Origin of the sequence: Kribbella sp. NBC_00359 (genome assembly GCF_036097425.1) — a bacterium.
Lineage (GTDB): Bacteria > Actinomycetota > Actinomycetes > Propionibacteriales > Kribbellaceae > Kribbella.
On the sequence record NZ_CP107975.1, the window covers coordinates 7,667,905 to 7,725,050 of the forward strand.

The following is a 57,146-nucleotide window of genomic DNA, read 5'->3' on the forward strand; positions in this document are numbered from 1 at the left end:
GCGGCGGGGGGTGTGGGGTGGTCTGTCGGGTGGAGGTTGTCGTGGTGGGTGGGTGCGGAGGGTGGAGTGGTCGTGGGCTCCGGGTGTGGGACCGGGGCGAAGGGGGATGGGCCGGTGAAGGAGGAGGGTTCTTCTTCGGCTGGGTCTGTGTCCAGGACAGCGGCGATCTCGGCGGTGGGGGCGTCGTCGTCTTCGAGATCGGCGGCAGTCGGTGTAGGAGCGAACGGGAAGTCGGCCGGCGCTGAGTCAGCTGATCCGCTGGGGGCGGACGGCGAGGCGGTCGACGGCGAATCCGCTGGCGAGAGGAGCGCGGTATCGGCCGTGGGGGCGTCGGCTGGATGGGTCGGCGAGAACGGGGATCCGGTAGGCGCCGTACTGGCCGGGGCGAACGGAGACTCCGCGGATGGGCGCTCGGCCGATTGGAGGAAGGGGGTGTCGGCCGTGGGGGCGTCGGCTGGGTGGGTCGGGGCGAAGGCGGATCCGGCCGGCGCGGGATTGGCGGGGGCGAACGGGGACTCCGCGGATGGGGGCTCGGGCGACTGGAGGGAGGGGGTGTCGGCCGTGGGGGCGTCGGCTGGGTGGGGCGGGGTGAACGGGGACCCGGCCGGCGCGGGGCTGCCGGGGGCGAAGGGGGATCCGGGCGGTGCGGGATCGGCGGGGGTGAATGGGGAGTCCGCGGGTGGGGGCTCGGGCGGTTGGAGGTAGGGGGTGTCGGCTGTGGGGGCGTCGAAGGGTGAGGGGGGTGGGGTGTTGGGGCGATGGGTGGTGGGGTCTTCTATCCATTCGCCGTTGATCCAGGCGCCGCCTACCCATTCTCGGTGGGGAGCGGTGGGGGGCTTGTCGGCGAAGGGGGTGTATTCGCTGGTGGCTTCTTGGTCGGACCAGGCCGGTTGTTCGGCGGTTTCCCAGTCTTGTTCGTCGGGGGCGGGGGTGTCTTGGTAGCCGGCCGCGGCGGGGGCGTCGGCGAAGAGGCTGGCGTAGAAGTCGTCGCCCTCGTGGACGCCGCCGCCGACGCGGGGCGGCTCGGAGGATGGGAGCTGTGAGTCGTACGCCGAACGCATGGGGAGGCCGGTGCCTGCCATGCCGTCAGGCAGGTAGGTGCCGGGCGCGGGTCCACCCTGGGGATAGCTGTCCCGCGCGGGCCCGTCCTGGGGATAGGCGTCCCCGACGGGTCCGCCCTGGGGATAGGTGTCCCGCGCTGGCCCGTCGGGCGGGTAAGCGCCCGCCTCGCTCGGGAAGTCCGCGTCGGGCTCGGTGGGGTCGTCGTGTTTGCGGCGGCGGAGCCAGCCTTGTTTCTTGGCCGTGACGCCGTACTCCTCGTGACGGGCGGGCGCCTCGTCACGGGCAGGAGCCTCGTCACGGGCGGGAGCCTCGTCGTGGGAAGCCGGCGTCATCCGGGGCGGCGGGTCGTCGATCGGCTGGCCGGTGAACGGGCTGATACCGGGTGGGACGACGAACGACTCTTCCTCGTCGTCGACCGGCCTGGCGTCGGGTGCTCCGATCACGACATCCTCAACGACCGAGACCTCGGCTGTGTCAGGTTCGTCGGCGAAACTTTCCGGTACCGCAAAGTTCCGGGTGAAGTCCTCCCCCGCGACCACCCCGGCCGGCAGGTCGGGCTGCACCGGCGAGCGCGGGTCGATCTCGAAGCGATCGAAGAAGGCCTGCAAGGCGCCGGCAGTGACACCCGAAGCACCCACGCTCCGGATCAGTTGCACCCCGAAAGGCCGCAGTTCGTCGAGCCCGCCGAGGTAGTCGGCCCACCCGGCGATCCACTCGATCATCTCGTCGGCGGCCGCCTCGTCCGAGGTGACCCACTGGCCGATCGGCGCGAACCCGTCCTCCACCGGCTGCCACGGATCCCCTGGGTACGACGCCCGCGCCCACGTCCCGTTGAACGCGCCGTACACGAAACCCAGCTCGCCCGCAGCCATCCGCTGCCGCACCTCGGGCTGCCCGATCCAATCCGGCGACCCGGCCAGCAGATCGGCGCCCGCAGTCTGGCTGTGCTGCGTGTGGAACCCGAACAGCACCGCCCGCCCGTCGACAAGCCGCAGCATCCGCAGCACCGACGCGGTCTCGTCCTGATGGTGGTACCCGTCGGCGTCGGCGTACCACCGCCGGTCGAAGCCCGTGGCATGGGCGACCGCGGCGAGTGCGGTCCAGCGGGCGCGCAGCTCCTCCGGGTCGTCCAGGTCAACGAGCGGCATCAGGTCTCCAGCGCATGGGAATCCAGGGCCAGAACGCTACCCGAGCCCTCCACCGGCCGCGACTTCCCGGTCATGGGCCCTCCCGGCCTGGACTGAGGAGCGGAGGGAGCCCGGTCATGGGGCCCCGGTCTGGACTGAGGAACGCAGGGAGCGAAGCGACCGGAGAGACGAGGGAAGACCGGGAGCCAAGCCCCATGACCTGCCGCGCCGGAGGCGTGGCATCCGACACAGCGACTGGAGCGACGAGGGAAGGGCGGGAGTCACAGCCCCATGATCCGCCGCGCCGGAGGCGTGGCATCAGTACTGTCCACAGGCTCGAGTATGGCGACGCACTCGATGTGATGCGTCATCCCGAACAGGTCGAACGCCCGCAGCGACGCGATCCCGTACCCGAGCCGCCCGAACGTCTTCAGATCCCGCGCCAGCGCCGCCGGATCACACGCCACATACGCCACGCGTCGCGGGCCCAGCGCCGCGATCCGCCGTACGACGTCCTTCCCGGCGCCCGTCCGCGGCGGGTCCAGCACAACCAGATCGACATGCTCCAACCCCTTGCTGGCGGCCGCATTGAGCACCCGATCCACGTCGCCGGTCTCCAGCGTCACCCCCGGCAGGTCATGCAGATTCCGCCGCGCGTTCCGTACGGCGTCCTTGTCCCCTTCGATCGCCAGCACCGGACACCCGGCCTCGGCCAGAAATGCCGCAAACAGCCCAACGCCGGAGTAGAGGTCCAGTGCCGTCTCCCCCGCCATCGGCTCGAGCCCGCTCATGACGGCGTCCACCAGCGTCGACGGAGCGGCCGGGTGCACCTGCCAGAACCCACCGGCCTCCACCCGGAACCGCCGGTCGCGCACGACCTCGACAACCCGCCCACCGGGCACCTCGTCCGTCTGAACAGCGGTCTTGCCCTCGGACGACACCACAGCCTGCACGGACGACGCACCGGGCCACCGATCACTCAGTACGTCAGGAGTCCCCGGGTGAGCGATCAGACACCGGTCGATCGGGATCAGGTCGTGCGAGCGGTGCGCGTACATCCCCGGTCGCCCGTCGACCACGGCGTACCGCATCCGGGTCCGCCAGCCGAGGCCGTCGTCGCCCGGGGACTCCATCACGATCGTGCGCTCGATGCCGCCGATGCGCCGGAGCGTGTCCGACACCACGGTCGCCTTCAGCCGTCGCTGCTCCACGATGTTGGCGTGCTGGAAGTCACAGCCGCCACACAGTCCGGGCCCGGCGTACGGGCAGGGCGGTTCGATCCGTTGCGGTGACGGCGTCAGCACCTGGACGGCGTCCGCCCGCAGATACTTCGCGTTCTGCTCGGTGATGCGAGCGTGGACCAACTCACCCGGCAACGCGTGCCGGACGAACACCACCTGTCCCTCGTGCCGGGCCACACAGTGTCCCCCGTGCGCGACTGGGCCTACTTCCAGCTCGACTACCGTCCCGACGATGTCCTCGTCTGTCACCGATCTCCTGACGCCTTGCGGGCCCCACGCCGTACCTGGCCGGCCACCCGTTCCACCCGGTCCTGCCGCTCCTCCGCGTCACTCGCCGAGATCAGCTGGTAAGGAACCGACGTAACCATGACACCAGGTGTGAACAAGAGGCGCCCCTTGAGCCGCAGGGCGCTCTGGTTGTGCAGGATGTGCTCCCACCAGTGGCCGACGACGTACTCCGGGATGTAGACCATCACCACGTCCCGCGGCGACTGCCGCCGGATGTCGCGGACGTACTGCAGGATCGGCCGGGTGATCTCCCGGTACGGCGAGGCCAGCCGCTTCAGCGGGATCGGGATGCCCCGGGCGTCCCACTCGGCCTGGAGCGCGTCCGACTCGTCCCGGTCGACGTCGACCGTGACCGCCTCGAGCATGTACGGCCGGGCCGTCTTCGCGAACGCCAGCGCCCGCAGGGTCGGCTTGTGCAGCTTGGACACCAGCACGATCGCGTGCACCCGGGACGGCAGCATCAGCGGCTCGTCCCCCTCGGCCGCCGTCTGCCGGCGCACCGTGTCGTAATGGCGGTGGATCCCCTTCATCAGCACGTACAACCCGGCCATCGCGAGGATCGCGATGTACGCGCCGTGGACGAACTTGGTGAGCAGCACGATCACCAGCACGATCCCGGTCATGGTCAGGCCGATCGCGTTGATCACCCGGGAGCGGATCATCTGCCGCCGCTTGGCGGCGTCGGTCTCGGTCTTCAGATGCCGGGTCCAGTGCCGGATCATGCCGAACTGGCTGAGCGTGAAGCTGACGAACACGCCGACGATGTAGAGCTGGATCAGCTTGGTGACCTGGGCGTCGAAGGCGATGATCAGGCCGATCGCGCACAGCGCCAGCAGGATGATGCCGTTGCTGTAGGCGAGCCGGTCGCCGCGGGTGTGCAACTGCCGGGGCAGGTACCCGTCCCGGGCGAGGATCGAGCCGAGCACCGGGAAGCCGTTGAACGCCGTGTTCGCGGCCAGCACCAGGATCAGCATGGTCGCGCCGATCACCAGGTAGAAGCCGGGCGTGAAGTTCGAGAACACCGAGTCGCCGATCTGGCCGATCACGGTCTTCTGGGTGTAGGACTCGCCGACCGGCTGGCCGTTCTCGTACAGCTGGGTGGCGGGATCCTCGGCGTACCGGAGCTGGATCTTGGAGGCGAGGAACAGGATGCTCATCAGCATCGTGACCGCGATCGTGCCGAGCAGCAGCAGCGTCGTCGCGGCGTTCTTGCTCTTCGGCTTGCGGAACGCCGGTACGCCGTTGCTGATCGCCTCGACACCGGTCAGCGCCGCACACCCGGACGAGAACGCCCGGGCCAGCAGGAAGACCGCGGCCAAGCCGGTGAAGACCTCGTGCCCCGGTTCGGGCCGGACCTCGAAGCCGGCGCTCTCGGCCAACGGCAGGTTCCCGGCGGTCAGCCGGATCAGGCCCCAGATCGCCATCCCGATGATCGACAGCATGAAGATGTACGTCGGGATCGCGAAGATCGCCCCCGACTCGCGGACCCCGCGCAGGTTCATCGCGGTCAGCAGCAACACCAGCCCGACCGCCAACGGCACCTCGTGACCGGCCAGGAACGGCAACGCGGACTTGGCGTTCTGCACCCCCGACGAGATCGACACCGCCACCGTCAGCACGTAGTCGACCATCAGGGCGCTGGCCACGGTCAGGCCGGCCGACGGCCCGATGTTCACCGTGGCGACCTCGTAGTCACCGCCGCCGGACGGGTAGGCGTGCACGTTCTGCCGGTACGACGCGACCACGACCAGCATCACGAACGCGACCAGCAGGCCGATCTTCCACGAGTAGCTGTACGCCGCCAGGCCGGCGATCGACAGCGTCAGGAAGATCTCGTCAGGGGCGTAGGCCACCGACGACAGGGCGTCGCTGGCGAACACCGGGAGAGCGATGCGCTTCGGCAGCAGCGTCTCGCCCAGCTGGGTGCTGCGCAGTTTGCGACCGAGCAGCAGCCGTTTGCCGATATCGCCTAGAGCGGGAGTCACACCGGTGATGTTAGAGGGCTGCGAGCGCGTGTCAGACACGACCTCAGTTCCGGTGTAGCGTCTATCCCTGCCGAACCGACCCAGCGGCCCCGTGCGGGGCAGGGAGTGATCAGCGAGTGCACGTCGTCATCATGGGCTGCGGCCGCGTCGGGTCGACGCTGGCGCGGGGCCTGGAGAAGCGGGGCCATACGGTCGCGATCATCGACCAGTCGGCCGACGCCTTCCGTCGGCTGAGCCCGAACTTCACCGGCCGCACCATCGTCGGGATGGGCTTCGACCGCGAGGTGCTGATCGAGGCCGGGATCGAGGAGGCGGAGGCGTTCGCCGCCGTCTCGAACGGCGACAACTCCAACATCCTGGCCGCCCGGGTGGCCCGGGAGAACTTCGGGATCAGCAACGTGGTGGCCCGGATCTACGACCCCGGCCGCGCCGAGGTGTACCAGCGGCTCGGCATCCCGACCGTCGGCACCGTGCGGTGGACCGTCGACCAGATGATGCGCCGGCTGCTGCCGGAGGGCTCCGAGCCGGAGTGGCGTGACCCGTCCGGGACGGTCCGGCTGGCCGAGGTGCACGTGCACACCGACTGGGTCGGCCGGCTCGCGCTCGACATCGAGAAGGCCACCGGTGCCCGGGTCGCGTTCCTGACCCGGCTCGGCGAGGGCCTGCTGCCGCGGGCCGACACGGTCATCCAGGAAGGCGACCTGGTCCACGTCGTGATGCTGGAGCGGGATGTCGCGGCGATCGAGTCCCAACTCGGCACCAAGCCTGAGGAGCTGTGATGCGGGTAGCCATCGCCGGAGCCGGGAACGTCGGTCGGTCGATCGCCGCCGAGTTGCTGGAGAACGGCCACGAGGTCCTGCTGATCGACAAGGACCCGCGGGCGATCAAGGCCGAGTCGGTGCCGCGGGCCGAGTGGCTGCTGGCCGACGCGTGCGAGCTGTCCTCCCTGGAGGAGGCCGCCCTGCAGCGTTGCCAGGTGGCGATCGCCAGCACCGGTGATGACAAGGTGAACCTGGTCGTCTCGCTGCTCGCCAAGACCGAGTTCGGCGTTCCCCGGACCGTTGCCCGGGTCAACCATCCGCGGAACGAGTGGATGTTCAACGAGGCCTGGGGTGTCGACGTGTCGGTCTCCACCCCGCGGATCATGTCCGCGCTGGTGGAGGAGGCGGTCTCGGTCGGCGACCTGGTCCGGCTGTTCACCTTCCGCCAGGGCGACGCGAACCTGGTCGAGCTGACCCTGCCCGAGGACTCCCCGATGATCGGTCAGCGGGTCGGCGACATCGACTGGCCGCTGGACACCGCGCTGGTGGTCATCCTGCGCGAGGGCCGCGTCCTGCGGCCGGACCCGGAAGGCACGCTCGAGCTCAACGACGAACTGCTGTTCGTCGCCGCGGACGAGACGGAGGAGCAGCTCGAGGACATGCTCTCCCCGCATCACCGCAAGGCCGAGTAGGACCTCTTACTTCTTGTTGCCCCGGAGCAGGTGGGTCACGTGGTCACGCGTTTCGTCCCACTTCTCCGGCGGCAGTGAGCCGCGCAGTACGGCGTACGCGAGCCAGAGCGCGAGCGCGTAGAACGGGAGCCCGAGGCCGATCTTCGCGATGCCGAGCGCGTTCAGGCTGCCGGTGAAGTACAGCGGCACCTGGACGATCAGCCGGACCGCGAAGAGGCCGACAAACACCAGAGTGGCCCGGGAGAAGCCCCTCAACATCGCGGGGTCCTTGCGCCAGGCCGTACCGGTTTGGGTGATCACGCCGTACAGCACGCCGAACAGCGGCCAGCGGACGAGCACGGTGATCAGGTACAGAGCGCCGTACCCCAGGTTGGTCAGCAGGCCGGGGACGTAGACGTCCTTGGCGTTACCAGTGCGGTTCGCGACCCAGGCGGAGATCAGGACGCCGACGAAACCGCCGAAGACGTTGCGGAGCGGCTGCCGGCGGATGAGGCGAAGTAGGGCGACCGCGGCACCGCACGCGACCGCGACGATCAGCGCGACCTGCAGGTTGTGGTCGGTGGCCGCGTAGACGATCAGGAACGCGATCCACGGCAAGCCGATGTCGAGCAGCGCACCCCAGCCGCCGAGGGCCTGGAAGAAGTCCTTGTCGGTGCTCGGCGCGGGCTTGTCGCTCGCTTCGGCCGGCGGTGTGGTCGCGGCAGCTTCCACTTCCGGCTTCAGGATGTCGACCAGTTTCTCTTCCAGGTTCTCTTCGACCTGGTCGCGGCGCGGCGTCGGCTCAGCCATGGGCGGCCGTCGGGCGGAGTTCGTAGCGCGGGTTGAACATCACCCGGTCGCCGTCGACGACACCGATCCGCCCGGAGGCGATCAGTTCCGAGCCGGGGTGGATCCCGGCGATCTTGCGCCGGCCGAGCCAGATCAGCTTGACCGTGCCGGTGCCGTCGTACAACTCGCCCTCCAAGGCCGGTACGCCGCCGCGTGGGCTGAACGTGATCGTGCGCAGCGTGCCGTACAGCGTGACCATTTCGCGGTCGTGGCAGCCGGTGATCGACCGCGCACCACAGTCCTGCGCGAAGTCCTGGAGGACCTCGGCGTCCTGCTGGTCGCGGTCTCCGGCCAGCCCGCGGAAGGCACGCCGCCAGAGCCCCGCGGGTTTCTCACTACCCATGCGATCGAGTGTAGTCCGTCAGGCCTCTTCGTCAGGAGCCGGCTGAGCGCCCGGCGGCAGCTGCAACGGCAGCGACTCGCGGACGGCCATCGGCTCCGCGCCGCGGACGACGATGACGTTGCGCAGCGTCTCCTCCATCGGTGCCGCGGCATCCGGCTCGACAGCGGCCCGGCCGAGCACCGTTGCCCGGAGCAGCCAGCGCGGACCGTCCACGCCGACGACCCGCGAGGTCTGGCTGAAGATCTGTCCGTCCGGGTCCTCGACCGGCACGACGAGCACGAGCTCGGTGCCGAACGTGCCCTCGGTCTCGGTCGCCGTACCGCCCATCCGGCTGGCCTCGGCGGCGATCTCGCGCCGGACCTCACTCCAGATGCCGGTCTTCTTCGGTGCCGCGAACGCCCGCAGCTCGAGTGCGGAGTCCTCGAGCACCAGCAGGATCGCCTGCACCTGGCCGGTCTGCTCGTCGACCTGTAGCCGCAGCTCCATCCCGGGCATGCCGGTGATCACCAGTGCGCCCAGGTCGATCCGGTCCTCCGCCTCAAGGACCGACGGGTCGACCTCGCTGGAGTCGAACGGACCCTCGGCGCGGGGTTCCGCCGTCTCCTCGACGACTGCATCCGTCTCGGTCGTCTCGGGGTCTTCGTTCTTGGCCTTGCGGCGGAAGATCATTCTGTTTCCTTATTGTGTCGGTACAAGCCCGCCGTAGTTTCGCGCATCCGTCAGGTCAACGGGTGCACCCTGTTCACATTTGGACCGCTCATCGCGTCAGGGCTCAGCGTGTCACATCGCCGAAACCGCCGGTCGAGCCGTGTCCGCCTTCGCCGCGGGCCGAACCGGGTAGCGACGTCACCTCGACGAACCGCGCCTTCTCCACCTGCTGGATGATCAGTTGTGCGATCCGGTCGCCGCGCCGCAGCGTCACCTCGGCGCGCGGGTCGAGGTTGATCAGACACACCTTGATCTCGCCACGGTAGCCCGCGTCCACAGTGCCGGGTGCGTTCACGAGCGTCACCCCGTGCTTCGCGGCCAGCCCGGAGCGCGGGTGCACGAAGGCGGCGTACCCGTCCTGCAGGGCGATGGCGATCCCGGTGCCGACCAGGCCACGCTCGCCGGGCTTGAGAGTGATGTCGCTCGTCGCCACCAGGTCCGCGCCGGCATCGCCGGGATGCGCGTACGACGGGAGCGGGAGGTCGGGGTCGAGTCGCTGGATGAGAACCTCGGTCACGAGAGGCGACCTTACCGACGAGCCTGCACCGCCCTCGTGCCAGGCTGGTCCTTGTGGGTACCTATCGCGAGAAGCTGAGCGTGCCGGTGTCGTGGTGGATCATCGCCGTCATCGCGACTGTCACGCTCTTCGTCATCACCTATGTACCGGTCGGGTCGTTCGGCGGCGTCTTCGTCGGCGGCACCGCCGCGGTCCTGCTGGTGCTCTTCTTCCTCCAGTACGGCGCCGCGCGGGTCGATGTGGACGGCGAGCGGTTCCGGGCCGGCCGGGCCGTGATCGAACGGGCGCACCTCGGCACGGTCGAGGCACTGACCGGCGACGACGCGCGGCGCGCGTTCGGGCGGGACTGCGACCCGAAGGCGTACCTCCTCCTGCGCCCGTATGTGCGGAGCGCGGTCCGGGTCCAAATCACCGATCCGCGCGACCCGGCGCCGTACTGGGTGATCGCCACGCGGCACCCGGATCGGCTGGCGGCAGCCCTGAGAGGCAACCGCGTGGCAAGATCCTGACTGTCGGGGACTTGCGTTAGGAGGCTGCTGTGGTCGGAGCGAAGATCGGCTGGAAGCTGGTGCTGGCGGCGTTCACGCTGGTGGTGGGACTGGTCGCGAACAAGGCCGTCCGCACGGCCTGGAAGCTCGGCTCGGGCGGGAAGCCGCCGAAGGCCGGCGAGGGCGGGTACGCCGAGGTGGTCAGCTGGGCGGTGGCGAGTGGTGCCGCCGCGGCGGCGGCCAAGCTGTTCGCGGAGCGGCGGGCGGCGGAGTACTGGCTGAAGTCGACCGGCTACGCGCCGCCGGGGTACGAGCAGGACGCGACCAAGGGCCTGGTCAAGGACACGGACACCGGTCTGGTGAAGAAGCAGGACTGACTCGAGACAGCGCGGGACCGTCCCCGAGGATCTGGGGACGGTCCCGTGCCGGTCAAGCCGAAGAAGGGCGCTGGTGTCAGGCCGCGCAGTCGCGGCAGATCAACTGCCCGTTCTTCGTTTCCGCGAGCTGACTGCGGTGGTGAACCAGGAAGCAGCTCGAACAGGTGAACTCGTCGGCCTGGCGCGGGAGGACCCGCACCGCCAGCTCTTCGTGGCTCAGGTCGGCGCCGGGCAGCTCGAAGCTCTCCGCGGCCTCGGCCTCGTCCTCGTCGACCTTGCCGGAGTTCTTGTCGTGACGGCGAGTCTTCAGTTCCTCGATCGACTCTTCGGATGCGTCCTCGTCCGTCTTGCGCGGGGCGTCGTAATCAGTCGCCATGGTGTTTCCCTGCCCTCTTCGTACCCGTGGTGTTGCCTGCTGAGCCCTTGAACAGGTAGAGCGGCCGAGAAATTCCGCGCGAGTGTACCGCACCGAATCTTCGTCCCCCGAAACCCTTGACAGCCAGGCCGGGACCGGCAACAAACCGTTCCCGAGGACGGGATTGTGCCCTATGAAGGGCCCTTCGCGCGCGTCGGGGTCCAGGTTCTGACCCGCGTGTCGCAAAAATGTCATGACCGAACACGAGAATGCTCGTTAATGCTCAGTACTGCGCAGAAACGAGCACTCAGAGACGCCTACGCCCGCAAGGGGTTCGCGGCGGCGAGCAGGTCGTGGAACGGCCCGAACAGCGCCGGACTGGACGCGATCGACATCTCCGGTGAGACCGGGGCACCGTTCAGCCCGCCGATGGTCGCGCCGGCCTCGGCCGCGATCAGCGCACCCGCTCCGTAGTCCCACGGATTCAGACCGCGTTCGAAGACCGCGTCGAGCCGGCCGCAGGCGACGTAGCACAGGTCGATCGCGCCGACCCCGATCCGGCGGATGTCGCGGACCTCGGTGATCAGGTGCTGGATCACCTCGGCCTGGACCTGCCGGCGGTCCGGATCGTACCCGAACCCGGTCCCGACCAGGGCCTTGCTCAGCTCGGTGCATCCCGACACCCGGATAGGCTGACCGTCCACAAACGCGCCACCGCCCTTGGTCGCGGTGAACACCTCGCCCCGGGGCGCGTCCACGACCACACCGGCGACCGTCTCCCCGTCGTACTCGACCGCGATCGAGACGGCGTACGTCGGGAGGTCGTAGAGGTAGTTGACCGTGCCGTCGATCGGGTCGACCACCCAGCGGACGCCGCTGGTCCCGGCCACGTCGTCGCCCTCCTCACCGAGGAACGAGTCGTCCGGGCGGGCCTTCAGGACGCGGGCCCGGATCAGCTCCTCGGACTCGCGGTCGACCGCGGTGACGACGTCGGTGACGGTGCTCTTGGTGTCGGCGACCGTGATCGTGCCACGGCGGCGTTCGACGATCAGCCTCGCCGCCTCCTCCGCCACCTCCACGGCCAGCTTGAGGAGGTCCTGAGGGCTCTCGGCTGTCATACAGCTTCCTTAGAGGTAGGACGGCGCAGGGGTGGGCAGCAGTCGTGGCGGCAGTCGTCCCAGCCCGGGCCGAGCTTGCCGACGCACGGGCGGGCCGGTTGCTCACCGCGCTCGGCCGCGGCCCGCTCGACGACCAGATCGCGCAGCATCGTGACGAACCGCGGGTCGGTCCCGGGCGTCGCGGCCCGGGCCATCGGCAGGCCCAGTTTCTCGGCCGTCCGGGCGGCCTCCGTGTCGAGGTCGTAGATGACCTCCATGTGGTCGCTCACGAACCCGATCGGTACGACGGCGACGCCCGGCACGCCCTCGGCCGCGAGGGTCTCGAGGTGGTCGTTCACGTCCGGCTCGAGCCACGGCATCTGCGGCGGTCCGGACCGCGAGCAGTAGACCAGGTCGGTCCGCCGGATCCGGCCGGTACGGCGCTCGAGCTCGGCGCTGATCTCCGCGGCCACGTCCAGGTGCCAGTCGACGTACCCGTTGCCGTCTGGGCCGCTGGTCGCGTTCATCGTGGTCGGGATCGAGTGCGTCACGTAGGCGATCGCCGACCCCTCGGGCAGCCTGCCCAGCGCCTCGGCGGTCGACTCGACGAACGATCCGACGAAGCCGGGGTGGTTCGCGTAGTGCCGGAGCTTGTCGATCCGCGGCGCGTCCGGGACCTCACGGGCCGCGTCCTCGAGGTTCTCCCGGTACTGCCGGCAGCCGGAGTACGACGGGTAGGCGGCGGTCACGATCACCACCGCGCGACGGATCCCGTCGGCGGCCATCTCGCGCAGCGTGTCGGTCAGGTACGGCGCCCAGTTGCGGTTGCCCCAGTAGATCGGCAGGTCCAGGCCGATCTCGTCGAACGACTCCCGCAGCGCTGTCAGCAGCGCGCGGTTCTGGTCGTTGATCGGGCTCTTCCCGCCGAACGCGTAGTAGTGTTCCCCGACCTCCTTCAACCGCTCGTCCGGGATGCCGCGGCCGCGCGTCACGTTCTGCAGGAAGGGCAACACGTCCGCGGGCTTCTCGGGACCACCGAAGGACAGCAGGAGGACGGCGTCGTACGGCGCGGCGGCGGGCGACTGGGGCAACGGCATATTCCGAGTTTCTCAGACCGGCAACAGTTAGGGTGTTGCCGGTCCCTCATGCTCAAGCCCTACGTCCACCTCATGCGCCGTCCCGGTGCCAGTGCCTTCTTCACTGCCGGGATCCTCGGTCGTATGCCGATCTCGATGATCGGCCTCGGCATCGTCATCCTGATCGCGCGCGAGAGCGGCTCGTACGGCCTGGCCGGCGCGGTGTCCGGCGTCGCGGTGATCGCCGGCGCGCTGACCGGCCCGATCCAGGGCCGGCTGGTCGACCGCTTCGGCCAGCGGACGCTGCTGCTGATCGGTTCCATCCTCTGCACGATCGCTCTCGCGGCACTCCTCGTCGCAGTGCGTGCCGACGCACCCGTCTGGGTGCTGTACGCGGTCTCGTTCGTTGCCGGTGGCACCCGTCCGCAGGTCGGCTCGTTCGTCCGCGCCCGCTGGACCCATCTGCTCGGCCGCGGGCGGGCTCTGCAGACCGCGTTCGCCCTCGAGGCGGTCGGCGACGAGGTCGTCTTCATCGTCGGTCCGGTCCTCGTCACCACGCTCGCCACCCAGATCAGCCCATACGCCGCCCTGGCCGCGGCGGGAGTGTTGGGACTGGCCGGCGGAGTTTGGCTGGCGTCGCTGCGTGCCTCCGATCCGCCCGGCCGCGGTAAGTCCGACGGTGCCGAGCAGGCGCCACTCCCCTGGCTCTCGCTGATGCTCCTCAGCCTGATCGGTCTCGGGCTCGGCGCGACTCTCGGTGGCGTCGAGGTGGTCACGATCGCGTTCACCACCGAGAAGGGTCAGGCCGGGCTGTCCGGCGTCGTACTGGCCGTGTGGGCGTTCGGCAGCCTGCTGGCCGGTCTCTGGTACGGCTCGGTCCACTGGCGCGCTCCGGTCGAGCGGCGGCTGCTGTTCGGCACGATCCTGCTCGCCGTCAGCCTGGCACCGCTCCCCTGGGTCAACAGTGTGCTGCTCGTCGGTGTGGTGCTGTTCTTCTGTGGCTTCACCATCGCGCCCACGATGGTCGCCCTCACCGCCTGCGTCGAGGAGTGGGTCCCGCCCCAGCGCCTCACCGAGGCGATCACCTGGACCGTCACCGGCATCCTCCTGGGAGTGGCCCCGGGCAACGCCGCCTCCGGCCACGCAGTAGACGTCTGGGGCCCCTCCACCGCCTACTGGGTCCCCTTCTCCATCGGCATCGTCTGCGCCCTGGTCGCCGCCCTCGCCACGACCTTCGCCCGCCCCAAGACTCGCTTCGCCCACAACTAGGCTTGTATCTCCTCTTACGGGAGATGTGAGGGTGTCGGCATGGACCACTCGATCGGTGAGCTGGCGCGGCTCGGCGGCGTGACGGTGAAGACCGTGCGGTACTACTCCGACCACGGGCTGCTGCCGTCACGGCGTACCGCTGCTGGTCATCGTCGGTACGACGCCGACGCGGTGGCGCGGCTCGAGCTCATCCGGACGCTGCGTTCCCTTGGCATCGATCTGCCGACGGTGCGGGCCGTGCTGGAGCGCGAGCGGACGCTGGCCGACGTGCTGACCGCGCATGCCGAGGCCGTCGCGCTGCAGATCCGGACGCTGCGGCTCCAGCAGGCGGTGCTGTCGGTGGCCGCCCATCGTCATTCGACCCCGGAGGAGCTCGACCTCATGCATGAACTGACTGCCCAGTCCGAGCGGGAACGCCGTACCTTGATCGCGGACTTCCTCACCTCGACGCTCGGCGACGACCCCGCCTTCGCGGCGATCCGGCAGAACCTGACGCCGGTGCTCCCCGACGACGCCGACGCACGGCAGGTCGAGGCGTGGCTGGAGCTGGCCGCGCTGGTGCAGGACGACGACTTCCGGGCCGCCGTACGACGGATGGCCGTCGGCTACCGTGCCCTGGTCGCGGACGGCCCGCTACGGCACGATCCGGAGTTCCGCGGGCGGTTGATCGAGCTTCGCCGAACCGAGGCCGGCCCGCGCTGGCCGCGGTATCTGGAATTGCTTGCCGTCGTCAACGGCTGGGCCGCGCCGTCACGGATTGCGGGGTAGCGGCGCGTTCCAGCCGCGGCGGATCGCGATCAGGCGGATGGCGAAGCATGCCACCGCCGCGGCGATCGGCACCCAGAGGGCGTGGTACCCAAAGGCCGCGGCGACGACCACGATGCCGGCGCCGAGGAAGGCGGGCGTGGCGTAGATCTCCGACCGAAGGACGACGGGTACCCGGCCGCTGAGGACGTCGCGGATCACGCCGCCGCCGATGCCGGCGATCGTGCCGATCAGGGCGGCCGGGAGCGGCGACAGGTCGTAGTCGATCGCGGTCAGCGCGCCGGTCACGCAGAACAGCGCGAGACCGGCCGCGTCGAAGACGTTCACCATCCGCTCCACCCGGCCGATCCGTGGATGCAGGAAGAACGTGAGGAGCCCGGCCACGACCGGCACCACGAGATAACGCCAGTCCCGCAGCGCCGTGGGCGGCGTCGCACCGAGCAGCACGTCCCGGATGAAGCCGCCGCCGAGCCCGGTCACGAGCGCGAGCACCAGGATGCCGAACACGTCGAGCTTCTTGCGTACGCCGACCAGCGCGCCGGTGATCCCGAACACGAAGATGCCAACCAGATCAAGGACCTGCAGAACCACGGATCCACTCACACCCCGCACGCTAAACCACGCGTGCCCGGCGGCCTGTGCGCTCTATCGTCGGTGGACATGAGCGGAGCGCCCGACGTCGACTACACCGCAACCTCGCTGCGTCCGGACTGGAACACGCTCCCGCCCGCCCTCCACGAGTCCCTAGCCGTTGCCCTAGGCACCGAGATCACCGCGGCCGGTCCTCCGGTCGGCTCTGGCTTCACCGGCGGCTTCGCAGCCTCGGTCCACCTGGCCGACGGCCGCCGCGTCTTCGTGAAGGCCGCCGACGACACCATGCACGCCTACCACGCCTACCAACGCGAAGCCGAGGTAGTCCCCCAGCTACCGGCGGCGATCCGCGTCCCACCCATCATCGCCACCGCCCACGCTGTCGAAAGGGTCGGCGAAGGCGGGCCGCGGTGGTTTGCTGTGGTGTCCGAGTGGGTGGAGGGGCGGATGCCGGGGGCGCCGTGGACGGCGGACGACTTCGCGGTGGTGACCGCGATGTGTGAGCGGATCGCGGTGGCGATGGAGCCGAGTCCGTTGGAGGGTTTGCACGCCTTCATCCAGGATCTGGAAGGGGACGAGTCGCCGCTGCAGATCCCGGGCCAGATCGTCGCGGGTGAGCGGCCACTGCCGGACCGGTTGCAGCCGTGGGTGCCCAGGATCCTGCCTGAGCTGGCGGACTTGGTGCAGCTGGCGCCGGAGGCGTTCGCGGGAGAGGCGGCGACGCACGGCGACCTGCGGCCGGACAACCTCCTGCTCGACGCGACCGGCACCTGCTGGACCGTCGACTGGAACTGGCTGGCGCTTGGCCCACGCTGGATGGACTGGGTCGGACTGCTTCCGGTCGCCCAGCACCAAGGCATCGACACAGCCGCCGCCATCCACGGCAGCCCGCTGACGGCCGACGTACCTCCCGAACACCTCGACTGCTTCGCCGGCGTGATCGCGGCGTACATGATGAGGAACGCCGACGCGCCCCCGCCGCTCGGGTGTACGCCGGCGCTCCGTGAGCATCAGCGGTTCTACGCCTGGACCTTCCTCGACTGGCTCGCCGTACGCCGCGGCTGGTGAGCGCCTACGGTGGGGGTATGACGAAAGGCCCCACCACGAGGTTCAAGGTCGAGGTGCTGGACGGCGACCGGACGTCCCGGCGTGAGGATGTCGTCGTCACCGAGGAGCCGCTGGAGCTGCGGCTGGAGTGGCCGGGCCGGCCGCCCGAGCCGTTGGTGGTGACGATGCGGACGCCGGGCTCCGACTTCGAGTTGGCAGCCGGGTTCTGCCTCGGCGAGGGGTTCGCGGTCCGGCCGGACGCGATCCGGACCGTTGCCTACTGCACCGATGTGAAACTGACCCGGGACCAGCAGTTCAACACCGTCACGGTCACCTTCGACGGGCCGCCGGATCGCGAACCACCCCAGCGGTACGGCGTCACGTCGGCCGCGTGCGGTGTCTGCGGCCAGCAGAGCCTCGACGAACTCGCCGAGCGCGAGTACGACCCGGTCGACCCGGTCGAGGTGCCGCTTGACGTCGTACGCCGCCTTCCCGATCTGCTCCGGGATGCGCAGCCGACCTTCAGTCGCACCGGCGGCCTGCATGCAGCAGGCCTGTTCACGACGGACGGCCGCAAGATCGTGGTGAAGGAAGACGTCGGCCGCCACAACGCCGTCGACAAGGTCGTCGGCTGGACGGTCCTCAACCACCACAGCCGCAAGGGCCTCGTCCTCGCCGTCAGCGGCCGCGCCGGCTACGAGATCATCCAGAAGGCCGTCGCGGCAGGGATCGGCATGATCGTCGCCGTCGGCGCCCCCTCGAGCCTCGCCGTCGACCTCGCCCGCCGCTTCAACATCACCCTCGCCGGCTTCACCCGCGGCGAACGCTGCGTTCTCTACAGCTCCCCCGAGCGCATCCTCCGGTGACCGCGTAAGGAGGTGACCCCCAGATCTAAGGGGGTATGCCCAATGTGGGGGTCCCTCCTGCCGCCGCATCGTGGAGGCAGACGGCGATCATCGCCGTGAGGGAGGAATCATGAAGCACAGCTACACCCTCGCCGCACTGCCGGTGCTGGTCGTCGGATCGATCGTCGCCGGCTCGTCCCAGGCGTCGGCGCGACCGATCGACCCGGACGCCGGCTACCACGACGCCGTCGTGGTCGTCGAGCAGCCGGGACCGACCAAGCAGGTACCGGTCGACGACCCGCTGACCGAAGCGCTCCAGGTGAGTGCCGGAGCCCTGGGCGGCGCCGGTCTGGCCGTCGCCGGCCTCTGGATGTACCGGCGTCGTCATCCGCTCGCTGTTCACTGACGCGCGGGCTCGGGGGGCGGTCCTGGCGGAGGTCCACCGCCAGGACCGCCGAGCCGCGTCGTTCATCCGCCAGGACCGCCGAGCCGCGTCGCCAGGGCAGCAGCCGCCATCCGGCTCGACGTACCGGTCTTCCGCAGGATGTTGGAGACGTGAGCACTCACGGTCTTGTCGGTGATGACGAGTTCCTTCGCGATCTCGCCGTTCGAGCGGCCGGCGACCAGCAACGTCAGGACCTCCCGCTCCCGCGCGGTCAGCGTCGACAACGGAGTGGCCGCCTGCTCTCGTACGACGAGAGGCTCCGGCTCACGAAGGCTGACACGCGAACGCCGCGCGAGTGATTCGACCTCGTCCTGCAACGGCTTCGCACCCAGATCGACGGCGCACCGATGGGCATCCCGCAGTAGGGCACCGACGCTGACCGCAGGCCGACCAGCGGCCGCCGCTTCCGCACAGCGCCACTGCGAGATCGCCCGATACCAAGGCACACCGGCCGCATCGCACGCCTCGGCTGCGCGCTGCCACCGCTCAACCTGATCCGGGTCATCGCGGCACCGGGCGAGCTCAGCCTGGACCAGCGCCTGGTTCATCAAGTGGAACACCCTGTCCGGCCCGGTCGTGAAGGACTCCCAGGGCCACCCGTTCACCACCTCCTCGGCGGCGGCCACTGCGGCAGCGACGCCGTCGGCGTCGCGGGCGTCTCGGGTGTCTCGGGCGGCGAGGGCGAGGTCGGCGGCAGTGTGGACGTAGTGCACCAGCAGGGTGTCGTCGTCCTCGTCCGGAGCGGCGCCCGGGCGGGTGAGCCTGGACCGCAGCCAGTCGAGCGCCTCCCGCGGCTTGCCTTCGGCCGCGAGCACCTCGCTGCCGCCGATGGCGAGGGCAGCTCGAATTCCGATGAAGGTCGTGGAGATCAGTTCGCGGGCCCGGTCGAGATGCTGCCGCGCCTCGGGCACCCGGCCCTGGCGGACAGCCAGCGACGCGGCTGTGAGCCGGATGGCGGCTCCGGCGATGCTGTGACTGCGAGCGGCCAGTGCGGGCCGGAGCAGGTCGTCACACGCCCGCCACCGGCCGGACTCCAGCAATCCGTCAGCTGCCATGAAGGCCAGGAAGTAGGCAAACGGATCTGGGCCAGGCGCCAGCAGTTCGGCCTGGCCGCGCAGGGCTACCTCGATCGCGTCCTTCCGGCGCCCGAGAGTCCGCAGCGCGTTGGCCTGCCAGACGAAGGCATTCAGCAGATCGAGCATCGACCCGCACGAGCGTGCCAGCGACTCGGCCCGCTGTGCGTCCGCCAAGGCAAGCAGGGGCGATTCGTCGAGGATCACACTCGATCGCTCCGCGAATGCTTCCGCGAGCGCCCGCTCTGATCCGGCCAGGCCGGCGATCCGTACTGCTTCGTCCGCATGGGCGATGGCTCCGGGCTTACCGCTCCAGCTCTCAGCCGACCCGAGGGCGGACAGTGCCCGCGCCCGCTCAGCGCTGGCCGGGAAGGCAGCTGTGAGGTCGAGCGCCTCGTAGATGTCTGCCAGGACGGCTTCGATCGGCTCTGTCCGGTGCCAGCTCAGGATGCTCCGTTCGACGAGCAGGTTCGCCGCGATCAGCGGGTCGCGTTCGCGGTCCACCAGACCCAGACCGGTGTCGAGCTGCTCCAGGGCAGCGTCGTTCCGGCCGACTCGCAGGCACACCTCGCTCGTCTGGAGCGCGAGAGTGGTCCGATCGACGAGGCCACGGACATCCGGCGGGACGTGCTCCCACAGGGCACACAGTCGCTCCAGCTGGATGGCCTGCTCCGCAGGTGCCCGCAGCCTGGCTGCGTACTCAGCGGCCATGAGAGACCAACGGTACGTGTCAGCGATCCGGCCGGCTTGCTGGCTGTGGACCGCCAGATCGGCCGCGGCTGCTTCCACCGGGACCGACCGCGCCTCCAGCTCCCGGAGGTAGGTGGCATGGATGAGTGCCGCCTCGTCCCGCGGCAGAGCGTCGTACAGAACCTCGGCGAGCACGGGGTGGCGGAACCAGGGCAGGTCGACCGAGCCGGACCGGAGGACGCCGTGCTGCTCTGCTTCACTCACACATCCGGACAGCGTGGCTGCGTCGACTCCATGCTCCGAGGCCACTGCGGCCAAGAGGGGCAACGGGGTCGGCCGCCCACCGACCGCGAGGACCCGCACCAGCTGACGCGCCGGCCCGGACAGGCGGTGCCAGGCGGCGAGAAGCGCATCACGGAGGGCCTCCGGAACCGTGGCCGGAAGGCTGGACTCGGCCCCTGACAGCTGCCCGGCGAGCAGCTCGGTCAGATAGGGGTTGCCATCCGATCTCGCCTGCACCTGAGTGACCAGGTCGATGTCCACAGGCCGCCCGAACAAGTGCTCCAGTTGTACTCCGGTCGCATCCGGGCCGAGCCGGTCGAGGTGGATCTCGTCGAAGGCCGGCGTACGTCGCATGTCCGCCAGCCAACTGTGGAGTGGATGACCCTCGCCGAGGTCTTCGTCGCGGCAGGTGGCCAACAGCGTCAGGCGCTGGCCGTGGAAGCAGGTGATCAGGTACGAGAGGACGTCCAGCGAAGACATGTCCGCCCAGTGCAGGTCGTCGATGACCACGACCACGGGATGGCGCTGCGCGATGCGATCGAGGACCAGGTCGATCAACGGGATCAGCCGAACCGTCGCAGACACCCGGGTGGTTCCCAGTGTCGGCAGCAGTGTGCTCAGCTCGTCCGCACCGGCCAGAACCTCCGCCCGTTCCGCCTCGTCCGCATCGGCCAGCCAGTCCTGCAGAAGACCGATGATCGGCGCGTACGGGAGCGATGCGCCACCGAAGTGCACGCACGAACCCCACAGGACCAGCAGCCCCGGATCGTCACACACATCTCGAACCAGTCGGGTCTTGCCGACCCCAGCCTCGCCGCGGACAACCACCGCGCGCGGTTCCCCCGCCGCCCCGGCCCGCACCACCTGGGCGAGCAGATCCGCCTCGGCATCCCGCCCAGCGAGCCGACCACCAAGCCGCACCCCCACGGCCCTCATCACTTCAGTCTCCACCCGCTGCCGGGCGGTCGCCAGCAGGGTCACGCGTCCAGCTTGATGAAGGTGGCTTTGGGGACGTATTCGTAGCGGTCGGGCATGCAGGTGAGGATGATGATCTGGCCGTGGTCGCCGGCTCGGCCGAGGAGGGCGCCCATGTCGCGGAGGCGGGCCTTGTCGGACCAGCCGAGGGCGTCGTCGAAGATGACCGGCACGCTGCCGTCGCCGGTGCTGACGAGGTGACTGATCGCGAGCCGGGTGATGATCGCGAGCTGCTCCTGAGCACCCGTCGACAACGCCTCCACCGGCAGCCGGACGCCGTCCAGCTCCCGCTCGGCCACCGCGAGGTCGTCGTCCAGCCAGACCTTGAACGACGGACCGTACACACTCCGCCCGAGCGACTCGATCCGGCTCTGCAGCGGTTCGGAGTACTTCGTCTGCGCCTCGGCCCGATGCCGGCTCAGCGTCTCATGCACCCGGCGGGCCGCTTCCGCGCGCCGACGCAGACTGTCGTGCTCCGCGCGTACGGCGGCCAACTCCAGGTCGGCCACATCGTGCCGTGTCGCCAATCCGTCCCGGCCCGACTGCTCCAACCGGCCCTCGGTCGTCCGCAACGCGTCGCGCAACGTGTCCCGCTCATCCTGCAGCCGCTTCGCCACCGCCAACGCATCCGCCAGCTCACCGGCGACCCGATCGGCCCCGGCCGCGTCCACCTGCTCCTGTACGGCGGTCAGCTCTTCGAGCACAGCCTCGACTTCAGCCGTCGCCTCGCCCTCCGCCGCGGACACCGCCTCGTCATCGAGCACGGCCCGAGCCGCCTCCAAGGCCTCGACTGCGGCGGCCAACCGCTCCCCCGCGAGCTCCGACCGCGCCCGGGCCTGCTGTGCCTCGGACCGATCCTCGTCGGCCGCCTTCCGCGCTTGCGCCGCCGCGAACTCCGCGTCCGCGAGGATCCGCTCGACCTCGGCCAACGCGTCCCGCGCGTCCTCCAGCGCCCGCTGCGCACCGGCCAGATCCCCAGGTGCTGGAGCCGGCACCTCGAAGTCGTCGAACAGCGTGTCGTGCGGCGAGGCGAACTCCTCGAACAGCGACATCTGCCCCGGCACACCCTCGACCGCGGGCTGCTTCCCGCCGGCCTCCTCGGCGTCGTCCTCGTCACCGAGCCGCGCTGTCAGGACCGCGATCCGCTCCCCCGGATCCCCACCGGCCGTCAGCGACTTCTCGGTCCGGCGAGCCTCGTGCAACTCGGCGGACGCGGTGTCGGCCTTGCGCAGCAACTCCCGCGCGGCCGCGACATCCTTCACGCCGGCCTTCTTCAGCAGGTCCTTCTCGCGCCGTACGGCGTCGTCCACCCGCGACCGCAGCGTCGCCGCCTCGCCGCCGGCCCGCACGGTCACCTCGACGTGCCCCGGTACGCCGACGACCAGTTCACCGGAGACCAGCACTTCGGCCGACCCGTCGAAGCCCAGCTCGGAAGGCACGTCGCCGTCCAACCCGGTCCCCGACAACTCGACCGGCTCCGCGCCAAGCCGCCGTACGAGAACCTCCGGTACGCCGGCCGCCAGCGCGGCCCGGGCCTCGACGACAGCGGCCCGCGCGTCCTCCAACGCGGCGACCAGCCCGTCGTCGACCTTGATCCGGTCCAGGATCGTCCCGGCCGCGGCGATCCGGGCGCGGACGTCGACCAGCTCGGCCTGCTGTCCGAGCAGCCGGTCGAGCTCGGCGCGGTCCATCAGTTCCGAGACCCGGCGCTCCGCCTCCTGCACGTCCGTACGACGGAGGTCCTTGAGCTCGATCACCTCGGCCAGCGCGGCCTCTGCCGCCTGCACGGTCTCGGCCGCGGTCTTGGCGACGAGGTCGGCATCGGCCCGGCGCTCGGCCAGCTCGGCATCGGTCTTCGTGAACCGCTCGACCTCGTCGAGCAGGCGTTCGCGCTCGACCCGGGTCCGGGTGTGGTTCTCCAGCCGGGCCCGCGCGGTCTCGGCGCGGTGCCGGACCGAGTCGCGGCGGAGCAGGATCTCGTCGGTCGCCTTCTTGCGTTCGCGCAACTCCTCGACCGACTTCAGGTGGTCGAGCGAACGATTGTCGACATCGGACAGGTCGAGCGTCAGGCGCTCGGCGCGGCGGATGTCCTGCTGGACCTCCTCCATCGCCTTCAACGCCTGGGCCGCGGCCAGCTCGGCCGCCGAAACGGCCCGCTCGGACTTCGCGAAGTCGCCGGTCGGACGACCGCCACGCGTCCAGTAGCGCAGGTACTCGTGCTCGACCGCTGACACGAGCGGCATCGACGCACCGTCGACCGGCGTCCCCGATTCGGCGGTGACCGCGGTGATCAACGGCTCGGCGTCGGCCGGCGTTGGCAGCACCAACGACTGGCCCTGGCTGACCATCAGGGTCTGCCACAACACCGGGTCGACGTGCTGGTGGAACAGCTGCTCGGCCTCGTTGTGGGCCTCACGGCCGGTCCACAACTGGCGTCGGCCGTCAGGCTCGACGATGGTCAGCTCGGTGGAACGGTTCTTCAGCCAGCGTTTGGTGTAGATGAGCTCGCGGCCGCCGAGCGTCAGCTCGACCGTGACCTCCGGGCCGACGTCCTGGCCGACCGGCTGGATGTCGCGGATCCGGGTCGACTTGGAGTCGTCGGGCAGGTCGAAGACCAGCCCGAACGCCTCGACCAGGCTGGACTTGCCGACCTCGTTGTCGCCGACCACCACGGTGGTGCCGAGCGCGGGGAGCCGGACGGTACGGTCCTTGACGCCGCGGAAGTCCCGCAGCGCCAAGCTGTGCAGCCTCATCCCGCGTCCCGCGCCAGTCTGTGCATCAACGACAGCGCGGCGCCCGCACCCTCGTCGCCACCGGCCAGTGCCTGCCGCAACTCCTCCATCGCGGCCCGCGCCGGTCCGCTCAACTGCAGCGCGTCGAGATCCGCCGCGTCCGGCGCCGGCCGCACGGTCCAGAACTTCGCCCACCGCTCGACACTGGCGAACACCTCGCCCTGCGCGTCGATGATCGAGTCGAGCCGGCTCAGCAGTGGCAGCGGCAGCGAGCCGTCGCCGGCCAGCCGGACATAGGTCCGCTCCTTCTCCGGCAGCTCCGCGAACCAGTCCTCCAGCGCCTGCAGCGACTCCTCGTCGAACAGCTCGACGCGATGGTCGACCATGTGCCACGCGCCGACCCGCACCGGCTCGACCTCGATCTCGCCGCCGCCGACACTCACCTTGAGCACGTTGCCCGGCGCGTCCTCCTCGGGCGAGGTGACCTCCTGCGTCCCGGAGAACCAGATCCGATCGGTCACGCGCGTCGTCGAGTGCCGGTCGCCGAGACCGACGTACTGCACCCGTCCGTCCGCGACCGCCGCCTCCAGCGCGGCCTGATCGATCGTCGGTACGTCGGACATGCCGCCGGAGAGACTGGTCAGCTGACCGTGCGCCAGCAGGATCCTCGTCGTACCGGGCTCGGCCGGCGTCAGCTCGGCGTACCCGGGCGCGGCCGGGTCGGACATCGGCCGGCGGGATCGCCACGGTGCGCCGACGATCTCCACACCCGGCACGATCTCGACAGGCTTGCTATCGGTCAGAACGGTCACATGCGAGGGTGCGTGCGCCTGCCATTGACTCGAGGTCCACAGCGAGCCGGGCTCGAGCGCGTCATGGTTGCCGGGCAGCAGCACCACCGGCACCGGGATCCGCTTCAGCGCCTCACACGCCCGCAGGATGGTCTGCCGCTCGACCTGGTTGTGCTCGAACACGTCCCCGGTGACGACCACGAACGCCGCCCCGGTGGCCGTCGCGACCTCGCCGATCCGCGCGACAGCGTCCAGCCGCGCCTGACCCCACCGGGCCTGGCCGTCCGGCCCCAGGAACCGGCGCATCATCCCCAGCTGCCAGTCCGAACTGTGCAGAAACGTGATCGACTCATCCATCGCGCTGAGAACGCTAACCTGCCCCGCCGACAACCGGCCAACCCAACACACCCCAACCCCCACACCGCCCACACTCCGGACAGGTGAAATGAGAGGGTCGCAGGGTGGAGACGGAGCGATTGCGGTTGCGGCGGTTCACGGCGGACGACGTGGGGTTGCTGGTGGACCTGGACTCGGATCCTGAAGTGATGCGGTTCCTGACCGGTCAGCCGACGCCGCGGAAGGAGATCGAGAACGTCGTCCTGCCGGAGATCCTGAAGATGTACGGCGAGCATCCGGAGCTGGGCACGTTCGCCGCCGAGCAGAAGGTTGACGGCGCATTCATCGGGTGGTTCGGCCTGCAGCCGGCGGCCACACCCAAGACCGTCGACGTCGGCTACCGGCTGAAGCGGACCGCCTGGGGCAAGGGCTACGCAACCGAGGGCACCAGAGCGCTGATCGACAAGGCGTTCGGCGAGCTCGGGATGGAGCGGGTGGTCGCGGACACCATGGCGGTCAACCACCGCTCCCGCGCGGTGATGCGGCGGTCCGGGCTGCGGTTCGCCCGGCTCTACCACGAGCACTTCGACGATCCGCTGCCCGGGACCGAGTTCGGCGAGGTCGAGTACGCCGTCGACCGGCGGACCTGGGAAGCTGGGCGACGTGCCTGACGATCGACAGCCGTACGCCGTACTGGACATCGACGCGACCTTGTCCGACACCAGCGAGCGGATCCACTTCCTGGCGAAGCGGCCGAAGGACTGGGACTCGTTCTTCGCGCACGCGAAGGAGGACGCGGTCCTGGACGAAGGCCTGGCGGTCGCGACCACGCTGGCCGCCGACCACGAGATCGTCTACCTGACCGGCCGGCCCGAGCGGCTGCGGCGCGACACGCTCAAGTGGCTGAAGGACAACGGCTTCCCGGGCGGCGAGGTCTACATGCGCGGCAACACCGACCGCCGTCCGTCGGTGGTGATGAAGCTCGGCCGGCTCAAGCGCCTGGCCGAGGACCGTCCGGTCGCCGTCCTGGTCGACGACGACGTGAAGGTGTGCGCGGCCGCGGAGAAGGCCGGCTACACGGTGATGAGGGCCGACTGGGGACTCGATGCCGAGACCCAGCCGACCCTCTTCGACGCTCAGGAGTCCGAAGGACGGACCTGAGGCCCTACTTGCTCAGACCCACGATCAACTGGTTCGGGTACGGCGGGTAGGCGGACAGGTAGAAGTTCTGCACCTTCGACCCGTGCAGGAACGCGTTGCGCGCGTAGATCAGCGGCACGACCGGCGAGTCCTGCATGATCTGCTTGTCCACCGCGCCCCACATCCCGGCGGCCTTGCCCAGGTCCGACTCGGCCGTCGCCGCCGCGATCGCGGAGTCGACCGCCGGGTTCGAGTAGCGGGAGATGTTGTACCCGCCGTTGCCGATCTCCGACGACGCGAACAACGGCTGGATGTTGCCGATCGCGCTCGGGAAGTCCGGCAGCCAGCTGGACACGGTCAGGTCGAAGTCCGGCTTGTTCCCGGTGATCAGGTCGGTCAGCGGCTCGGTGTCGAGCGGCTTGATGGTGACCGTGATCCCGGCCCGCTTCAGGCCCTGCTGGATCGCCTGCGCCACCGGGAGGCCGGTCGCGGTCGTGTTGTCGGCGACCAGCACCAGGTTGAGGTTGCTGACGCCGGCGGCCGCGAGCATCTGCTTGGCCTTCTCCGGGTCGCCCTGCGGCGGCGCCGGGAACAGGTCGAACTTGTTGAAGCCGTCGATGCCCGGCGTGATCAGGGTCGTGGCGAGCTCGCCGCCGTACTCCGGACCGCCTTCGGCGACCTGGACGGCCTGCTTGTCGACGGCGAACTGGATCGCCTTGCGGACCTCGGGGTCGGCGAGCGCGGGGCGCTTCATGTTCATCGCCAGGTACTGCAGGGCGCCCGAGGGCGACGTGGCCACGCGGGCCTTGACGGCCGGATTGCCGGAGACCGTCGGGATCAGGGCGGCCGGCACCGAGGTGCCGGTGGTGGCCGCGAACTTGTCGTCGCCGGCGTCGGCGATCAGGCGCTGGTTCACCACGTCGGGCTGCAGGCCCATGTCGAACTCGATGGAGTCCGGCAGGCCGGTGCGAGCCTGGTCCGTCGACTTGTCCCAGCCCGGGTTGCGCTCCAGCTCGAGCTTCGAGCCCGGGGCGTACGACTTCACCTGGTACGGACCGCTGGCGACCGGCTTCTCACCGTAGTGCGCCGGGTCGGTGTCGGCCTTCTTCGGCACCGGCGAGAACGCCGGCATGCTGACGATCCAGGGCCAGTCGCCGAACGGCTTGTTCAGCTTGAAGACGAGCGTGGTGTCGTCCGGCGTCTGGACCGAGGCCAGGTCGCCACCCTTGTACGGGCCGGTGTACTTGTCCCCGCCGACCAGCAGCGACTTGTGGTAGCCGAGGCCGCCGGACAGCTCCGGCGCGAACGACCGCTCGATGCCGTACTTGATGTCGGCGGCAACGATCGGCGACCCGTCGGCGTACTTGAGGCCCGGCTTCAGCTTGTAGGTCCAGGTCTTGCCGCCGTCGCTGACCTGACCGGTGTCGGTGGCCAGGTCGGGAACCAGTTGCGCCGCTTTGCCCTGCTCGGTCTTCCACGAGGTCAGGCCGCGCAGCACCAGGTGGATCGTGCTGATCCCCAGGTTCTGGCTCTTGGCCGGGTCGAGGTTGATCTCCTTGCTCGTGGTGAGCACGTGCCAGGTGCCGCCCTGCTCCGCGGCCGCGGTGCTGCCGCCACTGGGGGCGGACTTGTCGTTTGCGTTGCAGGCGGCCGCCGCCAGCACCAACGCGGCCGCTACCGCGACCGCTCGGGTTAGGTGTTTCATCATGTCCTCTCAGGAGGTGGGGGGCTCAGGGAAGTAGCAGGCGGCCCGGTGTTCGGTGCTGCCCTGGGCGGGCTCGAGCACCGGTCGTCGGGTGGCGCACACGTCCTCCGCCTTGTAACAGCGGGTCCGGAACGGGCAGCCCGACGGAGGCGCGATCGGCGTCGGGACGTCGCCGGTCAGCACGATCCGGTCCCGCTCGACACCCGGCTCGGGCACCGGGACCGCGGACAGCAAGGCCTTCGTGTAGGGGTGGGCCGGCGCCGAGTACACCTGGTCGGCCGGACCTTCCTCGACGATCGTGCCGAGGTACATGACCGCCAGCCGGCTCGCTACCTGGCGGACGACGGCCAGGTCGTGGGCGACGAGCACGTACGACAGACCGAGCTCGTCGCGAAGGTCGGCGAGCAGGTTCAGCACCTGGGCCTGCACCGACACGTCGAGGGCGGACACCGGCTCGTCGCAAACCAGCAGATCGGGCTTCACGGACAACGCCCGCGCGATCCCGATCCGCTGCCGCTGACCGCCGGAGAACTCGTGCGGATAGCGGTCGAGGTGCTCCTCGGACAGCCCGACCTGATGCAGCAACTCGACGAGCTGCGCCCTGGTCGGCCGGATCCGTTGGGCGCGGAACGGCGTACTCAGGATGGTGCCGACCGACTGCCGCGGGTTAAGCGACGCCTGCGGGTCCTGGAACACCATCTGGATCTTGCGCCGGACCGGCCGGAGCCTGCGGCCGCGGACCTTGGTGACGTCCGCACCGCCGATCTCGACAGTGCCCTGGGTCGGGTCCAGGAGCCGGGTCGCGACTCGGGCCAGCGTGGACTTGCCGGAGCCGGACTCGCCGACCAGACCGACCGTCTCACCCTTGCGTACGACGAAGTTCACCCCGTCGACGGCCTTGACGACCTGGGCCTTGCGCCACGGCACGCCGCGGAGACCGAAGTACTTCTTGACGTTCTTGAGGTGGAGCAGTTCGTCACTCACCTGATCACCTCGGGCCGGCGACCGAGATGGCAGGCGGCTTCGTGATCGCCCTCGCCGGGACGCGGCGTGAGCTCGGGGCGCTCGGTGATGCAGCGTTCGCCCACCAGGTGCGTGTAGGCGCACCGCGGCTGGAACGGGCACCCGGTCTTGATCGAGCCGGGCGACGGCGGGGTCCCGGGGATCGTGGTCAGCCGCGGCTGCGGGGGTACGTCGACCCGCGGCATGGCACCGAGTAGACCCAGGCTGTACGGATGCGCGGCCCGGAAGAACAGGTCGCGGACCGTGCCCCGCTCGGCCGCGCGACCGGCGTACATGACCAGAACGTCGTCGGCGACCTCCGCGACCACTCCGAGGTCGTGCGAGATCAGGACGAGCGCAGTACCGAACTCCTCCTGGACGTCGTCCAGGAGGCGCATGATCTGTGCCTGCACGGTCACATCGAGTGCGGTCGTCGGCTCGTCCGCGATCAGCACTCTCGGGTCGTTCACCAGAGCCATAGCAATCACGACCCGCTGCCGCATTCCCCCGGAGAACTCGTGCGGGTAGCTGTCCGCCCGCCGGGCCGCGTCCGGGATGCCGACCTTGTCCAGCATCTCGACCGCTCGCCGGTTGGCCACCTTCTTCGACACGTCGTGGTGCAGCCGGTACGCCTCGGCGACCTGCCAGCCGACGCTGTAGTACGGGTTCAGCGCGGACAGCGCGTCCTGGAACACGAGCGCGATGTCGTTGCCGCGGATCTTGCGGAGGTCGTCGTTCGGGAGGCCGATCAGCTCCCGGCCGTCCAGCAGCACCTCGCCGGTGACGGCGGCGTTCGACGGCAGCAGGCCCATGACCGCGGCGGAGCTGACGCTCTTGCCGGAACCGGACTCGCCGACGATCGCGAGCGTCTTCCCGGGCGCGACCGAGAAGTCGATGCCGTCGACGGCCGGGACGAGACCGCCCTCGGTCGCGAACGTGACGTGCAGGTCGTGCACTTCCAGCACCGGCTCAGCCATGGCTCACCCTCGGGTCGAGCACACCGTGCACCACGTCCACCACCAGATTCGCCAGGATGATCAGGAAGGCCGCGAACAGCGTCACGCCGACGACCACGGCCACGTCCAACTGGGCGACCGAGCTGATCAGCAGCTCGCCGAGGCCCTGCATGCTGAACACCTTCTCGGTGACGATCGCGCCGCCGAGCAGAGCACCGAGGTCCAGACCGAACAGCGTCACGATCGGCACGAGAATGCCGCGCAACCCGTGCGTCACGACCACGCGTGCTTGGCCGGCGCCCTTCGCCCGGGCGGTGGTGATGTAGTCGAGGTTCATCTCCTCGAGCATCTGCGCACGGGTGAGCCGGACGTACGCCGCCGCCTGCAGGGTCGCGAGAACGATCCACGGCGTGATCAGGTGCCAGGCCCAGTCGACCGGGCTCTCGGTGAACGGGACGTAACCGTTGACCGGGACCATGTTCAGCCAGAATCCGAAGACCAGGATCGCCAGCAGCCCGAGCAGGAACGACGGCATCGACACACCGATCAGCGCGAAGCCGATCGACAGCCGGTCGAGCAGCCGGCCGCGGTTGAGGGCGGCGACCACGCCGAGTGACACCCCGACCAGCAGCCACAGCACGGCAGCGCCGAGGGCGAGCGACGCGGTGACCGGCAGCCGGTCGAGGATCAGCGTGGTGACCGGACGGGCCAGCGGGAACGAGTACCCGAAACACGGTGCGTCGCAGTGCACGACCGCCGTACCTTCGCCGTACGTCCGGCCGGCGAAGACGCCCTTGAGGAAGCTCAAGTACTGCTGAAGGGTGCTCTGGTCGAGCTGCATGAAGTGCCGGGCCTGCTCGAGCCGGTCCGGCGTACAGGGCTTGCCACAGGCCAGGCGGGCCGGGTCGGCCGGGATCGCGTAGAAGACCAGGTAGACGGCCAGGCTGAGCGCGAGCATCACGAGCAACGCCGCGAACAGGCGGCGGAGGACGAACCAGGTGACGCCGGCCATCTCAGCGATCCCTCCGCAGCCGGACGTCGAACGCGTCGCGGACGCCGTCGCCGAGCAGGGTGAACCCGAGGACGGCGAGGAACAGCGCGAACCCCGGAAACACCAGGAACCACGGGTCCGCGCCGGTGTAGACCCAGGCGATCGAATCGGAGATGGACCGGCCCAGGCTCGGTGTCGGCGGTGGTACGCCGACGCCGAGGAAGGAGAGTGCGGCCTCGGCCGTGATGTAGCCGGGGATGGCCAGCGTCGCGATCACCAGCACCGGGCCGAGCAGGTTCGGGAGCAGCTCACGAGTGATCACATGCCATCCGGTCGAGCCGACGCTACGGGCCGCCTCGACGAACTCGCGGGCGACCAGGGACTTGGCCTGGTTGCGGATCAGCCGGGCCAGGCCGGCCCAGCCGAACACGCTGAGCACCAGGATCAGCAGCAGCCAGCGCGGGAAGGCGGCCGGGACAATGATGCCCAGGGCAATCATGAAGACGAGCTGTGGGAAACCGAACAGGAAGTCCAGCACCCGGGACACGACCGAGTCGTACCAGCCGCCGAAGTAGGCGGCGCTGATGCCGACCAGCGTGCCGACGACCGTGGTGATCGCGGTGACCACGATCGCGATGAACAGCGAGGTGCGCAGGCCGAGGACCGTGATCGAGAACAGGTCGCGGCCGGTGAGCGGCTCCACGCCGAACCAGTGGTCGGCGCTCACCCCGCCGAGCGCGCCTCTCGGGGCGTTGCCGCGGGCCGGATCGAGCAGGTCGATGTGGTACGTGTAAGCGTCCTGGCCGGACAGCTTCACCAGCAACGGCGCCGCAGCCGCGACCAGGATCAGCACGGCGACGAGCACGAAGCCCACCCGCGCACTGCGATCCCGCCGTACCCGGCGCAACGCCTGCCGGGTCGGCGAAACGGTCCCGGCGACCGAGGAACTCACAAGCACTCCCGACAGTTCGATTTCACGCAGCCGACAAACGCTAGGCCGCATCCTCCCACCACGTCAGTTCCATCCCGAATCCTGAGAATCTCGCCTCACCAACTCCACATTCGGATAGCTGGTCCGGCTCGGTTACCCTCCGCAGGTGGACAGCGAAGTGCGGATCGGCGGGCGGGTGGTGCGGTACTCCGTGCACGGCTCGGTCGAGGGCCTGCCGGCGATGTCGTTCGGTGGGTCGCCCAGCACCCGCTGGAAACGGCCGGCCGCGCTCCGGACGATCGAGGAATCCGGCCTCTGGATGGTGACGCCGGACCGGCCCGGGTACGGCGGCTCCACGCGGCAACCGGGTCGCACAGTCGCTTCAGTAGCCGAAGACGCTCGTGCCCTGGCCGACTCGCTCGGCTGGGACCGCTTCGCCGTCACCGGTGGATCCGGCGGCGGCCCGCACGCCCTGGCCTGCGCCGCCCTACTTCCCGACCGCGTGACCAGGTGCGCCGTGAGTGGTAGCAACGCACCACCAATCGTCGACGGCCCGGAGCCAACCGACGACGACGAGGCTGCCGACCCCCGCCGCAACCGCACCTCCTGGCTCGCGGCCCGTGGCGAACACCACCTCCGGCCGCTGCTCGAAGACACCGCCCAGCGGATCATGGCGGGCATCGAGGCCGGCGGACCGGAGATCCCGCCCGACCCGCACTCCCCCGGCCCGTCTGCTCCGCCCGCGCGTGACGACCCCTCGGCGATGGCCCGTCTCACCGCCACCTTCGTCACCAGCCATGACGGCTGGGTCGACGACCATGTCGCCTTCGCCACCGACTGGGGGTTTCAGCTGTCCGACATCCGTGTCCCGGTCAGCATCTGGTACGGCTCCGGGGATGAGCGGGCCGGCAAGTACGCCGACATCCTGGCCCGCGCGATGCCCCACGCCGAGCGCATCCCCTACACCGGGGGCCACATCCCACCGCCGGCTGCCCACCGTGACCTCTTGCGCTGGTTGGGCGGGAGACTGGGGGGATGAGTCCAGTGGATGTTGCGCGGCGGCTTGTGGAGGAAGAGTTTCCGGGTGCTCGGGCGGCGTGGCTCGGGGGAAGCGTGGTGCGGGGCGATGCGTCGCCTACGTCCGACCTGGACATCACCGTGCTGCTCGACGGGCCGCCGGCGCCGATGCGGAAGTCCCTTGTGTACGGCGGGTGGCCGGTGGAGTTGTTCGTGCATACCGAGAAGTCGCTGGCGTACTTCTCCGGCAAGGACCAGGAACGGCGTCAGCCGACCATGATGCGGCTCGTCGGCGAGTCCGTCGTACTGCTGGACACCGATGGGTCCGGTGTGCGCCTCCAGGAGAGCTGCCGCGCGGAGGTGGCAGCCGGGCCGACCCCGCTGAGCGCCGCGGAGCTGGACCTGCTGCGCTACACGATCACCAACCTGCTGGACGACATGTCCGACGCCTCCGGTGACGAGCGCACCGCCATCGCCTCGGTCCTCTGGCAAGACGCCGCCCGGCTCCTCCTCACTGGAGCCCACCACTGGTCCGGCACCGGCAAGGGCCTCCTGCGAGAAGTCGTCGCCTACGACTCCACGCATGGCACCGACCACGCCCAGGCCCTGATGCAGGGCGTCAGAGCCGAGGACGACAGCCTCGCCGAAGAGGTCGACCGTATTCTCGCTGCGTACGGCGGGAGACTCTTCGACGGCTTCGAGCTGGCTGCCGACGTCTAGTACTCACTCAGCGTCGATGAGGTCCCAGCGGCGTTTGGGGAGGAGGCGGACGGCGAGGACCGCTGCTGCGGCACCCACGAGGAAGCCGGGGATGGTCCAGCGCCAGCCGGTGAACGTTCCGGGGGACGCGGCCTGGGCTGTTGCCGGCGGCTGTGCAGCGGCGGAGGGCTGCTCCGCTGAGGGCTCAGAAGCCGGCGCCGGAAGGTAGTCGAGGGTGGTCGGGCCTCCGTCGAAGGATTGGCCGTGCAGGAGCTTGAGCGCGTCGAGGAGCTTGACGAGGGCGGCCCCGTCCGTGGCCAGGTGCCACGTCGGCGTCTCAGGCATGCTGCCGGTCGTCAGCGACTCGGTGGTCGCGATCCAGGGTCCACCGGGTGCGTCGGGGTAGATGATGTCGATTCGCCAGACCGACATGTCGTGGATCAGCCACGTCGCCCGGACGAAGTGACCCGAGGCATGCTCCTCGACGTCGCCCGCACTCCCCGCGCTGGTCGATCCGCCGTTCTCGGTCACCCGCTGGAGTTCGCCGTACGCCGGATCCTCGTAGCCGACGGCAACCACATGCGGTGGTGCGCTGAGGATGACGCTGGTCGGCCCGCCGGCGTGCGCGGGGCTGGCGCCGAGGGCGGCGACGGCGAGCAGGGTGGCGAGCAATGCGAGCGTACGGCGGACCATGGCGGCTCTCCCTGAAGACGAGGACTCACCCCGGATACACCGCCGGCGGCTAGGAGGTTCCGCTCGCCAGCTCGACTGCCTTGGCCTTCTCGACCCCTTCGAGGCGGAAGGTGACTCCGTCGTGCACCCACACCAGCGTGGGCCCGGCGACCCGTACGACGCGCTCCGCGCCGTTCGCGTCCTCCAGCACGAGCTCATGCGGCGTCTTGAACCAGTAGCCGTCGATCCCGGGCACATATTCGAGGCTCGCGTAGTACTTCTTGATGTACCTCATCGACATCTGCGCCTGGAACTGCTCCAGCCGAATGCCGTCCCAGCTCATCGCCACGAATCCCTTCGACGCCTCGACACCGACCGGAGCGCCCAGGTCCTTCGGCTTCACAGGCTTGAAACCGGCGACACGCTCGGCCTCCTCCAGCGACAGGTGCCCTGGCACTCCAGGCACCGGTGGTGCGGTGCTCGGTCCAGTGCCGACCGGCTGGGCCTGCACTCCCCCGATGTTCAGCCACTCCGCGACGGTCGCGCGTACTGGCGGTGTCAGCGCCGCACCGGCGACCAGCACCAGCAATCCGGCCACGAACGCGCGCCAGCGGTCCCGCAGTCGCCTTCGGACGGGCAGATCGGCCACGCGGGACAGCACTGCGGCGGTCAGGTCCTCAGCCACCGGAGGTACGACGGCAGAACGTCCGAGGACTCGCAGTTCCTCGTCCAAGCTCATCGCTGCACCTCCTTGTCGGGTAGTGAGTCCCGCAGACGCCCCAGTGCGCGGTGCAGCCGGGACTTGACCGTTCCGCGCGGCCAGCCGAGCACTACCGCCGTCTCCTGCTCGTCCAGGTCCAACAGGTAGCGGCAGGTCACCACAAGCCGCATCGGGTCGGGCAGCGCGCGTACTGCGGCCAGCAGCTCGGTCCGCCGCTCCAGCGACACCGCCTCCTCCGCTGGATCCAGTACGACGTCCAGCGGCGCGGCCAGCTCCTCACGGCGAGACCGGCGGCCGCGGGACCGCACTGCATTCCGTGTCTCGTTCGCGACGATCCGCAGCAGCCACGGACGGAACGCCGACCCCGACCGGAAGCCCCCGAGCCCCCGGTACGCCTTGACGAACGCCTCCTGGACCACGTCGTCCGCATCCGCGCCCGCTCCGAGGAACACCGCCGTACGCTTCGCCACCGAGGCATGCCGCAGCACCAACTCGCCGTACGCGGCCGATTCCCCACCGCGCACCCGAGCCAGAATCTCCGCCTCGTCAGCCTGACTGATCGCGCCTCCTGGTCAACTTCCTGACATTGTGACTACACCGCGGGTGATCGCCGGGTTCCCGTGTATAGGGTCGGGTTGTGCCTGAAGTCGATGCGACCTTCCTCGCCCTTCCCCGTCACGAGCTCGCCGAGGCCGCGCTGCAGCGTGCCCGCGACCTCGGTGCCACCTTCGCCGAGTTCCGACTGGAGCGGATCCGGTCCGAGTCGATCGCCCTGCGCGACAGCGTGCTGGAGAGCGCCACGGACGACGAGGACCTCGGCCTCGCGGTGCGCGTGATCCACGACGGCACCTGGGGGTTCGCCGCCGGTGTCGCGCTCACCGAGGACGAGGCGGTCCAGGTCGCCGAGCAGGCGGTGAACATGGCCCAGGTGTCCCGGCCGATCAACGCCGAGCCGATCGAGCTCGCCGACGAGCCGGTGTACGACGACGTCACCTGGGTCTCGTCGTACGAGATCGACCCGTTCAGCGTGCCGCGGGCCGAGAAGGTCGCGCTGCTCACCGACTACAGCGACCGGCTGCTGAAGGCCGAGGGTGTCGCACACGTGAGCGTCCACGTCGCCACGGTCCACGAGAGCAAGTTCTACGCGAACTCCGAAGGGACGTCGTACACCCAGCAGCGGGTCCGGATCGGCCCGGACATCACCGCTCACGCGGTCCAGGCCGACCGGTTCGACTCGATGTCCAGCGTCGCGCCGCCGGCCGGCCGCGGCTGGGAGTACATGACCGGCACGGGGTGGAACTGGGACGAGGAGCTCGCCCAGATCCCCGGCTGGCTGGCCGAGAAGATGGCCGCGCCGAGCGTCGAGGCCGGCACTTACGACCTGGTCATCGACCCGACCAACCTCTGGCTCACGATCCACGAGTCGATCGGCCACGCCACCGAGCTGGACCGCGCCCTCGGCTACGAGGCGAACTACGCCGGCACCAGCTTCGCCACCACGGACAAGCTGGGCACGCTGAAGTACGGCTCGCCGGTCATGCACGTCACCGGCGACCGCACCGCCGAGCACGGCCTGTCCAGCGTCGGGTACGACGACGAGGGTGTCGCCGGACAGCAGTGGGACCTGGTCAAGGACGGCGTACTGGTCGGCTATCAGGTCGACCGCCGGATGGCGAAGGTCAACGAGGACCTGCTCGGTACGCCGCGCTCCAACGGCTGTGCGTACGCCGACTCGTCCGGCCACATCCCGATCCAGCGGATGGCCAACGTCTCCCTGCAGCCCGCCGCGGACGGCCCGTCCACCGAGGAGCTGATCAGCCGGGTCAAGAACGGGATCTACATCGTCGGCGACAAGTCCTGGTCGATCGACATGCAGCGGTACAACTTCCAGTTCACCGGGCAGCGGTTCTACAAGATCACCGACGGCAAGCTCGACGGCCAGCTGCGCGACGTGGCCTACCAGGCGACCACCACCGACTTCTGGGGGTCCATGGAGGCGGTCGGCGGCCCGCAGACGTACGTCCTCGGTGGCGCGCTGAACTGCGGCAAGGCCCAGCCCGCGCAGTCCGGTGCGGTCAGCCATGGTTGCCCGTCCGCCTTGTTCCGCAGCGTCCGCATTCTCAACACCACGCAGGAGGCCGGCCGGTGACGACCGCCATTCAGCTCACTCCGCAGGACACGATCGAGCGGGGTCTCGCCCTGGCCGCGGCCGAGGGCGCCGACGGCTGCGTCGTCATCGTCGCGGAGACCTCCAGCGCCAACCTGCGCTGGGCGAACAACACCCTCACCACCAACGGCGCGATGCGCGGCACCAGCGTGACCGTGATCGCCACGGTCGGTGCCGGCGAGGGTACGTCGGCCGGGGTGGTCGGCCGCTCGTCGGTCACGGAGGAGTCCCTGCGCGAGGTCGTATCGGCTGCCGTCGCGACCGCCCGCGCGTCCAGCCCGGCCGAGGACGCCCGCCCCCTCGTCGACGGCACCGCCGACGCGGACTGGGACGCCGAGCCGGAGGAAACGTCGGTCAACGTCTACTCGAAGTTCGCTCCCGCTCTCGGTGAGACGCTGCAGCGGGCGACCAAGGAGGGCCGCTGGCTCTACGGGTTCGCCGACCACGAGGTCGTCACCCTGTACGTCGGTTCGTCCGCCGGACTGCGGTTGCGTCAGGCGCTCCCCCGCGGGCACGTCACCGCGACCGGCAAGTCGGGTGACCTGAGCCAGTCGGCCTGGGTCGGCGCGGCCACCCGGGACTTCGCCGACATCGACGCGCTGGCGCTCGACGCCGAGCTCACCCGCCGGCTGGGCTGGGCGACGCGGACCGTCTCGGTCGAGCCCGGCCGGCATGCGACTGTGCTCCCGCCGGCCGCCGTCGCGGACCTGATGACGTACCTGTACTGGCAGCTGGACGGGCGCGAGGCCTTCGAGGGACGCACTGTCTTCTCCAAGCCGGCAGGCGGCACGCGGCTCGGTGACACGCTGTCGTCGCAGCCGGTGAACCTGGTGTCGGACCCGCAGCTGCCCGGTCTCGAATCCTTCCCGTTCGCGGTGGCCCGGTCATCCGGCGGATCGTCGAGCGTCTTCGACAACGGGCTGACGCTGACCGCGACGGACTGGATCCGCGGCGGCAAGCTCGAGCACCTGATGACCAGCCGGCACACAGCCGCGCTGATCGAGGCTCCGGCCGCGACACCGGCGATCGACAACTATGTGCTGTCCGTCGACGGCGCCTCCGGATCGACCGACGACCTGGTCGCCGGGCTCGAGCACGGACTGTTGCTGACCTGCCTGTGGTACATCCGGATGGTTGACCCGCAGACATCGCTGCTCACCGGCCTGACCCGCGACGGCGTCTACCTGGTGGAGAACGGCGAGGTGACCGGTGCCGTGAACAACTTCCGCTTCAACGAGAGCCCGGTCGACCTGCTCGCCCGTTTCACCACCGCGGGCGCCACGGTCCCGTCGTTCTCGCGGGAGTGGGGCGACTACTTCTCCCGGACCGCGACACCGCCGCTGCTGGTCCCCGACTTCAACATGTCGAGCGTCAGCCAGGCCAGCTGACGTTTCGCAACCAGAACGCCCCGCGAACCTAGGGTTCGCGGGGCGTTCTGCGTGTCTGGATCAGACGGTCGGGTAGCCCGGCTCGGCCGGACCGGCACCCGGCTGGCCGAACCGCTCGGCCGCCTTCGGGTCCGGACCGTACTGGTTGTCACCGGGGTTGCCCTCCTGGGCCGCCAGCACGATGAACCAGATCCAGCCGATGCAGGGGATCAGGTTGATCAGGATCCACCAGCCGCTGCGGTTGGTGTCGTGCATCCGCCGGATGGCTACACCGATGGACGGCAGCAGCACCGCGAGGCTGTAGATCGTCGAGAGCACACCACTACCGCCGTTGCCGTAGTCCGTGCCGATGATCTTGTCCACGATGCCCAGAATGATCGAGGCGATCACGTTGAAGAGCACGAACATCCAGTACTCTTTGCGCCGAGCCCGGCCACTGAACACGGCGTACTTCTTGAGAACGTCGATGTACCACTGCATTGCTGATTCTCCGATGGTCGAAGGTGAGACGCGGACAGAGCCTGTCGGAACTGGTCGGGTTCGTCAATGCAGGTTTTCGCTTTGGTGACCACACCGCAATCTGACGCGCCGGAACTAGAGCCAACTTCACCTTTTCGGAACCGACCGACAGCTAGAGCCGGGTTCAGCTTGCCGGCTTGGTGAGCGTGACGCGCCAGAGCCGCCGCCGGCCCTCGTCGTACGGCGTCGCGTCGCCGGACTCCCACTGATCGGCCAGCTCGGCGACCAACTGCTCGTCGAAGAACCGCCCGACGAAACCGTCGTGCACGGACAGGCCGCCCTCGAGCTGCTGCCAGTTGCCCGAACACGGGTCCGCCACCGACCACACGGCGTACACGAAAAGGCCGCCAGGGCAGAGCACGCGGTGGATCTCGGCGACCAGGGATCGCAGTTCGGCCCGGGAGAACGCCATGTTCAGCAGGAGATTCGCGAACACCGCGTTGACCGTGGCGTCGGCCGGCGGCAGCGGATCGCGGACATCGTGGAGCGCGGCCGTGACGCGGTCGTCCAGGCCCTCGCGCTGTGCTTCCAGGCGCAGCTGGTCGAGGGCCGACTCGCTGAAGTCGGTGGCGTGCACGCTGAAACCCTGTCTGGCCAGGAAAAGCGCGGCGCGACCATGCCCGGCGCCGAGCTCGAGCACGTCATCGATGCCTGCGGCACCGAACGCCTCGGCCGCCCACTGCGCGGCGGCCGACGGCTCCGATCCGTGCAGTTGCGGATGGTGTGCGTACGCTGTCTGCCAACGTTCCTGCTGAGCTCTCGCGAGCTCGACGTGTCCAGTCTTCATGGTGCTCCCCGTGTTCGTCACGCCGGTCTGGACGACCGGCAGACCGCAGCAGCCTACGTCACAAGTTGAGTAGACGTACTCACGCAGGCATCCGTTCCTCCTCGGGATAGTGAAGTGAGCCTCAGGAGGACGCGATGCCGACCGCCGCAATCACCTGCCCGACGTGCCACACCCCGCTGCAGCTCAGCATCGAGCCCGTGCAGCCTGTGCAACCCGCTCCGCAGCCTCAGTTCCCGGCGCCTCCGCGCGTGTACACGCTGCCTCCGGCTGCGTTTCCAGCGCCTCCGCCCCGGGGAGTCGCCACTCCGAAACCCGCACCGGTCGCAGCTCGAACGACCAGGCCGGCACCGCCGTACGAGTCTGTTGGCGCGCCACACCGCCTGCCGGAGCCGCCGCGACAGCCCAAGCCCACCCACAAGGTGCGACACCTGAGTCCACAGGGCACTTTGCTGAGCCTCGGCGTACTGCTGCTCCTCGCGGCCGGTGTCACCTTCCTGGCCGTCAACTGGGACAGCCTTCCCGTCTCCCTGCAGGCCGGCATCATCGGCACCCTGGCCGTCCTCGCCTTCGCGGGCTCCGTCCCCGCGAGCCGGCGCTCCCTGGCCGGCACCGCCGAGGCCCTCGCGATTCTCGGCTGCGGCCTGCTCACGGTCGACCTGTACGGCGTCCGCGCCCTGGGCCTCGGCTCACTCGAAGCCATCGACTGGTTCACCTACAGCGCGATCGTCTTCGGATCCCTTGCCCTGATCAACCTCTTGATGACGCGGACAGCACAGAAGGTCGTCACGTACGGTGTCACCACCGTCATCGCCGGTCAGCTTCCGCTGGCGCTGATCCTGGTCGACCGCACCAGCCTCCCGGTGCTCCTCGCCGCTCTGCTGGCCCAGGTGGTCATCACGCTGATCCTGTCGGCCAAGGGCACCGCGATCGTCCGTCGTACCGGCGCGATCACCTCGGCCGTGGTCTTCTGCGGCATCCTGCTCGCCGGCATGGCCCGAACCTTCGCCGGCCTGCTCGCGACGTACTCCGGCGGCTACCTCGACCTCGGCCCGGTCCCCACGCACGCGGAGCTGCTGAAGACGATCGCGACGGCCGCCGTCGTCTGTCTCGCCGCCGCGACCGGCCTGGTCATCCTCCGCAGGCGCCCCCTCCCCGCCTCGGTCCAGTGGGGACTCGGCGAGGCCGTCTGCGCCGCCGCGGCCGGGTTCACCGTCGCCACCTGTCTCCCGCAGATCCCCGGACCCGGCCGCTGGCTGACCACCGGCGTCCTCACCGCCCTGGGGATCGCGGAGATCATGCTGGCCCGTCGAACCGGCAAGCTCGCACTCGTCCTGCACGTCGCCATCATCACCGTCACCGCGGTCGACCTCCTCTTCTGCCTGGCGCGGGACGACATCCGGCAACTCGGTTTCCTCGCCGCGATCGTCGCCGTACTGGCCGTCTCCGCCGCCCTGCGCAAGGTGGTCGACGCGGTCCCGGCCGCGGGAGTCGCATCGCTTGCCGCGCAGCTCGCGATCATGCTGTTCGCCGGCGACGAGTTCATCGGTCTCTGGGCCGCCGCGGTCAGCCTCGCGCTCGTCGGCGCGGCCGGCATCGGACTCGCCTGCCGGTACGTCGGTCAGCCGTTGGAACGGGTGCTGATGAGTACCGCGGCGCTGGCCGTCGTACTCGCGCAACTCATGGCCCTGATGGTGACCGCCACCGAAACGGCGACCGGCGTCGTACTGACCATTGCGGCGGCACCGTTGATTGCCTATGGCATGAGTCCGGCCCGGCGGATCGGACTGCTGGTCGCCGGCCTGCTGCTGATCATCGCCAACACGGCCTTCGTCGTCGCGTCCGGCGCAACCACGGTCGAGTTGTTCACTGTCCCGCCGGCGGTCGTCATGCTCGCGATCGGCGTACTGGCCTGGCGCAACGAATCCAGCTGGGTCTACCTCGGCCCCGGCCTGCTGATCGGGCTGGTTCCTTCCGCGTTGCTTGCCGATAGCAACGACAACTGGATCCGGGTGACCTTCGTGGTCGCCGCCGCGCTCGCGGTCATCCTGGTCGGCGTCTACCGCGGCCTCCAGGCCCCCTTCGTGATCGGCGCCGCGGTCCTCGCCAAGATCGGCATCTGGCAGTTCCTCGAGGTCGCCCCGCTGATCCCCCGCTGGATCACCCTCGGCGCCGCCGGCACCGTCCTCCTCACCGTCGGCGCCACCTACGAACGCCGCCTCACCCAGGCCAAACAAGCCGCCCGCTGGGTCACCGCCCTGCGGTGACGCGCGCGCTCGGTTTCCCGGATGGCCTGCTGGTCCGCATACTTGGTTCGAGGAGAATCACGACCCGGGGGCCGGATGACGAACCGCAGCGACAAGCAGACCGCGGATGTGCTGCTGCTTGCCAGCGTGCTCGAGAAACTCCGCACCCATGACGGCCTCACCACCGCTCGACTGCACGCCGGCCGGTCCGGCATCGCGGCACCTCTGATGGAGCTCGCGGCCACCCGCCGGTTCGCCTCGGTTCATGAGCTCGACCCGGCGTCGGCCGCGTTCGACCTGGTCGCCACCTGCGTCGGCGACGACCTGAACGGCACCCAGCAGATCGTCGCCGACGCGATCCTGGCCCTCGGAATCCATACCGACACTTACACACGCGCCGGGATCGAGGAGCGCATCACTGTCGCGCTCTACAGCACCTCCCTGGGCCGCCGCCGCGAGACCCTCCTCAACCACTGGCACCGCCTCCACCAGGCCCTCGGTCACACACCCGGCGAAGCCCCCAGCGACCGAGCTCTCCGCGGCACAACCGAACCCGCCGTACTCCGGGAGCTCGCCAACCAACTCATCCGCCGGGACATCTACTCCGTCGGCTCGAAGACCGTCGCGATGCTGGACGCCGCCCCGACCGCCGACACTCCACGGAAAGGCCGTGTGATCGTCGTCGGCGGCGCGGTCATGGACGCGACGTTCCGGATCAAGGCGCTGCCGGCTCCCGAGACGTCGACTGAGGCGTACGGCTTCGACCTCTCCCCCGGCGGCAAGGCGCTGTCTCAGGCGGTCGCGGCCGCTCGGCTCGGTCTGCACACCTCCCTGATCGCTGCGGTCACCGACGACCGCTTCGGCGAAGAGATCCTGCAGTACCTGCGCGACGAGGGTGTCGACACGTCCTTGGTCAAGCGCGTCCGCGGCCGCCGTACGCCGTTCACCGGCGTCTTCGAACGAGAGCTCGGCGACAGCATCGCGGTCAACTGGCGCAACCAGGCCGAGGTGTTCCTGGAGCCCGAGGACATGGACGAGCGGTACGACCACCTGGCCGGCTGCGACGCGTTGCTGATGACCTTCGAGGTCCCGCGGGACACGATGCAGCAAACGCTCGCATTGGCCCATCGCACCCCGGCCAGTCGGCCACTCGTGATCGTGACGCCGGGACAGCCGTACGTCGACGAGCGCATCTCGCGGGACGCCTTCCCGCGGATCGACTACCTCGTCGCGCACCCCTGGGAGCTCGGCCACTTCGCGTCGCAGGGCCTCAGCCCGTTCGACCCGGACCCAGTCGCGCGGAACCTGCTCGCCTTCGGGGTGGAGACCCTCTGCCTGCTGGTCAACGGCGGTTGCACGGTGTATTCCGGCCCTGCCCACGAGGTGCTCAGCGTGCCGATCATCCCGTCGATCTACAAGGAGTCGTCGGCCTCGCGTGACGCGTTCTGCGCGGCGCTGGCGGCCAGGCTGATCGACAGCGACCGGAAGTTCACCGGCGAGGTGGCGCTGTGGGCGGCCGCCGCGATGTCCTGCGCGTCCGCCGACTTCCCGCTGTCCAACTCGATGCCCGACCGCAAACGCATCGACGCGCTGCTGTCACGCTCGCCGTTCACGGTGACCGGCGGAGGTCTGGGCTAGCGCCGGAGGCGGCGCTGGTTCTCGAGCGGGACGGGCTCGGTGATGCCGCGGAGGCGGCAGCAGTAGATCACCGAGTCCAGCAGCTTGGCGCGGCTCTGCTCGAAGCGGCCGCCGGGGTTGTCCCGACGCAGTTCGGCCAGGTTGGCCCCGCCGTACCGGGTCCGGAGCTGACGTGGGCTGGCGTAGATGCCGTCCACATACAGATACGGTCGCGCTTCGATCGACATCCACTGCTGCCAGTTGGCGGCCCGGTAGCTGGATCCGACGAATCCGAGATTCGGGTCGACCGCGGTGGTCAGCAGTTGTACACCGGGAATCTCGCGCCGGATCACCTGCCGGACTTTCGACAGCAGATACGAGATCGCATTCACCGGAGCGACGTCGAACGAATACACCCGGGACACGTCCCAGGCCGCGCCGAGCGGTACGCCGAACTGCGCCTGCAACTGCTTGCCGACCCGCATCCATTCCAGCGGGGAAACGCTGCAGAGCGTGACCGGGAGCTGGTTCACCGGGTCCACCAGCGCGAAGTTCACCGAGCCTGCACGGGCGCTGCGCAGGTAATGCAGACGGCTGAAGATCTGGTCCGCATCGGTATTCCCCAGCCGCACGAAGCGCAGGTCCGTGAGCTCGTACTTGTCTTTCGGAATGAGGTCTTCTATCGCCTGCTGATCACGCTGCAGACGGGCCGCGTTGCGATTCAGCTCGGCAATCACCGCGTTGCGTCCGATGGTCCCGTTCGGCCGTGCCAGCCGGGGCAGATGCAGCAGCGTGCGCACGCTCAGGGCGCGGCTCGGGACGTCGTGCCGCTGCACGGCGTCGAGCAGCAGGTCGGCGAACCCCGGTGCATGCCTTCGGCAATCGTCGAGCGAGAACCTGGCTGCCGGGGAGTGGACGACTGCTGGAACTGGAGGCGGTGGGACGTCCGCCTTAGCCGCCGGGCCGGCGGCGCTGATCACCACACCCGGAATGCTAGCGGACGGTTGCCACGTCCTCGCAACTTCCCAACCGGACGAGTTTTGGCGGCGTGTTGTGCCAGGTCCTGCCAGTTGGCAGGCGAGGTCTGCCAACTGGCGCAAGCGATACCGGGAAAGCTGCCAGCGTATCAAGGCCGCCCGCCAAAGCCTTGGTGAGCGCCGTCGCGAGGTTGCCAAAATCATGTCCGGACAAAGAAAGTCGTGCCAATTTATCTGGATTGACAACCGATTGTCGCGGCGTTCACTGAAAGCGTAACCAGTAACGCCGAGCCGCCGCCCAACTCTAACCAGTGAGCGGCGAAAGACAAGAACTCAAGGGAAGTGAATCGAAGGAAAAGAGGAAACGCCATGCCTCCCAACGAATTCGTCGCGACCGTTGTCGTGCTGGCCAGTGCGGTGCTCTTGATCTCCTTCTGGAAACAGATTCTGTTCATTCTGCTCTTCGGGGTGGTCATGGTCTTCTGCTTCGGCCTGTACAACGTCGCCACCGCCATGGGGCACTGACCGCAGCGTCCCCGCAGTACCCCTCGACACCCGCCCGGGACTCCCCCGGGCGGGTATTTTCCGTAGGCTCGCAGACGTGAGTGACTCCGCCGCGGATCTCAGCCTGACCGAGGTGCTCCCGTTGTTGGGGCAGCGCAAACTGTCCGCGCGTGAACTCGTCGAGGATTGCCTGCGCCGGATCGAGTTGTCCGAATCATCGGTTCGCGCATTCGTCACCCGCACTCCCGACCTCGCGCTGGAAGCCGCCGACCGCGCCGACCGGGCCCGGGTGACGGGCGAGCCGGTCGGCCCATTGGCCGGCGTACCCGTCGCGGTGAAGGACGTGTTCCTCACCAAGGGCGTGCTCACCACCGCGGGCAGCCAGGTCCTGGCCAACTATGTCCCGGCCGAGAACGCCGCCGTCTGGGAGCGCCTGTCGGCGGCCGGTGCCGGGTTGCTCGGCAAGACCACGACCCACGAGTTCGCCTACGGTACGGCGTCGACGCCGACGGCCAACCCGTGGGACGTACGCCGTACCCCTGGTGGATCGTCCGGCGGATCAGCGGCCGCCCTCGCGGGCCGGATGGTCCCGATTGCCACCGGCACCGACACCGGCGGCTCGCTCCGGATCCCGGCCGCCGCGTGCGGTGTCTGCACCCTCCGCAGCGCCCGCGGCCGCATCTCCCGGTACGGCGTGATCCCGCTGAGCCCGTCGTTCGACGTAGCGGGACCGATGGCGCGGCGGATGCTCGACATCTCGATCCTGATGCACGTGCTGGCAGGCCACGACCCGCGCGACCCGGCGACACGGGACGAGCCGATCCCGGCGTACCCGCTCGAGCCGCCGACCGATCTGAGCGGCGTACGCATCGGTCTGCCGACCAAGATGTCCTGGCAGCAGGTCGACGACCGGATCGCCGCGGTCTGCCGGGACGCACTCGACCTCCTGGTCGCCCGCGGCGCTCAGCTGGTCGAGATCGGCAACCCCCCGAACGCCAAGACAGTCCTCGAGAAGTCCACCGGCGTCTTCGACACCATCAACGAGAGCGAAGCCCACCAGATCCACGACGCCCTCGTCCCGCACAGCCACCTCTACACACCGCAGGTCCGCGAACGCGTCCGCAAAGGCGAACGCATCAGCCCCGAACGCTACGCCGAAGCCCTCCGCCTGAGAGATCAGTGGACCCACGACTGGCGCGAGATCATGACTACCCACCGCCTCGACGCCATCGCCCACCCCACCATCGACGCCGCCCCACCCCTGATCGACCACACCCGCCCACCCAAAGGCCCCCGCATCCGCCTCTCCGTCCCCTGGTCCATCGCCGACTTCCCCGCCCTCAACGTCCCCGCCGGCTTCGACACCCGAGGCCTCCCCGTAGGCCTTTCCCTGGCCACCACCCCCGAACGCGAAGCCAACCTCCTAGCCCTAGGCATCCGCATAGACGAAGACCTCCACCTCTGGCGCCACGGCCCCCCAACCGCCGTTTAGCTGATGGGTGGGATGGATTCCGCCAAGTGAAGTGGATTGGGGATTCGGCCTGTCGTGGGGATTGGGGGGCGGGTGTCGAGGTCTGTGTAGCCGAGGGTTAGGCGGTAGGCGTTGAGGGGGTAGCGGGCGAAGGTTTCGGCGGTTAGGGCGGTGGCGGACAGGCGGTCGGTGTATTCGGGGTGGGTGGTGGCGTAGAGGTCTATTTCGCCTCGGGCCAAGCCCCAGAAGGTGTCTTCGGGGATGAGGTTGAGGTCGGACAGGGGGTTCAGGACGCCTAGGAGGAGGGCGTCTACCAGGTATTGGCGGAGGATGTGCCAGGGCTTGCGCGGGAGGACTCGGGTGTGGGAGTCGGGTTCGGGGCCTCGGGCATCTATGGGGGTGGTGGAGATGTTGATGTCGTCTACCAGGTCTTTGATGACCAGGCGGGTGGGGAGGCCGTTGGGGTTGGTGATGATGGCCAGGTTTTCGCCGTGGGGGTTCACGGTGATGCCGTAGTGGTGCATGAGGTGGAGCAGGGGGCGTAAGAGGGTGGCTAGTAGGTGGCTGAGCCAGGTTTGGGGGTTTGCGGTGGAGCGAGTGATCAGCTTGCGGGCTAAGCCGGGGTGGAGGACTGCGGCCAGGGGCCAGACGGATTCGCCTTCGCGGAGGCGGGGGTCGATGGGGTCGCGCCAGATGCAGCCGAGGGTTTCGGTCCATTGGTAGGGGATGCCGGGAGCCGTCGAGAGTTGCGGGTGGCGGACGGTGACGGAGGCGACTTCGCCGAGGAGTTCGGTGCCTAGGTGGGTGAAGACGTCGTCGCGTGACCAGAGGCCGCGGAGCCATTGCGTGATCATGGGGGCCGCGAGGGTGCAGTGTTCGGGGATGCCGCGGTAGACCGAGGTGTTGAGGATCTTCAGGGCAAGCTTGACCTGGTACCGCGCGGGGTTGGTGATGTTGACCATCGTGCGGATCGACTGGGTCGGCAGATACTCGTCCGGCCCCTCCCCTAGTACGACGATCTCGCCCGTGGCGAGCTCACGGGCCCACTGCGTGCGTACGACGTGATCCAGCTGCCAGGGGTGACACGGAAGCCACACATACGAATCCGGATCGACCAACTGGGCGCGGAAGGTCTCCAGCGTCTCCGGGTCCACCTCACGAGCGATGACTGAGTGCTCCGACAGGTCCGGCGTACCGCGGAACTCTGCTAGGCCGCGTCGGACAGCCAGCCACACCAACCGAAGCGGTGTGCGCGCCTCGGGCGTATAGCGCAGGCTGTCCGAGGCAGAGAACCCGAGCCGGCCTTTGTTGGCCACCAGCAACGGATGCCCGGTCAGATGTCCTTCCAACCGGCTGTGGTGCAGATCCAGCAGCTCAGCGGGCGGCAAACCGGTAGACGCGAGACGTACGTCGGCCGCCAGCGTGCTGGTCAACTCCGCGACATAACCCGCCACAGTGGACCCGTCGAGTCCGAGTACGCCGGCTGCCTCGACGAAGAACTGGATCGGGTCAGTGGCAACCTCGCTCTCGTCATTTCCCAAGATGCCAGCAGTGGTACGACGGATCGAGTCAGCCGCCACCCGCCAGCTGCCGAAGGCACCACGGGTCGCCTCAAAGGTGTACGACACACCGCCGAGGTGCAGTCGATTGTCGACAGGCTGCAGCAGGTTCTCCGTGCAGAACTGGGAGATTAGCTTCGCCAGTAGCTCTGACGAACAGCGGCTCCACCCACTCATCCGGGGATGGCGAACGTCGTGAAGGCAGTGGACTTCGGCAGCCGGAACACCTCACGCCCGGCCACGCTGTTCAGGATGGTCCCGTTGCGGATCGCCCCGATGCCAAGGTCCGGTGCGGCGACACCATGGCTGTGCAGGTCCGCGTTCGCCACGAAGATCCGGCCGGCCAACTCGTCGTCGGCGAGAACGCTGTGGTCCCGGCTGATGATCCACCGGCCCGCGGCATCACGTCGTACCCGATCCTCCAGAGAGGTCATGAACGGCAGCGGCCGATTGCGATAGCCGGTGGCCGCAACTACAGCGTCGCAAGTGTGCTGGAAGGTCTTGCCGCTGTCCGCGTGGTGCATGGTCAGTTCGATGCCGTCAGCAAGGGCAACAGCGGACACCACGGCCACACCGCATTGCAGGTCGACCGGTGCGCCGTTCAGATCGCGCTGGTAGAGCACATCGTGGATGTCGTCGAGCGTGTCCGACGAGATGCCCTTGTAGTGCCGCCACTGCTCCTTCACCAGCTTGTCACGCGTCGACTCGTCCAGTGCATGGAAGTAGTCGACGTACAACGGCGTCGTCATCTCGAGCACCAGCTTTGAGTAGTCCAGCGGGGTGAAGGCCGGCGTCCGGGTCATCCAGGACACCGCAGGACCGTTCGCACGCAGCAGGTCGAGTGCGCACTCAGCGCCGGACTGGCCCGATCCAACGACGGTCACCCGGCCGGCCTTCAAAAGGTCCTCGCGCCGGAACAGGTAGTCCGCGGAGTGCAGGAAGCGCTCTGAAGGCAGTCCGGCCAGCGCGGCAGGCACAGACGGCTCGGTGCCGACGCCCACGACCAGATGCCGGGCTTCGAACGTCTGTACCGCGTCACCCCGCTCAACCGTCAACTCGAAGAACGAACCGTTCCAGGACGCCGAGCGCACGTGGTGACCGAAGTGGAGTGAGTCCAGCTGCGCCGCACACCACCGCAGGTAGGTCTCGTACTCCCGTCGCGTCGGGTGGAACTTCTCCCGCACGTAGAACTGGTACATCCGGTCGTTGTCCTTCAGGAACGACAGAAACGACAGGTGATGAGCCGGCTCGACCAACGACACCAGGTCCGCCAGGAACGACACCTGCAGCATCGCGTCGTCGAACATCAGCCCGCGGTGCCAGGTGAACTCCGGCCTGCTGTCCAGCACGGCCAGGCGTACGTCGTCCACACCGTCGGCCAGCGCGGCCAGTCCGAGGTTGAACGGACCACAGCCGATCGCGACAACGTCGTACATGTCATGCCTCCACGGTCCGGGTGCGGACCATCAGTTGTGCTGTCTTCTCGGGCAACTGCAGCTCCCCTTGCTGGACGAAGCCCGCTGCGACGAAAGCGCGGACGGATGGCGTGTTCTCGATGTCCGGCTCGGCCACGACGCGCTGACAGGCCGGATCGGCCCGGAGCAACGCATCGGCGAGCGCACGCAGCAACTGGCGCCCGAGGCCGCGACCGACGCGGGTCACGTCCCCGATGGCCACGTGTACACCCCAGTCGTGCTCCGAAGCGTCGTAATACTCCGCCAACCGGTCGTGCCGGACCCGGTACAGCTCGACGTACCCGAGGTCCTCCGTGTCGACCGCCGCCACACACGGGGCCGAGTGCTCCCCCGCCGCCTGCCGGGTGATCTCCTCCGTCCAGCGCTCCACCGACCAGTCCTGCTGCCACCACCGCTGGATGTGCGGTTGCGCCATCCACACCGCGATCCTGGCGGCGTCCTCGACCCCGGCCGGCCGGAGGTCGAACCCGTTGTCCAGGTGGAGCACCGGCCTGATGTCACACCTCATCGCAGCGGGTTCGGAATGTCGAGGTAGACCGACTGCGCATCGAGCGGAGCGACGACCTCGTCGATGCCGCGCAGCCGGGTCATCATGTTGGCCTTGCACGGCAGGGTCTCCGCCTCGAGCCAGCGCCGGGCCAGCCGATCGCCTCCGGGCCCGGCCGACTTCAGCAGCGGCAGCGCCGGCGTCAGCCGATCGCGCACCACAGCAAGCAGCTCAGCCTCGTCCGCGAGCCCGTCCACCGCCAGACAGCCGACGACAGCCAGCGCCTGGTTGTGCAGCAGGTAGTAGGTCAGTCGATCGTCGACAATCGGATCATCGACCACAGCCAGCGTGGAGTCGCGCAGACCGGTCACAGCCAACAGACCGCGCAGGTACGACGAAGCCAGGTAGTAGCCCTGGTTGTCGCGATAGGCGCCACCCGTGATCCGGCCGGCCTCGTCCAATCGGACCAGGGTGTTCTGCTGATGCGCTTCGAGCCCGATCCCTGTTTCGGCGTACAGATGCAGCATCGGGATCAGCACGTTGTCGATGTACGACGCCACCCAGCCGGCCGGGTCCTCAGCGGCGTACTCGCTCAACCGGCTCACCCGACCAGGCCGCGGCGCGACTAAGCCGGCCAAACATCCATAACTGTTGACGTCTATTGGCACTTCTCGTACAGCAACATCAAGACCAGTCAATGTTGGTCCACCTTCGTCAAGAGCGATCCAGGCCGGGTCGCGGACGATGGTGAAGCGCGGGTGTGCGGTCGCCGTACCGGCGTTGTAGGCCGCGTCCAGCAGCCGGTTGATCTCCAGCCCGCGTCGCAGCTCGGTCGAGGTCGACTCCCGCCGGGAGTTGGTGATGCGCAGGCCGAGTGACAGCTTCAGCATCACTGGCAGGTCCGGGTGGAAGACGGTCCGCAGACTCGACGTCGGATACCACTGCGCACCCTGCGGACCGAGTGCCTTCACCCGGCCGGCCTCGACCAGCGAAGCCACCCGCGCGCGCTCCAGCAACGACGCCGCCTGCCAGGGGTGCGCTGGGATCAGCACCCGACCGGACGACGGAGTGATGCCGGCCAGCGCGCCCATCAACTGCACAGCGTCCAGTCCCTGCAGTGAGGGCGCGTCGGCCACCTGGTCCGACGACACCAGCTCGGCGTCGGCCTCGAACCAGTGCACAGCGAAGCGGCCACCGAGCTCCGGCGAGTACGCCGCCAGCTCGTCACCGCTCAATCCGTCCCGGCTCTTCGGCGCGGGGTGATTCAGATGACCGAGCAGCAACGCCTGCTCGAACTCGAGGAAGCGACCAGGCCCCCGCTCACCGTCGGCCTGGTCCCAGAACAGCTCGACGTTGCGCACCGACTCGGCGGTCCGCGCCGCCAGGTCGTCGATCTCCGCCGGGTCCGCGTCCGCGGACAGCAGCCGCACCAGATCCTCCGGGGCCTGCTCCACACCATCCACGTGTACGTCGGTGAATACGTGCAGGCCTGTCCTGGACGCATGCTCGACCTGCGCCGTCACGGTCGAGTCCCCGACCGGCAACGTCAACGAGCCGATCGCGACGGGAACCCCCGTCTCCCGCGTGTAGCACCGCAGAATCGCGTTGAGGTGGGCAGCAATCGCAGTAGATCTCACGCCGCTCCTTCCCCATCGAGAGTCCGTCTCCGCGCCGCCGCCTCGGTCGGGTCTGCCAGCACGTCGAGGCCGGTGGCAACGACCTGATCGAGCAGGTCCTCGATGTCCGTCGCGGTGGCGTTCGGATTCAGCAGCGTCAGCTTCAACGCGACCACCGCCGGGCGGCCGCGGCCGGTCGGGATCCTGGTCCGGCCGATCAGCACCCGCCCGGACGTCAGCAACCGGCGCCGGACCTCACCCTGGAGAGCATCGGCAGCTGCCTCCGGCCCCTGCCCGGCGACCCGGAACAGCACCGTGGTCAGGGTCACCGGCGCCAGCAGCTCAAGGTTGCTGTCGGCAACGACCCGGGCCGCGGCGGCGTGCGCGAGCTCGTGGCAGGTGTCGAGCATCGTGCCCAGCCCGGCCCGCCCGTATGCCGTCAGCGTGGTGGCGACCTTGACCGCATCCGGACGGCGCGTGGTCTGCAGGCTGCGGCCGAGCAGGCCGTCCAGCCCGGAGTCGATATCGTCGGCCGGGTTCAGATAGTCGACCGAGCGGCCGAGCGCGGAGAAGCGATTCCGGTCGGCCACCAGCAGCACGCTGGTCGCAGCCGGCTGCCAGCCGATCTTGTGCAGGTCGAGCGTGACCGAGTCAGCCTGCGACAGATCGGCCAGCAACGGCGCGAGCCGCTCGGAGAACAGCGCGCCGAACCCGTACGCCGCGTCCACATGCACCCAGGCGCCGTACCGCCGGGCCAGTTCCGCGATCGGCGCGATCGGGTCCACCGAGCCGAAGTCCGTCGTACCGGCAGTCGCGATCACCGCGATCGGCGTCCGGCCCGGCTTGGCCAACTCGTCCGCGAGTACGTCGGTGCGCATCCGGAAGTCCTCGTCGGAGGCGATCGTGATCGCGGCCTCCTCCCCGAGCCCGAGCGCGGCACAAGCCCGCTGGACCGAGAAGTGGGCGAGCTCGGAGCAGAACACGACCGGGCGATCCAGTCCCCGCAGGCCGTTCCGCCGTACGTCGACACCAATCGCAGCGGCAGCGTTGTCACGGGCGATCAGTACGGCGAGCAGGTTGGAGATCGACCCGCCGGGCGTCAGTACGCCGTCCGCTTCCGGACCGAACCCGGCCAGGCCGGCGAGTGCCTTCACCACCCACTGCTCGATCGCGAGTGTCGCGGGACCGGAGTCATAGGTGTCCATCGAGGCGTTGCTCGCCGACGCCAGCGCGTCCGCGTCGACCGCGACCTGCAGCACCGGCGGCTGCAGGTGCGCCGCCGCGTGCGGGTGGCTCAGGTCGATCCCGTTCTCCTCGAGCAGTCCGGCGATCAGGTCGAGCGCCGCGGACTCACCGACGCCGGTCGACGGGACCCGCGGCTCGCCGAGGACTTCCGCCGTACGCCGCAGCACCTCGGCCGGCGAGCCGTGCGGCAACGGCCCCCGGTCGCGATCGGACACCGTCGAAGCGAGCGGCCACGCGGAGGCGAACGGGTTGCGCACAGGCGAGGGCAACGCGGTCAGACGCGCAGGATGCGGCACCAGATCTCCCGGGAAGTTGTCGAGTAAGGCAACCCTTACTAAGGCAGGCCTAACTTTTGTCCCGAGTCACTCATCGTGTCAACTCGGCCACCCGCGGAGTGGCGAGCCTCTCACCCGTTCAGGCCTGGTTCAGCCCGCCCGACGCAGGCTGAGCCGTGGACGAAAGGAGCACAGCTCATGATCGGCTGGACGAAACCCGGGGTCCTGCTCGCAGTCACCGCTCTGCTTGCCGGTGCCACTCCCATCCCAAGCTCCGCGCACGTGGAGCACCACCACCCGTCGGCGTGCGTGCTACCGGTGTTCGGACCGGGCAGCCGGTATCACCCCAAGATCGACCCCGACGACTTCTCCCCGAACGTGACCAACCCGTGGTTCCCGCTCAAACCCGGGCGCACGCTGGTCTCCACCGGCGTGAAGGACGGCGAGAAGGCTCTCGACCTGTTCGCCGCGACGTCCCGGACCAGAGTGATCGCGGGAGTCCGGACCCGCGTCGTCGAGGATCGCCTCTACCTGAACAACGTCCTCGAGGAGCGCACCAGCGACTACTACGCGCAGGACCGCTGCGGCAACGTCTGGTACTTCGGCGAGGACACCGCCGAGCTGGACAGCCACGGCCGCGTCGTCAGCCGTGAAGGTAGCTTCCACGCGGGCGTCGACGGCGCACAGCCCGGCGTCTTCATGCAGGCCCACCCCCAACTCGGCCGCAAGTTCCGCCAGGAGTGGTACGCCGGCCACGCCGAAGACGTCTTCTGGCTCATCGCCCGCAACACCACGGTGACCGTCCCCCGCGGCACCTTCCACCACGCCCTCCGCACCGCGGAGACAACCGCCCTCGAACCAGACGTCCTCGACAACAGGTACTACGTCAAAGACATCGGCCAGGTCGCCGAGCTCTCCGTCCGAGGCCCGACAGAACAACTACGCCTGGTGGAGATCATCTCCTAGGCCGTACGGCGTCCTCGTGAGGACGAAAGTGGCGACGTCGAGGTGAGTGATGCGGTTGCCTTCGCGGATGACGTGGAGTTTCTCGCCGGCCAGGTAGCCGTCGCGGCCCTGGTAGAGGTCGGGGCCCAGTGGGGAGAAACGGGTGGTGAGACCGCCGGAGAGTTGGAGGATGCCGGCGGAGACGGACATGGTGACTGGCGTGTTGCCCCAGTACCAGTGGCCGAGGAGGTCCGAGCCCTGGGCGAGTGGGGGCTCGGGCAGCCACTCCAGCGGGAGGCTGGGCTCATAGGCGACCACGGTCTCGATCAAGTCGGTTGGGAGCGAGGCGACGCGACCGTACGTCGCGTTCCCGAGGGTGACGGCGCCGACGCGGCGGACGCGGTCGACGAACAGGCCGGCCAAGAAGCCGGGCATCGAGCCGGTGTGGCCGACCAGCAGGTGCGGGTTGTCGGCGATCAGGCGCAGGCCCAGGCCGTACGACGCGGTCAGTCCTTCTCGTGGATCCGCGGCCACCGGTGCCGCCATCTCGTCGACCGTGTCCCGGTTCAGCACCTCGTAGAGCGGATCGATCCAGAAGTTCGCGTACTTCGCCAGATCCTCGATCGTGCTCCACAACTGCCCGGCCGGCGCCATCGCACCCGCGTCGTACGCCGGCTCGTCCATCAACTGACCGCTGAACGGGTGCACCGAGAACCCTTGCGCGGACGAGCCCGTCGGGAAGTACGTCGTACGACGCATCTCCAGCGGATCGAGGATGCGCTCCTGCACGAGGTCGAACCAGGAAGCGCTCCGCAGCCGGGCGACGATCTCGCCGAGGAGTCCGTAGCCGAGGTTCGAGTAGTGGTGCCGGCGGTCGGCCGGCCCGACCGCCTGGGACTCGTCCATCGCCGCGGTCAACTGGTCGAACGTGACGCCCGGGTTCCGCTCCCACCACGGCCCGTCGGGCTCGGCGTTCATCCCGCCGCTGTGCGCGAGCAGCTGCCGGATCGTCCGATCTCCGAACGCGATCCCCGGCAGATGCTTGCCCACGGCATCGTTCAGTGAGAGCAGCCCGTCGTCCCGGCACTGCATCACCAGCACAGCCGTCAGCGTCTTCGTGATCGAGCCGATCCGGTACTGCACATCCGGCCCCGGCACACCACCGTCCGCGGTGGCGAACTGCCCCCGCGACCCGGTCCACACCAGCGAACCATCCCGGACCACCCCGGCATTGACCGAAGGCAACTTCCATTCGCTCTGCGCTGTCGCGATCTGGGCGTACAGAGCAGCGGCAGTGTCGGGACGAACGCAACTCACTCAGAGGCCTCCAGGGCGAGCACGGGCAGATCAGCAGGGGATAGCAGCCTGCGAGTCGATGAACGCGTCCTCGCGAACAGGTTCATCGACCACCCCGTCATCCTAGACGCAACCCACTTTCGTCGGACGTCAGAAGCCTGCGGCGGAGACAAAGGAGACGACCTCCTCCGCGCATCCCCAGCCGAGACTGACGCCGGCGCCGCTGTGCCCATAGTTGTGGATGACCAGGCGTCCGAGCGCTGATCGCTCGGCCTCGACGCGGATCGCAGGTCTGGTCGGGCGTAGGCCGACTCGGTGCTCGATGACGGTGGCGTTGGCAAGGCGGGGTTCGAGCCTCACACACCTGGCAACGATGGCGGCTGCGATCGCGTCGTCACGCGCACGGTCCCATACCTCAGGCTCGGCGGTTCCACCGAGGATCACGTGGTCGCCGTGCGGGTAGATCGCGAGCAGGTCCACTGGATCTTCGGTGTCGGCTTCGAGGAACTCCGTCAGACCGGGGTTCGTGGTCACGACGTGGTAGCCGCGAACCGGAAAGAGAGCCGTGTCCGGAACGAGCTGTCTGGCGCCGATGCCCGAACAGTTCACAATCACCGCCCGCGGGTCCGTACTTGCCTGATCCAGCGACGTCAGCCGCTGAATGGTCAGCGTCCCTCCCGCAGCTCGCAGCCTGGTCAGCAGATAGTCGAGGTGAACTGGCATGTCAGCCAGCGGCGCACTGTACCGGAAGCCCTGGCTGTAGCCCTGTGGAATCTCCTCCGCCGTGCAAGGCGTCCGGTCAGGCAGCAGGTCTGCCCAGTCCGGCGGGTCGTAGCTCATCCGGGACACCTCGACGCCCGTTGCCACCCGAACGCCCGAACTCGGGTGATCCGCGAGCTCGCCCAGAACCCTCAGAGTGTGTGCGGCCCACGGAAGGACTCGCTCGCGCGGCTCCACCAGCCACGGACCCCAGAGTGCACCGGCCACGGCCGAAGTCGTCGCCTGCGGCGGCTCGGCCGCCACCACATCCACCCGATGACCTACCTCAGCGAGCCGCACAGCGCTGGTCAGCCCGATCACACCCGCCCCGACAACAACAACACGCTGCCTCACGACGCCGACGTCCTACCAAGGCAAGCCTCAAGCGACGGCAGGAAGTCCCTTACGTGCTCGTTACGCCTCGCCCGCCGCAGCCGAGCCGCGAGCCTACTGAGCACGTCGAGACTTCGAGCGGAACGCACTGTCGCCGTTCGCGCGACGGCTGTCCGTCCAAGAGCGCAGGCCTCCTCCAGATTGCCCCGGCCTGCGGCCGCAGTCGCAAGCCACGCACCTTCGAAGAGTGCACGACGTTGCGCCTCAGCAGTGAGTGGTGTGTCGTAGGCACCTTTGCGGAGGAGCTTCTCGCCCTCGCGCAGCATCGAACGGCCGACCGATGCATCGCCGTTTTCGGATGCGAGTATGCCGACGTGCGTCAGCGCGTAGCCGGCCTGCGTGTCGAGATGGCTTGGCGTCAGGTAGTACATCCAGGCTGGATCCTCAGAACGATCACTGTCAGCCAGAACATCCACAGCGCTCTTGTGTGCCTGCTCGAAGGCGGAGATGTCGCCTGCGATCGCGTATCCGTAAGCGAGGCGCGTCTGGACTGATGCTCGAACGCTCGCCGGGGCGCGCCGAGCGATCTTGGCTGCAGATTCGCCCAGAGCCACCGCGTCTGACGGCTGCTCCCGGGTAGCCGCTTGGAAAGCAAGATCCGCCACGATGTGAGCGGCCATCGTCTTGTACCCGCACCCGTGGGCAGCCCGCAGGGCGGTGAAGAGGTAGCGCTGTGCCGGGCCGTGGAGACCTGCGTCGAAGGCCATCCAACCGGCCAGTTGGCCGATCTCGGCGAGTGCCGAAAGTAGGCGAATCTCGATCGGACGTGGTTGTCCCCCTTGGCGTACCAACAACGCGACCGA

At 69.1% G+C, this 57,146-nt stretch carries 53 protein-coding genes (2 of these 53 only partly in view); 20 read left to right on the plus strand and 33 right to left on the minus strand.

From position 1 onward, the window contains the following. From OG876_RS37285 to OG876_RS37295, 3 genes are all read right to left on the minus strand, one after another. Positions 1-2,210: the 5' portion of a hypothetical protein gene (locus tag OG876_RS37285; protein WP_328521419.1), read on the minus strand. It extends 2,362 nt beyond the left edge of the window; the window shows 2,210 of its 4,572 coding nt (coding positions 1-2,210); the start codon lies at positions 2,208-2,210; the stop codon falls past the left edge of the window. Positions 2,211-2,470: 260 nt separating this feature from the next. Continuing rightward, complete coding sequence (locus tag OG876_RS37290; RefSeq protein WP_328521420.1) at positions 2,471-3,679, minus strand: class I SAM-dependent RNA methyltransferase; 1,209 nt, start codon at positions 3,677-3,679, stop codon at positions 2,471-2,473. Next, complete coding sequence (locus tag OG876_RS37295) at positions 3,676-5,703, minus strand: APC family permease (protein WP_328521421.1); 2,028 nt, start codon at positions 5,701-5,703, stop codon at positions 3,676-3,678. The genes OG876_RS37290 and OG876_RS37295 overlap by 4 nt, the downstream gene beginning before the upstream one ends. A 116-nt stretch (positions 5,704-5,819) precedes the next feature. Here OG876_RS37295 and OG876_RS37300 point away from each other — a divergent pair, with 116 nt between their 5' ends. Next, positions 5,820-6,482, plus strand: a complete 663-nt coding sequence (locus OG876_RS37300; protein ID WP_442914052.1) for a potassium channel family protein — start codon at positions 5,820-5,822, stop codon at positions 6,480-6,482. Continuing rightward, the gene (locus OG876_RS37305) at positions 6,482-7,156 is read left to right on the plus strand and encodes a potassium channel family protein (protein ID WP_328521422.1); all 675 of its coding nucleotides are present in this window, start codon (positions 6,482-6,484) and stop codon (positions 7,154-7,156) included. Before OG876_RS37300 ends, OG876_RS37305 begins: the two co-directional genes overlap by 1 nt. 6 nt (positions 7,157-7,162) lie before the next feature. Here the strand turns inward: OG876_RS37305 and OG876_RS37310 are convergent, their stop codons facing one another. The 4 genes from OG876_RS37310 to dut form a co-directional block, all read right to left on the minus strand. Then, positions 7,163-7,945, minus strand: a complete 783-nt coding sequence (locus OG876_RS37310) for a DUF3159 domain-containing protein (RefSeq protein WP_328521423.1) — start codon at positions 7,943-7,945, stop codon at positions 7,163-7,165. Next, positions 7,938-8,327 (minus strand): OB-fold nucleic acid binding domain-containing protein, encoded by a 390-nt coding sequence (locus OG876_RS37315; RefSeq protein WP_328521424.1) that lies wholly within the window; start codon positions 8,325-8,327, stop codon positions 7,938-7,940. The genes OG876_RS37310 and OG876_RS37315 overlap by 8 nt, the downstream gene beginning before the upstream one ends. 18 nt (positions 8,328-8,345) lie before the next feature. Next, complete coding sequence (locus OG876_RS37320; RefSeq protein ID WP_328521425.1) at positions 8,346-8,996, minus strand: DUF3710 domain-containing protein; 651 nt, start codon at positions 8,994-8,996, stop codon at positions 8,346-8,348. Between the two features lie 103 nt (positions 8,997-9,099). Continuing rightward, on the minus strand, positions 9,100-9,552 hold the full coding sequence (gene dut / locus OG876_RS37325) for a dUTP diphosphatase (protein WP_328521426.1): 453 nt from the start codon (positions 9,550-9,552) through the stop codon (positions 9,100-9,102). A gap of 53 nt (positions 9,553-9,605) precedes the next feature. Between dut and OG876_RS37330 the strand changes: the two genes are divergently transcribed. Next, positions 9,606-10,061, plus strand: a complete 456-nt coding sequence (locus tag OG876_RS37330) for a DUF3093 domain-containing protein (protein WP_328521427.1) — start codon at positions 9,606-9,608, stop codon at positions 10,059-10,061. A 29-nt stretch (positions 10,062-10,090) separates the two neighbouring features. Then, on the plus strand, positions 10,091-10,417 hold the full coding sequence (locus OG876_RS37335) for a DUF4235 domain-containing protein (RefSeq protein ID WP_328521428.1): 327 nt from the start codon (positions 10,091-10,093) through the stop codon (positions 10,415-10,417). 76 nt (positions 10,418-10,493) lie between these two features. Here OG876_RS37335 and OG876_RS37340 read toward each other — a convergent pair whose 3' ends face one another. From OG876_RS37340 to OG876_RS37350, 3 genes are all read right to left on the minus strand, one after another. Continuing rightward, positions 10,494-10,793 carry a DUF4193 domain-containing protein gene (locus OG876_RS37340; protein ID WP_130379292.1) on the minus strand — a complete coding sequence of 100 codons (300 nt, stop codon included), beginning with the start codon at positions 10,791-10,793 and terminating at the stop codon, positions 10,494-10,496. A 296-nt stretch (positions 10,794-11,089) separates the two neighbouring features. Beyond that, positions 11,090-11,890 carry an inositol monophosphatase family protein gene (locus tag OG876_RS37345; protein ID WP_328521429.1) on the minus strand — a complete coding sequence of 267 codons (801 nt, stop codon included), beginning with the start codon at positions 11,888-11,890 and terminating at the stop codon, positions 11,090-11,092. Continuing rightward, entirely contained in the window at positions 11,887-12,966 is a 1,080-nt protein-coding gene (locus OG876_RS37350; RefSeq protein WP_328521430.1) for a ferrochelatase, read from the minus strand. The genes OG876_RS37345 and OG876_RS37350 overlap by 4 nt, the downstream gene beginning before the upstream one ends. A gap of 48 nt (positions 12,967-13,014) precedes the next feature. On the opposite strand from OG876_RS37350, the gene OG876_RS37355 reads away from it, so the two are divergent. Both OG876_RS37355 and OG876_RS37360 read left to right on the plus strand, forming a co-directional pair. Then, entirely contained in the window at positions 13,015-14,214 is a 1,200-nt protein-coding gene (locus OG876_RS37355; RefSeq protein ID WP_328521431.1) for an MFS transporter, read from the plus strand. Positions 14,215-14,253: 39 nt separating this feature from the next. Continuing rightward, entirely contained in the window at positions 14,254-14,982 is a 729-nt protein-coding gene (locus OG876_RS37360; protein ID WP_328521432.1) for a MerR family transcriptional regulator, read from the plus strand. On the opposite strand, the gene OG876_RS37365 is transcribed toward OG876_RS37360, so the two are convergent. Further along, positions 14,965-15,582 carry a trimeric intracellular cation channel family protein gene (locus tag OG876_RS37365; protein WP_328521433.1) on the minus strand — a complete coding sequence of 206 codons (618 nt, stop codon included), beginning with the start codon at positions 15,580-15,582 and terminating at the stop codon, positions 14,965-14,967. The genes OG876_RS37360 and OG876_RS37365 overlap by 18 nt on opposite strands. Before the next feature lie 57 nt (positions 15,583-15,639). Here OG876_RS37365 and OG876_RS37370 point away from each other — a divergent pair, with 57 nt between their 5' ends. The 3 genes from OG876_RS37370 (at position 15,640) to OG876_RS37380 (ending at position 17,868) form a co-directional block, all read left to right on the plus strand. Beyond that, the gene (locus tag OG876_RS37370) at positions 15,640-16,638 is read left to right on the plus strand and encodes a phosphotransferase family protein (RefSeq protein WP_328521434.1); all 999 of its coding nucleotides are present in this window, start codon (positions 15,640-15,642) and stop codon (positions 16,636-16,638) included. A 17-nt stretch (positions 16,639-16,655) separates the two neighbouring features. Beyond that, positions 16,656-17,483 carry a formate dehydrogenase accessory sulfurtransferase FdhD gene (gene fdhD, locus OG876_RS37375; protein ID WP_328521435.1) on the plus strand — a complete coding sequence of 276 codons (828 nt, stop codon included), beginning with the start codon at positions 16,656-16,658 and terminating at the stop codon, positions 17,481-17,483. A 109-nt stretch (positions 17,484-17,592) separates the two neighbouring features. After that, complete coding sequence (locus OG876_RS37380) at positions 17,593-17,868, plus strand: hypothetical protein (RefSeq protein WP_328521436.1); 276 nt, start codon at positions 17,593-17,595, stop codon at positions 17,866-17,868. 62 nt (positions 17,869-17,930) lie between these two features. Here the strand turns inward: OG876_RS37380 and OG876_RS37385 are convergent, their stop codons facing one another. From OG876_RS37385 to OG876_RS37395, 3 genes are read right to left on the minus strand one after another with little or no spacing between them, the layout of a single operon-like run. Continuing rightward, positions 17,931-20,888, minus strand: coding sequence for a helix-turn-helix transcriptional regulator (locus tag OG876_RS37385; RefSeq protein ID WP_328521437.1), 2,958 nt, complete (start codon positions 20,886-20,888; stop codon positions 17,931-17,933). A 41-nt stretch (positions 20,889-20,929) separates the two neighbouring features. Next, complete coding sequence (locus OG876_RS37390; protein WP_328521438.1) at positions 20,930-23,680, minus strand: AAA family ATPase; 2,751 nt, start codon at positions 23,678-23,680, stop codon at positions 20,930-20,932. Then, positions 23,677-24,807, minus strand: a complete 1,131-nt coding sequence (locus OG876_RS37395) for a metallophosphoesterase family protein (RefSeq protein WP_328521439.1) — start codon at positions 24,805-24,807, stop codon at positions 23,677-23,679. The genes OG876_RS37390 and OG876_RS37395 overlap by 4 nt, the downstream gene beginning before the upstream one ends. Positions 24,808-24,911: 104 nt before the next feature. Between OG876_RS37395 and OG876_RS37400 the strand changes: the two genes are divergently transcribed. Together OG876_RS37400 and OG876_RS37405 are read left to right on the plus strand one after the other, a co-directional pair. Continuing rightward, the gene (locus OG876_RS37400; RefSeq protein ID WP_328521440.1) at positions 24,912-25,457 is read left to right on the plus strand and encodes a GNAT family N-acetyltransferase; all 546 of its coding nucleotides are present in this window, start codon (positions 24,912-24,914) and stop codon (positions 25,455-25,457) included. Next, positions 25,450-25,947, plus strand: coding sequence for a phosphatase domain-containing protein (locus tag OG876_RS37405; RefSeq protein WP_328521441.1), 498 nt, complete (start codon positions 25,450-25,452; stop codon positions 25,945-25,947). The genes OG876_RS37400 and OG876_RS37405 overlap by 8 nt, the downstream gene beginning before the upstream one ends. A gap of 4 nt (positions 25,948-25,951) precedes the next feature. On the opposite strand, the gene OG876_RS37410 is transcribed toward OG876_RS37405, so the two are convergent. The 5 genes from OG876_RS37410 to OG876_RS37430 are packed head-to-tail and all read right to left on the minus strand — an operon-like array spanning position 25,952 to position 31,532. Further along, positions 25,952-27,634, minus strand: a complete 1,683-nt coding sequence (locus OG876_RS37410; protein WP_328521442.1) for an ABC transporter substrate-binding protein — start codon at positions 27,632-27,634, stop codon at positions 25,952-25,954. A 6-nt stretch (positions 27,635-27,640) separates the two neighbouring features. Beyond that, a complete protein-coding gene (locus OG876_RS37415; RefSeq protein WP_328521443.1) occupies positions 27,641-28,615 on the minus strand; it encodes an ABC transporter ATP-binding protein in 975 nt (324 codons plus the stop codon). Then, positions 28,612-29,610 (minus strand): ABC transporter ATP-binding protein, encoded by a 999-nt coding sequence (locus tag OG876_RS37420; protein WP_328521444.1) that lies wholly within the window; start codon positions 29,608-29,610, stop codon positions 28,612-28,614. The genes OG876_RS37415 and OG876_RS37420 overlap by 4 nt, the downstream gene beginning before the upstream one ends. Next, positions 29,603-30,601 (minus strand): ABC transporter permease, encoded by a 999-nt coding sequence (locus tag OG876_RS37425; RefSeq protein ID WP_328521445.1) that lies wholly within the window; start codon positions 30,599-30,601, stop codon positions 29,603-29,605. Before OG876_RS37425 ends, OG876_RS37420 begins: the two co-directional genes overlap by 8 nt. 1 nt (position 30,602) lies before the next feature. Next, positions 30,603-31,532, minus strand: a complete 930-nt coding sequence (locus OG876_RS37430) for an ABC transporter permease (RefSeq protein ID WP_328521446.1) — start codon at positions 31,530-31,532, stop codon at positions 30,603-30,605. Between the two features lie 145 nt (positions 31,533-31,677). On the opposite strand from OG876_RS37430, the gene OG876_RS37435 reads away from it, so the two are divergent. After that, positions 31,678-32,550: an alpha/beta fold hydrolase gene (locus OG876_RS37435; RefSeq protein WP_328521447.1), complete on the plus strand. Its 873-nt coding sequence runs from the start codon at positions 31,678-31,680 to the stop codon at positions 32,548-32,550. Then, a complete protein-coding gene (locus OG876_RS37440) occupies positions 32,547-33,248 on the plus strand; it encodes a nucleotidyltransferase domain-containing protein (protein ID WP_328521448.1) in 702 nt (233 codons plus the stop codon). The genes OG876_RS37435 and OG876_RS37440 overlap by 4 nt, the downstream gene beginning before the upstream one ends. 3 nt (positions 33,249-33,251) lie before the next feature. Here the strand turns inward: OG876_RS37440 and OG876_RS37445 are convergent, their stop codons facing one another. From OG876_RS37445 to OG876_RS37455, 3 genes are read right to left on the minus strand one after another with little or no spacing between them, the layout of a single operon-like run. Continuing rightward, on the minus strand, positions 33,252-33,920 hold the full coding sequence (locus OG876_RS37445; RefSeq protein ID WP_328521449.1) for a hypothetical protein: 669 nt from the start codon (positions 33,918-33,920) through the stop codon (positions 33,252-33,254). A 49-nt stretch (positions 33,921-33,969) separates the two neighbouring features. Further along, a complete protein-coding gene (locus OG876_RS37450) occupies positions 33,970-34,638 on the minus strand; it encodes a hypothetical protein (RefSeq protein ID WP_328521450.1) in 669 nt (222 codons plus the stop codon). Then, entirely contained in the window at positions 34,635-35,144 is a 510-nt protein-coding gene (locus tag OG876_RS37455; RefSeq protein ID WP_328521451.1) for an RNA polymerase sigma factor, read from the minus strand. Before OG876_RS37455 ends, OG876_RS37450 begins: the two co-directional genes overlap by 4 nt. 113 nt (positions 35,145-35,257) lie before the next feature. On the opposite strand from OG876_RS37455, the gene OG876_RS37460 reads away from it, so the two are divergent. Together OG876_RS37460 and OG876_RS37465 are read left to right on the plus strand one after the other, a co-directional pair. Continuing rightward, complete coding sequence (locus OG876_RS37460; RefSeq protein ID WP_328521452.1) at positions 35,258-36,769, plus strand: TldD/PmbA family protein; 1,512 nt, start codon at positions 35,258-35,260, stop codon at positions 36,767-36,769. Continuing rightward, entirely contained in the window at positions 36,766-38,175 is a 1,410-nt protein-coding gene (locus OG876_RS37465; RefSeq protein WP_328521453.1) for a metallopeptidase TldD-related protein, read from the plus strand. Before OG876_RS37460 ends, OG876_RS37465 begins: the two co-directional genes overlap by 4 nt. Before the next feature lie 60 nt (positions 38,176-38,235). Here the strand turns inward: OG876_RS37465 and OG876_RS37470 are convergent, their stop codons facing one another. Further along, positions 38,236-38,655, minus strand: coding sequence for a DUF805 domain-containing protein (locus OG876_RS37470; RefSeq protein WP_328521454.1), 420 nt, complete (start codon positions 38,653-38,655; stop codon positions 38,236-38,238). A 163-nt stretch (positions 38,656-38,818) separates the two neighbouring features. Continuing rightward, a complete protein-coding gene (locus tag OG876_RS37475; protein WP_328521455.1) occupies positions 38,819-39,481 on the minus strand; it encodes a class I SAM-dependent methyltransferase in 663 nt (220 codons plus the stop codon). A 419-nt stretch (positions 39,482-39,900) separates the two neighbouring features. On the opposite strand from OG876_RS37475, the gene OG876_RS37480 reads away from it, so the two are divergent. Further along, complete coding sequence (locus OG876_RS37480; RefSeq protein WP_328521456.1) at positions 39,901-41,745, plus strand: SCO7613 C-terminal domain-containing membrane protein; 1,845 nt, start codon at positions 39,901-39,903, stop codon at positions 41,743-41,745. A 75-nt stretch (positions 41,746-41,820) separates the two neighbouring features. Next, the gene (locus OG876_RS37485; RefSeq protein WP_328521457.1) at positions 41,821-43,362 is read left to right on the plus strand and encodes a carbohydrate kinase family protein; all 1,542 of its coding nucleotides are present in this window, start codon (positions 41,821-41,823) and stop codon (positions 43,360-43,362) included. Here OG876_RS37485 and OG876_RS37490 read toward each other — a convergent pair. Then, positions 43,359-44,324: a Mom family adenine methylcarbamoylation protein gene (locus OG876_RS37490; protein WP_328521458.1), complete on the minus strand. Its 966-nt coding sequence runs from the start codon at positions 44,322-44,324 to the stop codon at positions 43,359-43,361. The two genes, OG876_RS37485 and OG876_RS37490, sit on opposite strands and share 4 nt — an antisense overlap. 363 nt (positions 44,325-44,687) lie before the next feature. Between OG876_RS37490 and OG876_RS37495 the strand changes: the two genes are divergently transcribed. Then, a complete protein-coding gene (locus tag OG876_RS37495) occupies positions 44,688-44,843 on the plus strand; it encodes a hypothetical protein (RefSeq protein WP_328521459.1) in 156 nt (51 codons plus the stop codon). Positions 44,844-44,919: 76 nt separating this feature from the next. After that, the gene (locus OG876_RS37500; RefSeq protein ID WP_328521460.1) at positions 44,920-46,314 is read left to right on the plus strand and encodes an amidase; all 1,395 of its coding nucleotides are present in this window, start codon (positions 44,920-44,922) and stop codon (positions 46,312-46,314) included. Here OG876_RS37500 and OG876_RS37505 read toward each other — a convergent pair. The 5 genes from OG876_RS37505 to OG876_RS37525 are packed head-to-tail and all read right to left on the minus strand — an operon-like array spanning position 46,311 to position 52,971. Then, positions 46,311-48,029 (minus strand): IucA/IucC family protein, encoded by a 1,719-nt coding sequence (locus OG876_RS37505; RefSeq protein WP_328521461.1) that lies wholly within the window; start codon positions 48,027-48,029, stop codon positions 46,311-46,313. The two genes, OG876_RS37500 and OG876_RS37505, sit on opposite strands and share 4 nt — an antisense overlap. Further along, the gene (locus tag OG876_RS37510; RefSeq protein WP_328521462.1) at positions 48,026-49,288 is read right to left on the minus strand and encodes a lysine N(6)-hydroxylase/L-ornithine N(5)-oxygenase family protein; all 1,263 of its coding nucleotides are present in this window, start codon (positions 49,286-49,288) and stop codon (positions 48,026-48,028) included. Before OG876_RS37510 ends, OG876_RS37505 begins: the two co-directional genes overlap by 4 nt. Position 49,289: 1 nt before the next feature. Then, the gene (locus OG876_RS37515) at positions 49,290-49,835 is read right to left on the minus strand and encodes a GNAT family N-acetyltransferase (protein ID WP_328521463.1); all 546 of its coding nucleotides are present in this window, start codon (positions 49,833-49,835) and stop codon (positions 49,290-49,292) included. Further along, positions 49,832-51,451: an IucA/IucC family protein gene (locus tag OG876_RS37520; protein ID WP_328521464.1), complete on the minus strand. Its 1,620-nt coding sequence runs from the start codon at positions 51,449-51,451 to the stop codon at positions 49,832-49,834. Before OG876_RS37520 ends, OG876_RS37515 begins: the two co-directional genes overlap by 4 nt. Beyond that, the gene (locus OG876_RS37525; RefSeq protein ID WP_328521465.1) at positions 51,448-52,971 is read right to left on the minus strand and encodes a pyridoxal phosphate-dependent decarboxylase family protein; all 1,524 of its coding nucleotides are present in this window, start codon (positions 52,969-52,971) and stop codon (positions 51,448-51,450) included. The genes OG876_RS37520 and OG876_RS37525 overlap by 4 nt, the downstream gene beginning before the upstream one ends. 177 nt (positions 52,972-53,148) lie before the next feature. On the opposite strand from OG876_RS37525, the gene OG876_RS37530 reads away from it, so the two are divergent. Next, positions 53,149-53,916, plus strand: coding sequence for a hypothetical protein (locus OG876_RS37530; protein ID WP_328521466.1), 768 nt, complete (start codon positions 53,149-53,151; stop codon positions 53,914-53,916). On the opposite strand, the gene OG876_RS37535 is transcribed toward OG876_RS37530, so the two are convergent. The 3 genes from OG876_RS37535 to OG876_RS37545 all read right to left on the minus strand — a co-directional run. Next, positions 53,890-55,212: a serine hydrolase domain-containing protein gene (locus tag OG876_RS37535; protein ID WP_328521467.1), complete on the minus strand. Its 1,323-nt coding sequence runs from the start codon at positions 55,210-55,212 to the stop codon at positions 53,890-53,892. The genes OG876_RS37530 and OG876_RS37535 overlap by 27 nt on opposite strands. A gap of 129 nt (positions 55,213-55,341) precedes the next feature. Then, positions 55,342-56,304 carry an FAD-dependent oxidoreductase gene (locus tag OG876_RS37540; protein ID WP_328521468.1) on the minus strand — a complete coding sequence of 321 codons (963 nt, stop codon included), beginning with the start codon at positions 56,302-56,304 and terminating at the stop codon, positions 55,342-55,344. Further along, positions 56,301-57,146, minus strand: the 3' portion of a protein-coding gene (locus OG876_RS37545; RefSeq protein WP_328521469.1) for a carph-isopro domain-containing protein. It continues 549 nt past the right edge of the window; the window shows 846 of its 1,395 coding nt (coding positions 550-1,395); its start codon lies off the right edge, out of view — the gene reads right to left on this strand; the stop codon is at positions 56,301-56,303. The genes OG876_RS37540 and OG876_RS37545 overlap by 4 nt, the downstream gene beginning before the upstream one ends.

What these genes read in the sequence shown, in the direction of transcription:
- OG876_RS37320 (WP_328521425.1), bottom strand. Translation starts at nt 8,996, where the DNA reads ATGATCTTCCGCCGCAAGGCCAAGAACGAAGACCCCGAGACGACCGAG.
- OG876_RS37305 (WP_328521422.1), top strand. Translation starts at nt 6,482, where the DNA reads ATGCGGGTAGCCATCGCCGGAGCCGGGAACGTCGGTCGGTCGATCGCC.
- OG876_RS37445 (WP_328521449.1), bottom strand. Translation starts at nt 33,920, where the DNA reads ATGGTCCGCCGTACGCTCGCATTGCTCGCCACCCTGCTCGCCGTCGCC.
- OG876_RS37350 (WP_328521430.1), bottom strand. Translation starts at nt 12,966, where the DNA reads ATGCCGTTGCCCCAGTCGCCCGCCGCCGCGCCGTACGACGCCGTCCTC.
- OG876_RS37385 (WP_328521437.1), bottom strand. Translation starts at nt 20,888, where the DNA reads ATGAGGGCCGTGGGGGTGCGGCTTGGTGGTCGGCTCGCTGGGCGGGAT.
- OG876_RS37355 (WP_328521431.1), top strand. Translation starts at nt 13,015, where the DNA reads ATGCTCAAGCCCTACGTCCACCTCATGCGCCGTCCCGGTGCCAGTGCC.
- OG876_RS37470 (WP_328521454.1), bottom strand. Translation starts at nt 38,655, where the DNA reads ATGCAGTGGTACATCGACGTTCTCAAGAAGTACGCCGTGTTCAGTGGC.
- OG876_RS37420 (WP_328521444.1), bottom strand. Translation starts at nt 29,610, where the DNA reads ATGGCTGAGCCGGTGCTGGAAGTGCACGACCTGCACGTCACGTTCGCG.
- OG876_RS37425 (WP_328521445.1), bottom strand. Translation starts at nt 30,601, where the DNA reads ATGGCCGGCGTCACCTGGTTCGTCCTCCGCCGCCTGTTCGCGGCGTTG.
- OG876_RS37370 (WP_328521434.1), top strand. Translation starts at nt 15,640, where the DNA reads ATGAGCGGAGCGCCCGACGTCGACTACACCGCAACCTCGCTGCGTCCG.
- OG876_RS37475 (WP_328521455.1), bottom strand. Translation starts at nt 39,481, where the DNA reads ATGAAGACTGGACACGTCGAGCTCGCGAGAGCTCAGCAGGAACGTTGG.
- OG876_RS37510 (WP_328521462.1), bottom strand. Translation starts at nt 49,288, where the DNA reads ATGTACGACGTTGTCGCGATCGGCTGTGGTCCGTTCAACCTCGGACTG.
- OG876_RS37390 (WP_328521438.1), bottom strand. Translation starts at nt 23,680, where the DNA reads ATGAGGCTGCACAGCTTGGCGCTGCGGGACTTCCGCGGCGTCAAGGAC.
- OG876_RS37395 (WP_328521439.1), bottom strand. Translation starts at nt 24,807, where the DNA reads ATGGATGAGTCGATCACGTTTCTGCACAGTTCGGACTGGCAGCTGGGG.
- OG876_RS37315 (WP_328521424.1), bottom strand. Translation starts at nt 8,327, where the DNA reads ATGGGTAGTGAGAAACCCGCGGGGCTCTGGCGGCGTGCCTTCCGCGGG.
- OG876_RS37340 (WP_130379292.1), bottom strand. Translation starts at nt 10,793, where the DNA reads ATGGCGACTGATTACGACGCCCCGCGCAAGACGGACGAGGACGCATCC.
- OG876_RS37530 (WP_328521466.1), top strand. Translation starts at nt 53,149, where the DNA reads ATGATCGGCTGGACGAAACCCGGGGTCCTGCTCGCAGTCACCGCTCTG.
- OG876_RS37410 (WP_328521442.1), bottom strand. Translation starts at nt 27,634, where the DNA reads ATGATGAAACACCTAACCCGAGCGGTCGCGGTAGCGGCCGCGTTGGTG.
- fdhD (WP_328521435.1), top strand. Translation starts at nt 16,656, where the DNA reads ATGACGAAAGGCCCCACCACGAGGTTCAAGGTCGAGGTGCTGGACGGC.
- OG876_RS37310 (WP_328521423.1), bottom strand. Translation starts at nt 7,945, where the DNA reads ATGGCTGAGCCGACGCCGCGCCGCGACCAGGTCGAAGAGAACCTGGAA.
- OG876_RS37380 (WP_328521436.1), top strand. Translation starts at nt 17,593, where the DNA reads ATGAAGCACAGCTACACCCTCGCCGCACTGCCGGTGCTGGTCGTCGGA.
- OG876_RS37495 (WP_328521459.1), top strand. Translation starts at nt 44,688, where the DNA reads ATGCCTCCCAACGAATTCGTCGCGACCGTTGTCGTGCTGGCCAGTGCG.
- OG876_RS37485 (WP_328521457.1), top strand. Translation starts at nt 41,821, where the DNA reads ATGACGAACCGCAGCGACAAGCAGACCGCGGATGTGCTGCTGCTTGCC.
- OG876_RS37360 (WP_328521432.1), top strand. Translation starts at nt 14,254, where the DNA reads ATGGACCACTCGATCGGTGAGCTGGCGCGGCTCGGCGGCGTGACGGTG.
- OG876_RS37450 (WP_328521450.1), bottom strand. Translation starts at nt 34,638, where the DNA reads ATGAGCTTGGACGAGGAACTGCGAGTCCTCGGACGTTCTGCCGTCGTA.
- OG876_RS37440 (WP_328521448.1), top strand. Translation starts at nt 32,547, where the DNA reads ATGAGTCCAGTGGATGTTGCGCGGCGGCTTGTGGAGGAAGAGTTTCCG.
- OG876_RS37505 (WP_328521461.1), bottom strand. Translation starts at nt 48,029, where the DNA reads ATGAGTGGGTGGAGCCGCTGTTCGTCAGAGCTACTGGCGAAGCTAATC.
- OG876_RS37515 (WP_328521463.1), bottom strand. Translation starts at nt 49,835, where the DNA reads ATGAGGTGTGACATCAGGCCGGTGCTCCACCTGGACAACGGGTTCGAC.
- OG876_RS37345 (WP_328521429.1), bottom strand. Translation starts at nt 11,890, where the DNA reads ATGACAGCCGAGAGCCCTCAGGACCTCCTCAAGCTGGCCGTGGAGGTG.